This window comes from Georgenia satyanarayanai (assembly GCF_009193135.1).
GTDB lineage: Bacteria > Actinomycetota > Actinomycetes > Actinomycetales > Actinomycetaceae > Oceanitalea > Oceanitalea satyanarayanai.
The window spans coordinates 392,049-449,719 of record NZ_VUKC01000002.1; the positions used below are offsets into that span (position 1 = coordinate 392,049).

Annotated in this window: 45 protein-coding genes and 1 riboswitch (1 of these 46 only partly in view); of the genes, 29 read left to right on the forward strand and 16 right to left on the reverse strand. The window is 72.5% G+C overall.

Annotated elements, in window-relative coordinates:
• Nucleotides 1-129 precede the first annotated feature (129 nt).
• Complete coding sequence (hrpA, locus tag GD632_RS04410; RefSeq protein ID WP_152189108.1) at nucleotides 130-4,377, reverse strand: ATP-dependent RNA helicase HrpA; 4,248 nt, start codon at nucleotides 4,375-4,377, stop codon at nucleotides 130-132.
• Between the two features lie 114 nt (nucleotides 4,378-4,491).
• Between hrpA and GD632_RS04415 the strand changes: the two genes are divergently transcribed.
• On the forward strand, nucleotides 4,492-5,487 hold the full coding sequence (locus GD632_RS04415) for an endonuclease/exonuclease/phosphatase family protein (protein ID WP_152189110.1): 996 nt from the start codon (nucleotides 4,492-4,494) through the stop codon (nucleotides 5,485-5,487).
• Nucleotides 5,488-5,576: 89 nt separating this feature from the next.
• Here GD632_RS04415 and GD632_RS04420 read toward each other — a convergent pair whose 3' ends face one another.
• The gene (locus GD632_RS04420; protein WP_152189112.1) at nucleotides 5,577-5,834 is read right to left on the reverse strand and encodes a hypothetical protein; all 258 of its coding nucleotides are present in this window, start codon (nucleotides 5,832-5,834) and stop codon (nucleotides 5,577-5,579) included.
• A gap of 126 nt (nucleotides 5,835-5,960) precedes the next feature.
• Nucleotides 5,961-6,515, reverse strand: a complete 555-nt coding sequence (locus GD632_RS04425) for a hypothetical protein (protein WP_152189114.1) — start codon at nucleotides 6,513-6,515, stop codon at nucleotides 5,961-5,963.
• Between the two features lie 130 nt (nucleotides 6,516-6,645).
• A riboswitch (SAM riboswitch) is annotated at nucleotides 6,646-6,740 on the forward strand.
• A 31-nt stretch (nucleotides 6,741-6,771) separates the two neighbouring features.
• Here GD632_RS04425 and GD632_RS04430 point away from each other — a divergent pair.
• Nucleotides 6,772-7,665: a methylenetetrahydrofolate reductase gene (locus GD632_RS04430; RefSeq protein WP_226924557.1), complete on the forward strand. Its 894-nt coding sequence runs from the start codon at nucleotides 6,772-6,774 to the stop codon at nucleotides 7,663-7,665.
• Complete coding sequence (metE, locus tag GD632_RS04435; protein WP_152189119.1) at nucleotides 7,662-10,058, forward strand: 5-methyltetrahydropteroyltriglutamate--homocysteine S-methyltransferase; 2,397 nt, start codon at nucleotides 7,662-7,664, stop codon at nucleotides 10,056-10,058. Before GD632_RS04430 ends, metE begins: the two co-directional genes overlap by 4 nt.
• A gap of 41 nt (nucleotides 10,059-10,099) precedes the next feature.
• On the opposite strand, the gene GD632_RS04440 is transcribed toward metE, so the two are convergent.
• Together GD632_RS04440 and trpS are read right to left on the reverse strand one after the other, a co-directional pair.
• On the reverse strand, nucleotides 10,100-11,335 hold the full coding sequence (locus GD632_RS04440) for a saccharopine dehydrogenase family protein (protein WP_152189122.1): 1,236 nt from the start codon (nucleotides 11,333-11,335) through the stop codon (nucleotides 10,100-10,102).
• 52 nt (nucleotides 11,336-11,387) lie between these two features.
• Nucleotides 11,388-12,518: a tryptophan--tRNA ligase gene (trpS, locus tag GD632_RS04445; protein ID WP_226924559.1), complete on the reverse strand. Its 1,131-nt coding sequence runs from the start codon at nucleotides 12,516-12,518 to the stop codon at nucleotides 11,388-11,390.
• 90 nt (nucleotides 12,519-12,608) lie between these two features.
• Here trpS and GD632_RS04450 point away from each other — a divergent pair, with 90 nt between their 5' ends.
• The 8 genes from GD632_RS04450 (at nucleotide 12,609) to GD632_RS04485 (ending at nucleotide 23,350) form a co-directional block, all read left to right on the forward strand.
• Complete coding sequence (locus GD632_RS04450) at nucleotides 12,609-12,941, forward strand: YtxH domain-containing protein (protein ID WP_152189124.1); 333 nt, start codon at nucleotides 12,609-12,611, stop codon at nucleotides 12,939-12,941.
• Entirely contained in the window at nucleotides 12,938-13,939 is a 1,002-nt protein-coding gene (locus tag GD632_RS04455; RefSeq protein WP_152189126.1) for a Gfo/Idh/MocA family protein, read from the forward strand. The genes GD632_RS04450 and GD632_RS04455 overlap by 4 nt, the downstream gene beginning before the upstream one ends.
• A 75-nt stretch (nucleotides 13,940-14,014) precedes the next feature.
• Nucleotides 14,015-15,088, forward strand: a complete 1,074-nt coding sequence (locus tag GD632_RS04460; protein ID WP_152189128.1) for a VIT1/CCC1 transporter family protein — start codon at nucleotides 14,015-14,017, stop codon at nucleotides 15,086-15,088.
• A 39-nt stretch (nucleotides 15,089-15,127) separates the two neighbouring features.
• On the forward strand, nucleotides 15,128-16,018 hold the full coding sequence (locus tag GD632_RS04465; protein ID WP_193311335.1) for an HNH endonuclease: 891 nt from the start codon (nucleotides 15,128-15,130) through the stop codon (nucleotides 16,016-16,018).
• Nucleotides 16,019-16,205: 187 nt separating this feature from the next.
• On the forward strand, nucleotides 16,206-20,345 hold the full coding sequence (locus GD632_RS04470) for a PQQ-dependent sugar dehydrogenase (protein ID WP_152189133.1): 4,140 nt from the start codon (nucleotides 16,206-16,208) through the stop codon (nucleotides 20,343-20,345).
• Between the two features lie 178 nt (nucleotides 20,346-20,523).
• Nucleotides 20,524-21,147, forward strand: coding sequence for a bifunctional 4-hydroxy-2-oxoglutarate aldolase/2-dehydro-3-deoxy-phosphogluconate aldolase (eda, locus tag GD632_RS04475; protein ID WP_152189135.1), 624 nt, complete (start codon nucleotides 20,524-20,526; stop codon nucleotides 21,145-21,147).
• Nucleotides 21,148-21,177: 30 nt separating this feature from the next.
• Nucleotides 21,178-22,278, forward strand: coding sequence for a sugar kinase (locus tag GD632_RS04480; RefSeq protein WP_152189137.1), 1,101 nt, complete (start codon nucleotides 21,178-21,180; stop codon nucleotides 22,276-22,278).
• A gap of 19 nt (nucleotides 22,279-22,297) precedes the next feature.
• A complete protein-coding gene (locus GD632_RS04485) occupies nucleotides 22,298-23,350 on the forward strand; it encodes a LacI family DNA-binding transcriptional regulator (RefSeq protein ID WP_152189139.1) in 1,053 nt (350 codons plus the stop codon).
• 54 nt (nucleotides 23,351-23,404) lie between these two features.
• On the opposite strand, the gene GD632_RS04490 is transcribed toward GD632_RS04485, so the two are convergent.
• Complete coding sequence (locus tag GD632_RS04490; RefSeq protein WP_152189141.1) at nucleotides 23,405-23,950, reverse strand: NADPH-dependent FMN reductase; 546 nt, start codon at nucleotides 23,948-23,950, stop codon at nucleotides 23,405-23,407.
• Between the two features lie 151 nt (nucleotides 23,951-24,101).
• On the opposite strand from GD632_RS04490, the gene GD632_RS04495 reads away from it, so the two are divergent.
• Nucleotides 24,102-25,265 (forward strand): Gfo/Idh/MocA family protein, encoded by a 1,164-nt coding sequence (locus GD632_RS04495; protein ID WP_152189143.1) that lies wholly within the window; start codon nucleotides 24,102-24,104, stop codon nucleotides 25,263-25,265.
• Nucleotides 25,262-26,137, forward strand: coding sequence for a sugar phosphate isomerase/epimerase family protein (locus tag GD632_RS04500; RefSeq protein ID WP_152189146.1), 876 nt, complete (start codon nucleotides 25,262-25,264; stop codon nucleotides 26,135-26,137). The genes GD632_RS04495 and GD632_RS04500 overlap by 4 nt, the downstream gene beginning before the upstream one ends.
• Nucleotides 26,138-26,190: 53 nt before the next feature.
• Here GD632_RS04500 and GD632_RS04505 read toward each other — a convergent pair whose 3' ends face one another.
• From GD632_RS04505 to GD632_RS04515, 3 genes are all read right to left on the reverse strand, one after another.
• On the reverse strand, nucleotides 26,191-27,150 hold the full coding sequence (locus tag GD632_RS04505) for a type IV toxin-antitoxin system AbiEi family antitoxin domain-containing protein (protein WP_152189148.1): 960 nt from the start codon (nucleotides 27,148-27,150) through the stop codon (nucleotides 26,191-26,193).
• Nucleotides 27,151-27,332: 182 nt separating this feature from the next.
• A complete protein-coding gene (locus tag GD632_RS04510; RefSeq protein ID WP_152189150.1) occupies nucleotides 27,333-29,399 on the reverse strand; it encodes an FAD-dependent oxidoreductase in 2,067 nt (688 codons plus the stop codon).
• Nucleotides 29,400-29,412: 13 nt separating this feature from the next.
• A complete protein-coding gene (locus GD632_RS04515; protein WP_152189152.1) occupies nucleotides 29,413-30,186 on the reverse strand; it encodes a 3-ketoacyl-ACP reductase in 774 nt (257 codons plus the stop codon).
• Nucleotides 30,187-30,605: 419 nt separating this feature from the next.
• Between GD632_RS04515 and GD632_RS04520 the strand changes: the two genes are divergently transcribed.
• Genes GD632_RS04520 through GD632_RS04540 form a run of 5 tightly spaced genes read left to right on the forward strand, consistent with a single transcriptional unit; the run spans nucleotide 30,606 to nucleotide 35,289 of the window.
• Nucleotides 30,606-31,835, forward strand: a complete 1,230-nt coding sequence (locus GD632_RS04520; RefSeq protein ID WP_152189154.1) for an amino acid ABC transporter substrate-binding protein — start codon at nucleotides 30,606-30,608, stop codon at nucleotides 31,833-31,835.
• A 7-nt stretch (nucleotides 31,836-31,842) separates the two neighbouring features.
• Complete coding sequence (locus tag GD632_RS04525; protein ID WP_152189156.1) at nucleotides 31,843-32,727, forward strand: branched-chain amino acid ABC transporter permease; 885 nt, start codon at nucleotides 31,843-31,845, stop codon at nucleotides 32,725-32,727.
• Entirely contained in the window at nucleotides 32,711-33,826 is a 1,116-nt protein-coding gene (locus tag GD632_RS04530; protein WP_226924561.1) for a branched-chain amino acid ABC transporter permease, read from the forward strand. Before GD632_RS04525 ends, GD632_RS04530 begins: the two co-directional genes overlap by 17 nt.
• Complete coding sequence (locus GD632_RS04535) at nucleotides 33,813-34,562, forward strand: ABC transporter ATP-binding protein (protein WP_152189158.1); 750 nt, start codon at nucleotides 33,813-33,815, stop codon at nucleotides 34,560-34,562. The genes GD632_RS04530 and GD632_RS04535 overlap by 14 nt, the downstream gene beginning before the upstream one ends.
• On the forward strand, nucleotides 34,552-35,289 hold the full coding sequence (locus GD632_RS04540; RefSeq protein WP_152189161.1) for an ABC transporter ATP-binding protein: 738 nt from the start codon (nucleotides 34,552-34,554) through the stop codon (nucleotides 35,287-35,289). The genes GD632_RS04535 and GD632_RS04540 overlap by 11 nt, the downstream gene beginning before the upstream one ends.
• Nucleotides 35,290-35,366: 77 nt before the next feature.
• Here GD632_RS04540 and GD632_RS04545 read toward each other — a convergent pair whose 3' ends face one another.
• Together GD632_RS04545 and GD632_RS04550 are read right to left on the reverse strand one after the other, a co-directional pair.
• Nucleotides 35,367-36,431 carry an App1 family protein gene (locus GD632_RS04545; RefSeq protein ID WP_152189163.1) on the reverse strand — a complete coding sequence of 355 codons (1,065 nt, stop codon included), beginning with the start codon at nucleotides 36,429-36,431 and terminating at the stop codon, nucleotides 35,367-35,369.
• Nucleotides 36,432-36,496: 65 nt separating this feature from the next.
• Nucleotides 36,497-36,730 (reverse strand): DUF6458 family protein, encoded by a 234-nt coding sequence (locus GD632_RS04550; RefSeq protein WP_152189165.1) that lies wholly within the window; start codon nucleotides 36,728-36,730, stop codon nucleotides 36,497-36,499.
• Nucleotides 36,731-36,879: 149 nt separating this feature from the next.
• Between GD632_RS04550 and GD632_RS04555 the strand changes: the two genes are divergently transcribed.
• A complete protein-coding gene (locus GD632_RS04555) occupies nucleotides 36,880-41,352 on the forward strand; it encodes a lamin tail domain-containing protein (RefSeq protein ID WP_152189168.1) in 4,473 nt (1,490 codons plus the stop codon).
• Nucleotides 41,353-41,435: 83 nt separating this feature from the next.
• Here GD632_RS04555 and pgm read toward each other — a convergent pair whose 3' ends face one another.
• The gene (gene pgm / locus GD632_RS04560; protein WP_152189170.1) at nucleotides 41,436-43,115 is read right to left on the reverse strand and encodes a phosphoglucomutase (alpha-D-glucose-1,6-bisphosphate-dependent); all 1,680 of its coding nucleotides are present in this window, start codon (nucleotides 43,113-43,115) and stop codon (nucleotides 41,436-41,438) included.
• 139 nt (nucleotides 43,116-43,254) lie between these two features.
• Here pgm and GD632_RS04565 point away from each other — a divergent pair, with 139 nt between their 5' ends.
• Nucleotides 43,255-43,605 carry a rhodanese-like domain-containing protein gene (locus GD632_RS04565; protein WP_152189173.1) on the forward strand — a complete coding sequence of 117 codons (351 nt, stop codon included), beginning with the start codon at nucleotides 43,255-43,257 and terminating at the stop codon, nucleotides 43,603-43,605.
• On the opposite strand, the gene GD632_RS04570 is transcribed toward GD632_RS04565, so the two are convergent.
• Nucleotides 43,602-44,414 carry an alpha/beta fold hydrolase gene (locus tag GD632_RS04570; RefSeq protein ID WP_193311336.1) on the reverse strand — a complete coding sequence of 271 codons (813 nt, stop codon included), beginning with the start codon at nucleotides 44,412-44,414 and terminating at the stop codon, nucleotides 43,602-43,604. The genes GD632_RS04565 and GD632_RS04570 overlap by 4 nt on opposite strands.
• A 67-nt stretch (nucleotides 44,415-44,481) precedes the next feature.
• Here GD632_RS04570 and GD632_RS04575 point away from each other — a divergent pair, with 67 nt between their 5' ends.
• Nucleotides 44,482-45,348, forward strand: coding sequence for a DUF5926 family protein (locus tag GD632_RS04575; RefSeq protein ID WP_152189177.1), 867 nt, complete (start codon nucleotides 44,482-44,484; stop codon nucleotides 45,346-45,348).
• Between the two features lie 54 nt (nucleotides 45,349-45,402).
• Nucleotides 45,403-46,197: a glycosyltransferase family 2 protein gene (locus tag GD632_RS04580; RefSeq protein WP_152189179.1), complete on the forward strand. Its 795-nt coding sequence runs from the start codon at nucleotides 45,403-45,405 to the stop codon at nucleotides 46,195-46,197.
• Here GD632_RS04580 and GD632_RS04585 read toward each other — a convergent pair.
• Nucleotides 46,173-48,542, reverse strand: coding sequence for a hypothetical protein (locus GD632_RS04585; RefSeq protein ID WP_152189182.1), 2,370 nt, complete (start codon nucleotides 48,540-48,542; stop codon nucleotides 46,173-46,175). The genes GD632_RS04580 and GD632_RS04585 overlap by 25 nt on opposite strands.
• A gap of 88 nt (nucleotides 48,543-48,630) precedes the next feature.
• Between GD632_RS04585 and pheA the strand changes: the two genes are divergently transcribed.
• Both pheA and GD632_RS04595 read left to right on the forward strand, forming a co-directional pair.
• Nucleotides 48,631-49,581 carry a prephenate dehydratase gene (gene pheA / locus GD632_RS04590; RefSeq protein WP_152189184.1) on the forward strand — a complete coding sequence of 317 codons (951 nt, stop codon included), beginning with the start codon at nucleotides 48,631-48,633 and terminating at the stop codon, nucleotides 49,579-49,581.
• Between the two features lie 47 nt (nucleotides 49,582-49,628).
• The gene (locus GD632_RS04595; protein ID WP_152189186.1) at nucleotides 49,629-50,834 is read left to right on the forward strand and encodes a diacylglycerol/lipid kinase family protein; all 1,206 of its coding nucleotides are present in this window, start codon (nucleotides 49,629-49,631) and stop codon (nucleotides 50,832-50,834) included.
• A gap of 74 nt (nucleotides 50,835-50,908) precedes the next feature.
• On the opposite strand, the gene GD632_RS04600 is transcribed toward GD632_RS04595, so the two are convergent.
• Nucleotides 50,909-51,481, reverse strand: a complete 573-nt coding sequence (locus tag GD632_RS04600; RefSeq protein WP_152189188.1) for a 1-acyl-sn-glycerol-3-phosphate acyltransferase — start codon at nucleotides 51,479-51,481, stop codon at nucleotides 50,909-50,911.
• A gap of 71 nt (nucleotides 51,482-51,552) precedes the next feature.
• Between GD632_RS04600 and serS the strand changes: the two genes are divergently transcribed.
• The 5 genes from serS to GD632_RS04625 all read left to right on the forward strand — a co-directional run bounded on the left by serS (nucleotide 51,553) and on the right by GD632_RS04625 (nucleotide 57,171).
• Nucleotides 51,553-52,818: a serine--tRNA ligase gene (gene serS, locus GD632_RS04605; RefSeq protein ID WP_152189191.1), complete on the forward strand. Its 1,266-nt coding sequence runs from the start codon at nucleotides 51,553-51,555 to the stop codon at nucleotides 52,816-52,818.
• A complete protein-coding gene (locus GD632_RS04610; RefSeq protein ID WP_152189193.1) occupies nucleotides 52,815-53,669 on the forward strand; it encodes an HAD family hydrolase in 855 nt (284 codons plus the stop codon). Before serS ends, GD632_RS04610 begins: the two co-directional genes overlap by 4 nt.
• Nucleotides 53,670-53,781: 112 nt before the next feature.
• Nucleotides 53,782-55,167 (forward strand): ABC transporter substrate-binding protein, encoded by a 1,386-nt coding sequence (locus tag GD632_RS04615; RefSeq protein ID WP_152189195.1) that lies wholly within the window; start codon nucleotides 53,782-53,784, stop codon nucleotides 55,165-55,167.
• A gap of 103 nt (nucleotides 55,168-55,270) precedes the next feature.
• The gene (locus GD632_RS04620; RefSeq protein ID WP_152189360.1) at nucleotides 55,271-56,224 is read left to right on the forward strand and encodes a carbohydrate ABC transporter permease; all 954 of its coding nucleotides are present in this window, start codon (nucleotides 55,271-55,273) and stop codon (nucleotides 56,222-56,224) included.
• Nucleotides 56,221-57,171: a carbohydrate ABC transporter permease gene (locus GD632_RS04625; protein WP_152189197.1), complete on the forward strand. Its 951-nt coding sequence runs from the start codon at nucleotides 56,221-56,223 to the stop codon at nucleotides 57,169-57,171. Before GD632_RS04620 ends, GD632_RS04625 begins: the two co-directional genes overlap by 4 nt.
• A 62-nt stretch (nucleotides 57,172-57,233) precedes the next feature.
• On the opposite strand, the gene GD632_RS04630 is transcribed toward GD632_RS04625, so the two are convergent.
• Nucleotides 57,234-57,671, reverse strand: partial view of an NAD(P)H-quinone oxidoreductase gene (locus tag GD632_RS04630; protein WP_152189200.1) — the final stretch only. Its footprint extends 534 nt past the window's final position; 438 of the gene's 972 nt are visible here — the last part of the coding sequence; its start codon lies beyond the right edge, outside the window — the gene reads right to left on this strand; its stop codon occupies nucleotides 57,234-57,236.

A 57,671-nucleotide genomic window follows, 5' to 3' on the forward strand; every position in this document is an offset into this window, starting at 1 on the left:
AGAATGGCATTCGGGGGCAGGGCAGGTGCCCCGCCGGGCCACCCTGGGACGCACATCCCGTCCGGTCCAGGGCGCTGGCAAGCGCTTGCTGCCTGACGGGATGTGCGTCCCGGACGAGAGGCCGGTGGGTCAGGCGCTGGCGAGCAGCTTGCGGATGCGCTTCTCGCTCACCTTGACCGGGGTGCCGAGCTGCTGGGCGAAGAGGCTGACGCGCAGCTCCTCGATGAGCCAGCGCACCTCCTCCAGCGTCGCGGCGCGCGAGGGGTCGGCCGTCGCGTGGCGGGCGGCGGAGGCCGCGGCCTCGTACTCCTCCTCCAGCTCGCCCACGCGCCAGGCGAGGTTGGCGTCCTGGTGGACGTTGTCCTTCGCGCGCTCGACCCGCCGCCGGGCGGCCCGCAGGTAGCGCGGGAGGTGGGCGAGGCGGTCGGGCGGGGTGCGGGAGACGAAGCCGGGGTAGACGATCCGCGCGGCCTGGTCGCGCACGTCGGTGAGGGTGTTGAGGAGGAACATCGAGGTCGCGTCCCTGACCGAGGCCTCGAGCTCGCGCTGCGCCTCGAGCGCCGCCACCACCTGGCCCACCACCCGGTAGACCCGCTCCTCGAGGCCCGCGCGGACGGCGTCGCGCAGCTGCCCGTAGCGAGGGGCGTCCATCGGCTCGCGGCCGCCGTGCGCCGCGACCCACTCGTCGGCCAGCGCCGTCACGGCGGCCAGCTGGACGTCCGCCACGAGGGACTCGGTGTCGCGGTAGGGGCTGGCGGCAAGGGTGAGCGCCTCGCGGCCGGTCCAGCGGGACGTCACGCGCGCGCTCGCCAGCGCCGTCTCCTGCAGCAGCAGGCGCCGCACGCCGCGCCGGTGCGCGCGCCCCTGCTCACGGGAGTCGGCGAGGACGAGGAGGTCCACCCGTGGCGGCTTCCCCCGCTCGGCGGCCACCTCGGCGAGCGCCGGGTACCCGCGCACGAGCAGACCCTGCGGTCCGGTCGACTCCACCTGGGCCGGGATCGTGCCGACCGCGGGCCACCCGGCGAGCCCGTGCTCCTCCGCGAGAGCCGGCACCGACGGGCGCACGCCCGCGGCGGGGGCGGTTCCCGACGGCGCTGCCTGCGCCGTCGTCGTCCTCGTCCCGCCCGACTGCCCGCGGGCCTCCTCCATCGCCAGCTGGACGGCGCCCTTGACGGCACTGCGCACGGCGGCCTGGGTCTGCGCGGCGAGGCGCCGCTGGAGCGTGGGCAGGGAGGTGCTCTCCCCGAGGACCTTGCCCGTGTCGTCGACGACGCGGAAGGTGAGGCGCAGGTGGGAGGGCAGCTTCTCCTCGTCCCAGGCGTCGGCGGGGAGCTCGACGTCGCGCGCCATGGCGACGGCGGCGGTGAACGCCTCCCGGAAGGACGGCGCGCCGAAGGGCGCGGGCGCCACCTCCGGCCACGGCGGCAGCAGCGCGAGCACCTCGCGGGCGACGTCGGGGGCCGGCACGAGCTGGACGCGCACCTTCTTGGGCAGCGAGCGGATCGTCGCGACGGCGAGGTCGGGCAGCAGCCCGGGCACGAGCCAGTCGAAGCCGTCGGGACGCAGCCGCCCGAGCACGCTGATCGGCACGTGGACGGTGACGCCGTCGGCGGCGGTGCCGGGCTCGAACTGGTAGGTGAGGGGCAGGGTGAGGTCGCCCTGCTTCCACGTGTCGGGGAAGTCGCCCGAGGTGACGTCCGGCTCGCCGCCGAAGAGGAGCTCGCGGGTGAAGTCGAGGAGCTCCGGCTCCTCGTGGCGGTGCTTCTTCCACCACGAGTCGAAGTGCCGGGTGCTGACGACCGACTCGGGCAGGCGCTCGTCGTAGAAGTCGTAGATGCCGTTCTCGTCGATGACGAGGTCCCGGCGGCGGGTGCGGTTCTCCAGCTCCTCGGCCTCGGCGAGCAGCTCGCGGTTGTGGGCCCAGAACTTGTGGTGGGTGCGCCACTCGCCCTGGACGAGCGCGTGCCGGATGAACAGCTCGCGGGCCAGCGCGCGGGCGGAGGTGGTGCCGACGCTCGCGAGCGGCACGGTCCGGTCCGCGACCAGCGTCATCCCGTAGAGGAGGACCTTCTCGTGGACCATGGCCGCGCCCTGCCGGGCGGACCAGTACGGCTCGGAGTGGACCTTCTTCGTCAGGTGCGCGGCGGCCGGCTCCACCCACGAGGGCTGGATGCGCGCGGCGGTCCGCGCGAACAGCCGCGACGTCTCGACCAGCTCGGCGGCCATCACCCAGTCGTAGGTCTTCTTCGCCAGCCCCGAGCCGGGCCACACGACGAAGCGCGTGCCGCGCGCTCCGGCGTACTCGCGGCGGCGCTCGTCGTAGCTGCCGAGGTTGGACAGCAGGCCCACGAGCAGCGACTGGTGGATCGCGTCGGCGCTCGCGGCGTCGGAGGACTGCCCGACGGCGACGGCGGCCGCCGCGGGGTCCTCACCGACCTCGTCGGCGTGGGGCAGCGCGAGCGGCCGCATGGTGAGGCCGAGGGGCTTGGCGAGCTGGCGCAGCTGGCTGACGACGTCCTGCCACTCGCGCACCCGCAGGTAGTTGAGGTACTCCGCCCGGCACAGCCGCCGGAACGCCGAGCCGGACAGGTCGCGCTGCTGGGTGCGCAGGTAGCGCCAGAGGTTGAGGTAGGCGAGGAAGTCGGAGGTCGGGTCGGTGAAGCGGCGGTGCTTGGCGTCGGCGGCCTGCTGGTGCTCGGTGGGCCGCTCGCGCACGTCCTGCACCGACAGCGCCGCGACGATGACCATGACCTCGGCCGCGCAGCCGTTCTGCTGCGCCTCCAGGAGCATGCGCCCGAGCCGCGGGTCGATCGGCAGGCGGGCGAGCTGGCGCCCGACGGCGGTGAGCCGGTGCCGTCCCGCCCCGCCCGGACGGGCGTCCTCGTCGGCGGCCTCGAGCGCCCCGATCTCGACGAGCAGCTGGACGCCGTCACGCACCGCGCGGGTGTCGGGCTGGTCGACGAAGGGGAAGTCCTCGACGTCGCCGAGCCCGAGCGCCGCCATCTGGAGGATGACCGAGGCCAGGGAGGTGCGGAGGATCTCCGGCTCGGTGAACTCCGGCCGCGACTCGTAGTCGGTGCGCGAGTAGAGGCGGATGGCGACGCCGTCGGCCACGCGGCCGCAGCGGCCCGAGCGCTGGTTCGCGCTCGCCTGGGAGATCGCCTCGATCGGCAGCCGCTGCACCTTGGTGCGGTTGGAGTAGCGGGAGATGCGCGCCGTTCCCGGGTCGACGACGTAACGGATCCCCGGCACCGTCAGGGAGGTCTCGGCGACGTTCGTCGCGAGCACGACGCGCCGGTGGCGGTGCGGCTCGAAGACCCGGTGCTGCTCCGCGGCGGACAGGCGCGCGTACAGGGGGACGACCTCGACGACGCCGGGCTGGCCGGCGCTCGCCCGGCCCGCGTACCGGGGCCCGAGGTGCTCGGCGAGCGCGACGTCGGTGTCCCGGATCTCCCGCTCGCCGGAGAGGAAGACGAGGATGTCGCCGGGCCCTTCGGCGAGGAGCTCGTCGACGGCGCGGCTGATCGCCGTCGGCTGGTCGAGCTCCTCCTCGCGGGTGGCGGGTGCGTCGTCCTCGCCGTCGTCGTCGGTGTCGGGGACGAGGGGCCGGTAGCGGACCTCGACGGGGTAGGTGCGTCCGGAGACCTCGACGACGGGCGCCGGGACCCGCTCGCCGTCCTCGCCGTCGCGGCCGAAGTGGGCGGCGAACCGGGCGGAGTCGATGGTCGCGGAGGTGATGACGACCTTGAGGTCGGGGCGGCGCGGCAGCAGGCGGGCGAGGTAGCCGAGGATGAAGTCGATGTTGAGGGACCGCTCGTGGGCCTCGTCGACGATGATCGTGTCGTAGCGGCGCAGCATCGGGTCGCGCTGGATCTCGGCGAGGAGGATGCCGTCGGTCATGAGCTTGACGAGCGTCGTGGGCCCGACCTCGTCGGTGAAGCGGACCTGGTAGCCGACCGCGCCGCCGAGCGACACCTCGAGCTCCTCGGCGATGCGCTCGGCGACGGTCCGGGCGGCGATGCGGCGCGGCTGGGTGTGCCCGATGGTGCCGGTGACGCCCCGGCCCAGCTCGAGGCAGATCTTCGGCAGCTGGGTCGTCTTCCCCGAGCCGGTCTCCCCGGAGACGATGACGACCTGGTTGTCCCGGATCGCCGCGGCGATCTCCTCGCGGCGCGCGGAGACGGGCAGCTGCTCGGGGTAGGTGATCGTCGGGACGGCGGCGCGGCGCGCCTCCAGCTGCTCGGGGGAGTGCCCGCGGTGCTCGGCCGGGCGGCGGCCACCGGAGCGGCGACGGCGCCCGCCGCGCCCGCCGTCGTCGGCTCGCCTGGGCGGCCTTCCGCCGTCGGCGTGCTGCGCGGCGCCCCGCTCCGTGGTCACGGTCGACCATTCTCTCCGATCCCGGACGCCGGGGGCACCCCGTTTCCTCCGGGTGAACGGCGGGGGCGGCGAGGTCCCCACCGAGGCTGCCGGCCGGCGGTGGACAATGGCGCGGTGTTCAAGCTTTTCGGCTGGGTCCTCACCCTCGCCCTGGCCGTCGCGGCCGTGCTCACCCTCGACCCCGCGCGGCTGGGGATGTCGACGCACATCCCCGTCACGCAGGCGATCGCCATGCGTCCCTACCTCGTGGCCGGGTTCGTCGTGCTCGGCGGGGTGCTGCTGCTCGGAGTCCTCCTCGCGGCGCTGCTCGGGCGCCGGTGGCCGCGGCGCACCGTGCTGGCCGTGGTGCTGCTCGGCGTGGGCCTGGGGCACGCCGGGGTGCTGTGGTCGCGCGGCCTCGGTGACGAGCCGCTGCCCGCGGCGCGCGACGGCGCCGTCACGGTCCTCACCCTCAACACCCTGGGCGGTGGCTCCACCCCCGCGCAGGTGGCCGACGCCGCCGCCGACGTGGGTGCGGACGTCCTCGTCCTCCCGGAGACCTCCGCGGACAGCGCCCGGGCCATCGCCGACGGACTCACCGAGCGCACCGGCGCCGCCTTCCAGCTCTTCGCCGAGCGCACCGGGGAGTGGGACGCGAGCTCGACGGCGCTCCTCGTGAGCGAGGAGCTCGGCGAGTACGCCCCCGCCCCGCCCCCGACGACGGCGCACGGCGCGGTCCGCGCGGAGCCGGTGGACGGCACGGGGCCCGTCCTCGTGGGAGTGCACCCGATGAGCCCGCACGCGCCCGGGCCGGCGATGGAGCGCTGGCGCACCGACCTCGAGGCCGCCACCGAGCCGTGCCGCAGCGAGCCGGGCGTCGTCGTCGCGGGTGACTTCAACGCGACCCTCGACCACGCCCCGATGCGGGACATCGGTTCGTGCGTCGACGCGTCCTCCGAGGGCGGCGTCGGCGGTGTGGCGACGTGGCCGGCCCACATGCCGCGGCTCGTGGGCGCCCACATCGACCACGTCCTCGTGGACGGGGATGTCTACACCGTGGACGCGGCCGCCGTCCTCGAGGTCGGGGAGAGCGACCACCGCGCCGTCGTCGCCCAGATCTCCCCAAAGTAGTCCCGCCGAACCCCGTCCCCGCCGAGAGCGCAGGTAGCGCCGAGGGCTGAGTTGTCCCTCGAGGTGCCGGCGTACGGCCGGCGGCCGGCCTACTCGCCGAGGAACACGGCGCTCCACGCGCCCTGGTTCTCGGCTCCGGAGACACCGATCCGCACGGAGTCGGCACCCGTGGTGTCGACCTCCTCGGTGTGCGCGCCGTCGACGCAGGTGACGTCGACCTCGGTGCCGTCCAGGCTGTAGGTGGGGCCACTTTCGCGCATGACCTCGACGTAGAAGGTCAGCGTGTCGTTCTGGAAGCAGGACAGCTCGACCCCGGTCACCGTGCCGCCGCTCGTGTCATACCCCATGGCCTCCCCATGGACACACGCTAGGGGGCGGTGCCGCGCGGCGTGGTGAGTTCCTCGGTTGCCCTCACCCGGACGTGCGCAGATGAGGGTGCTCGGAGGACGACCGGGGAGGTCGAGGGCCGGGGACTACGCGCCGCCGTCGGTCGCGCGATCGGCGAGCCGGCCGAGCGCCGCCCGCCAGAAGTCCTTCCACTCGGCCACGGCGTCCACGTCCGGGAGCCGGCCGTGCTGGACCGCCACCCGGACCTTCCCGGCGCCGGCGGCGAGCTCGACGACCACGCGCGCACCGTCGTCGTCGGTGATCCGGGCCCGCCGCGGCGCACTGGCGCTCACCACCTGCCAGCCCGGCACCCACGCCGTGCGCAGCGCGTCGTCGACGACGTGCGCGAACGTCTCCTCGGCGGGCGCCCCCACGGTCTTCGACACGTTGGCGTCGAAGGTGCCGTCCTGCCGCTGCCCCGGCAGCCGCATCCCGCGCGCCTGCTCGTAGCCGACGGTGAGGCTCTGCGCCCACCAGCCGTCGACGTCGTGCTCGGTGACGAGCCACTCCGCGATCCGCTGGTGCGCCCAGTCCTCCGCGCCGGCGGCGTCGAGCAGGCCGAACCAGTCCTTGCGGGCGCGGCCGGTGGCGCGGGCGACCGTGTCCGCGCCGATGACCTCGTCGTGCCGTCTGGTGGTCATGGGCCCACGGTACGCGGGGCCAGAGCGCGCTCCGCGGCGTCGGTGTCTCATCGGCGTCGCTCCGACGGGCGCGCTGTCTCGCATCCCGGATGGCCTTTGGTCACGCGGTCACCGCGCCGCGACGATCGCACCACCATCCAGAGCGGCCGAGAGTCCTGGCTCGACGACGCCGCAGCAACCCCCCGTCTCCACGGGTGCGGGTGCTTCCGCCAGGCCCGATGGGAGAGTGTTCGTGAGCACCGCTAGCCTCGTGACTGTGCCGCGTGGACGACCGACGGTCTCATTCGAGCTGTATCCACCACGCACGCCCGCCAGCGAGGCGTCGGCGTGGGAGACGGTCGAGCGTCTGGCCGCCGCGGCCCCGGACTTCTTCTCGGTCACCTACGGCGCCTCCGGCTCCACCCGCGACGCCTCGCGCACCCTCGTGCGCCGCATCCTCGCCGAGACGACCGTCGCCCCGATCGCCCACCTCACCTGCGTCGGTTCCACCCGCGCGGAGCTTGCGCGGTTCGTCGGCGAGCTCGTCGACGACGGCGTGCGCGACTTCCTCGCCCTGCGCGGAGACCCTCCGGCCGGCGAGCGGGAGTGGGTCCCCCGGCCCGACGGCGTCAACTCCACCGCCGAGCTCGTCGCGCTCATCAGGTCGGTGGAGCACGCACGCTTTGGTGCGACCGGGGCGCTGAGCGTCGCCGTCGCCGCCTATCCCGCCGGCTCCCACCACACCCGCACGCAGGACGTCGCCGCCCTGCGTGACAAGCAGGCGGCGGGCGCGGACTTCGCCATCACCCAGGTGTTCTACGACCCCGCGGCCTACGTCGGCCTGGTCGAGGAGGCCCGCGCGGCCGGGGTGGTGCTCCCGATGGTCGCCGGCATCATCCCGATGACCGACCCGCGGCGGCTCACCCGGCTGGCTCAGCTCACCGGCGTCCCGGTCCCCGAGCCGCTGCTCGAGCGCCTCGCCGCGGCCGTCGACGACGACGACCGGCACCGCATCGGCATCGACGCGACCACCGCCCTGGTGGACGACGTCGTCGCCGCCGGCGCGCCCGGACTGCACCTGTTCACGTTCAACCAGCACCGGCCGGCACTCGACGTCGTCGAGCGCCTGCGTCGCCCGCTGTCCACCACGAGCCCGAGGACGACCTCATGACCGACCGCACCGTGCCCCAGCTGCCCGCCGCCACCATCCTCGGCTACCCGCGGATCGGGCCACGGCGCGAGCTCAAGCGGGCCGTCGAGTCCTTCTGGGCCGGCCGCAGCGAGCTCGACGACCTGCTCATCGCCGCCGCGGAGCTGCGCCGCCGTCAGCGTGCGCGGCTCATCGACCTCGGCCTCGCCGCCGACGACGCCTCGATCCCCTCCGACTTCTCCTTCTACGACCAGGTGCTCGACACGGCCGTCACCCTCGGGGCCGTCCCGCCCCGTTTCGCCGACCTCCTCGACGACGACGGCGCCCTCGACCTGCCCGGGTACTTCACCCTGGCCCGGGGAGCCGGGGACCGTCCGCCGCTGGAGATGACGAAGTGGTTCGACACGAACTACCACTACCTCGTCCCCGAGATCAGCCCGGAGACCCGCTTCCGGCTCGCCGACGACCGCGTCCAGCGCTGCTTCCTCGAAGCGGCCGCGGAGGGCGTGACGACGCGGCCGGTCATCGTCGGGCCCGTCTCGTTCCTCCTCCTGAGCAAGGCCGTCGGCGAGGAGCAGCCGGACGCCGACGGTGCGGCACCGGTCGCCGCCCCGCCGGAGGACTTCACGCCGCTCGACCGCCTGGACGACCTCCTGCCCGCGTACGTGGAGCTCCTCCGCGAGCTGGGGCAGGCGGGCGCGCCGTGGCTCCAGGTCGAGGAGCCCGCCCTTGCCGTCGACTGGGGGGTCCCGCGCGAGCAGGTGCTCGCCGCCGTCGAGCGCGCCTACACCGCTCTCGCCACCGAGCTGACCCGGCCCGAGCGTCCGGCGCTCTTCGTCCCCGTCGCCTACGGGCCCGCCGACGACGCCCTGCCGGTGCTCGCGGGAGCCGGAGTCGAGGCGGTCGGCATCGACCTCGTCCGCGGCGACGTCCCGTCCGGTGAGGTCCTGTCGGGACTCGGGGACGCCGTCGTCGTCGCGGGTGTGGTCAACGGCCGCAACGTGTGGCGCACGGACCTCGACGCCGCGTTCGAGCGGCTCGAGGAGCTCGAGGCAGGGCTGCCGGAGGGCGCCGCCCGCGCGGGACGCCTCTGCGTGGGGACGTCGACCTCGCTGCAGCACGTGCCTTACGACGTCGGCGCGGAGACGGGACTGGACCCGCAGCTGAGCAGCTGGCTCGCCTTCGCCGACCAGAAGGTCGAGGAGGTGCTGGCGCTCGCGACGGCGCTCACCCGGGGGCGCGACGCCGCCGGGGAGGCGTTCACCGCCGCAGCCGACCGCCGTCGCAGCCGGCTCGAGCACCCCGGGGTCCGCCGGGCCGACGTCCGCGACCGCGTGGCGGCCCTGAGCGACGCGGACCGGCAGCGCGCCCCCTTCGCGGAGCGGGCCGCCACCCAGGCCGAGGTCCTCGACCTGCCCCCGCTGCCGACGACGACGATCGGCTCCTTCCCGCAGACCGTCGAGATCCGCCGGGCGCGGGCGGCGTACGGGCGCGGCGAGCTCAGCGCGGAGGAGTACACCGCTGCGATGCGCGAGGAGATCGCGCGGGTGGTCCAGCTGCAGGAGGAGCTGGGCCTGGACGTCCTCGTCCACGGCGAGCCCGAGCGCAACGACATGGTCCAGTACTTCGCCGAGAACCTCGAGGGCTTCTCGGTGACCCAGAACGGCTGGGTCCAGTCTTACGGCACGCGCTGCACCCGCCCCTCGATCCTGTGGGGCGACGTCGCCCGGCCCGCGCCGATCACCGTCGAGTGGTCCCGCTACGCCGCCTCGCTCACCGACAAGCCGGTCAAGGGCATGCTCACCGGCCCGGTGACGATCCTCGCGTGGTCCTTCGTCCGCGACGACCAGCCGCTCGCGGACACGGCGGCGCAGGTGGCGCTCGCGCTGCGCGACGAGGTCGCCGACCTCGAGGCGGCGGGCATCGGTGTCATCCAGGTCGACGAGCCCGCGCTGCGCGAGCTCCTCCCGCTGCGCGCGGAGCACCACGCGGCGTACCTGGAGTGGTCGGTCGGCGCGTTCCGGCTGGCGACGGCGGTCGCGGACCCGGCCACCCAGGTGCACACGCACCTGTGCTACTCCGAGTTCGGGGAGGTCATCGGCGCGATCGACGACCTGGACGCGGACGTGACGAGCATCGAGGCCGCGCGCTCCCGGATGGAGGTGCTGCCCGAGCTGCAGGCGGCGGGCTTCGCCCGTGGCGTGGGACCGGGTGTCTACGACATCCACTCCCCGCGGGTGCCGAGCGAGGAGGAGGTCGCCGAGCTCGTGGCGCTCGCGGCCGAGTCGGTGCCCCCGCAGCTGCTGTGGGTCAACCCCGACTGCGGCCTCAAGACCCGCGGCTACGACGAGGTCGAGCCCAGCCTGCGCCACCTCGTGGCGGCCGCGCGGAAGGTGCGGGCGAGCCTGTCCTGAGCGCGCGGGCCGGGACCCGCGCACACCTCTCCCTCCGGGGCCTACCCGAGGCGCTCGGTGGTGATCTCGAAGCCCGCCGCGACCAGACGGTCGGCGAGGACGCTTCCCAGCGCCGTCGCCGGGGTGAGGACGCCGCCCCCGTTCGGCAGGCGGGACCCGTCGTGCGCGAGGGCGAGCGCGGACTCCCCGATCATCACCGAGGTGGCCGCGTAGCCCGGGTCCCCCTGGGCCGCGACGACGGTGCGGTACGAGGCGCCCGACGTCGTCCGGGCGAGCACCTCCATGCGGAAGTGGCCGCCCCGGCGGGTCTCCTCGTCGGGGCCGTCGCCCGGGGAGGGCAGTACCCGGTCGGCGACCCAGCGGGTGGGCGGGAACGCCATGACGCCGACGGCGGCACCGGTGGCGAGGGCCAGTGCCCGGGCCCGCCGTCGTCCACGCGAGCCGGGACCGACGTCCATGACCTCCCGGTAGCGGAAGTCGCGGCCGTAGCGCCAGCCGCTGAGCGCGTTGCTGCGGTGGACGATGCGGCTGTTGAAGGCCGCCATGGGGAAGGTCGTCACCCACGTGCCGGTCTGCGCGTCGCGGAAGGGCTGTGACGGTGTGTGCTGGTCGACGTCGGGCGCGTCGGCACGGTCGGGGACGAGCGCGTACGGGTCGGCGAGGATGCGCCGGTTGCTCGGGTCGCGGGCGGCGTCCACCTGGGTGCGCATCGAGTCGATCGTGCCGCCGCTGATCCCGCCGGAGACCTCGCGGACGGCGAGCGTGGTCGCGAGCAGCTCGCCCGCGCCGTCGGCCCGCGCGCGCTCGGCGGTGAGGTAGGCGCCGAGGTCGGAGGGGACGGAGTCGAAGCCGCACGAGTGGACGATGCGGGCACCGGTGCGCTGCGCCGTGGCGTGCAGGCGCTGGGAGGTCTCGTGGATGAACAGGACCTCACCGGCGAGGTCGGCGTAGTGCGTGCCCGCCTCCGCGCAGGCGCGGGCGAGGGGCATGCCGTGCCGGCTGTAGGGCCCGACCGTCGTGACGACGACGCGGGTGGAGCGGGCGAGCTCGGCCAGGGCGGCGTCGTCCTCGGCGTCGGCGACGACCACCGGCCATCCGGTCGCGGGCGGACCGAGGTCGTCGCGGACCCGCTCCAACCTGTCCCGGGAGCGGCCGGCGAGCCCGACCCGGGTGCTCGGAGCGTGCTGCGCGAGGTACTCGGCCACGAGCCGTCCGACGAAACCGCTGGCGCCGTAGACGACGACGTCCAGCGCCCGGTCCGAGGAAGGCGCACTCATACGTCGAGGCTAGGTCCCACCCCGGACTTCGCAATTGGGGGTGCGCCGATCCTCAGGTGTAGATCATGCCCATCGCCCGGCGGACCTCGTCCAGCGTCGCCTCGGCGACGGCGTTGGCGCGCTCGTTGCCCGCGTCGAGCACCTGGCGCAGGTAGCCCGGGTCGGCGACGAGCTCGGCGCGACGCGCGCGGACGGGGGCGAAGTGCTCGTTGACGGCTTCGGTGACCACGCGCTTGAGGGTGCCGCCCCCGCCGTCGCCGATCTCCGCGGCCACGTCCTGCGGGTCGCGGCCGCTGGCCAGTGCCGCGAGCAGGACGAGGTTGGAGACCTCCGGACGCCCGGCCGGGTCGTAGGTGATGTGCCGGTCGGCGTCGGTGACGGCTTTCTTCAGCCGCTTCGCGGTGGTGTCGGCGTCCATCCCGAGCTCGATAGTGTTGCCCTTGGACTTGCTCATCTTCTGCCCGTCGGTGCCGAGCAGGTTCGTCGCGGCGGACAGCAGCGCTTCCGGCTGCGGGAACACCGGGCGGTCCGCCTCGGCGCGCCCGTAGCGCTCGTCGAAGCGGCGGGCGATGATCCGCGTCTGCTCGAGGTGGGGCAGCTGGTCCTTGCCCACCGGGACGAGGTTGGCCTTGCAGAAGAGGATGTCGGCGGCCTGGTGCACCGGGTAGGTGAGCAGGAGCCCGGACATCGGGCGCCCGCCGGTGGCCTCGAACTCCGACTTCACCGTGGGGTTGCGCCGCAGCTCGGAGTCGGTGACGAGGGAGAGGAAGGGGAGCATGAGCTGGTTGAGCGCCGGCACCGAGGAGTGCGTGAAGATCGTCGTGCGCGCCGGGTCCAGGCCGATCGCCAGGTAGTCCGCGACGAGGGACAGCACCCGGTCCTGGATCTCCCCGACCGCGTCACGGTCGGTGATGACCTGGTAGTCCGCCACGAGCACCCACGTCTGCACGCCCCGGTTCTGCAGCGCCACCCGGTTGGCCAGGGTGCCGAAGTAGTGGCCCAGGTGGAGGTTGCCGGTGGGCCGGTCACCGGTGAGGACGCGGAACTTGGTGGGGTTGGCGTCGATCTCGGCCTCGATCGCGCGGGAGCGGGCCCGCGTACGGTCGAGGGAGGCGTCGGAGGTGGACTCCGCCAGCGCGTCCGAGACGGCGGCGTCGGTAGCGGCGATCTGCTCGGTACTCACCCGGCGATCCTAGTCGTCCCCGGAACGCGCGCGGCGGCAGGTCCGACCATAGGGTGGTGCCCCACACATCACTCACGGAGGTGGACGTTCATGGGCAAGCTCTCGTTCTTCGTCGGGGCCGGGGTCGGTTACGTGCTCGGTGCTCGGGCAGGCCGCCAGCAGTTCGAGAAGATCAAGTCCGCGAGCCAGCACGTGTGGGAGAACCCGCGCGTGCAGTCCAGCGTGAACAAGGTCGAGGAGAAGGTCAGCGAGGTGGCCAAGGACAAGGCCTCCGCCGTCACCGACAAGGTCACGGACACCGTCAGGAGCCGCATGGGTGGCCACTCCGGCTCCTCCGGCTCCGGCTCCGCGGGCAGTGGTGACGCCTCGCAGACCGGGGTCGGTGGCTCCATGCGCCCGACGCCGCCGCAGCCCGAGCTCTGAGCCCCCTCTCCACCGCCCTCGTCGGCTTCGGCCACGCGGGGCGGGTGTTCCACGGGCCGCTCATCGCCGACGACGACCGGTACAGCCTCGATCTCGTCGTCACCTCGGACCCGGCACGAGTCGCCGACGCCGCGCGCCTGCACCCGCAGGCGCGCGTCGTCGCCGACCTCGACGAGGCGCTCGCGGCGCGGCCCGACCTCGTCGTCGTCGCCAGCCCTCCCGCCACGCACGTCCCGGTCGCGCGAGCCGCGCTGGACGCCGGCTGCGCCGTCGTCGTCGACAAGCCGCTGGGTCCCGACCCCGCGGAGGCGCGCGCACTGATCGCGCACGCCGAGGATCTCGGGCGGCCGCTCACCGTCTTCCACAACCGCCGGTGGGACAGCGAGTCCCTCACCCTCCGGCGCCTGCTGGCCGCGGGGGCCCTCGGGCGGGTGCGGCGCCTGGAGTCCCGCCTGGAGCGGTGGAAGTCGGCCGAGACCAAGCCGTGGAAGGCCGCGGCCACGTGGCGGGACGGCGGCGGGGTCCTCTTCGACCTCGGCTCCCACCTCCTCGACCAGGCGCTCCTTCTCCTCGGCCCGGTCAGCGACGTCCACGCTGAGGTCGCCAGCGTGCGCGGTGGCGCGGACGACGACGTCTTTCTCTCCCTCACCCACGCGGACGGCGCCCGCTCCCACATCTGGGTGAGCACGACGACGGCGGACCCCGGCCCGCGACTGCGCGTCGTCGGCACGGACGCGACCTTCGTGGCGTCGGGTGACGTGCAGGAGGCCCAGCTGGCGGGCGGGATGCGCCCGTCGGAGCCCGGCTACGGGCGTGGGGAGGACGGTCTGCTCGTCACGCCGGACGGGTCGCGGCCGGTGCCGAGCGAGCCCGGGCGCTACCAGGACTTCTACGGTCTGCTGGCCGACGCGCTGCTCCACGGCGGCCCGCCGCCGGTCGACCCGCGCGACGCGCTCGCCGTCGTCGAGCTCGTCGAGGGCGTCCACCGGGCGGTGTGAGGGAGCCCGAAAAGCCGCGGTCAGGGAAGGCGTGCCTCGTTTCCCCACGGGGAGGAACACGGTGAGGCTGGATCCGTGAGTCCGACGAACCGCCCCGAACCGACCCGAGCGCAGGTGCGCCGGTGGCGGCGCTACCTCGCCGACGAGCGCGCGGAGGCCGCCGTCTACCGCGACCTCGCCCGCCGGCGGGAGGGTGAGGAGCGGGAGATCCTCCTCGAGCTCGCCGAGGCCGAGCGCCGCCACGAGGAGCACTGGCGCGAGCTGCTCGGCCACCACGTCGGTCACCCCCAGCGCGGGGCCGTGCGTACCCGGGTGCTCGGCTGGCTCGCCCGCCGGTTCGGGGGAGTCTTCGTCCTGGCCCTCGCCCAGCGTGCCGAGGCCCGCTCGTCCTACGCGGGCGACGACGACGCGACGTCGGCCATGGCGGCCGACGAGCAGATCCACGGGGAGGTCGTGCGCTCTCTCGCCACCCGGGGCCGCAGCCGCATGTCGGGCATGTTCCGCGCCGGCGTCTTCGGCGCCAACGACGGTCTCGTGTCCAACCTCGCGCTGGTGCTCGGCATCGGGGCGACCGGGGTGGCACCGGAGACCGTGCTCTTCACCGGCCTCGCCGGCCTGCTCGCCGGGGCGCTGTCGATGGCGGCGGGGGAGTACGTCTCGGTGCGCTCGCAGCGGGAGCTGCTCGAGGCGTCCCGTCCCGACCCGCGCGCCCACGAGGCCATCCCGCACCTCGATGTCGACGCCAACGAGCTCGCGCTCGTCTACCGCGCGAGGGGCATGGGTCCGGCCGCCGCCGAGGAGCGGGCGAGGGAGGTGCTCTCAGCCACCGAGCCGCGGCACGGGGAGCACGCCGAGCCGGACTACGAGGAGATCGGCAACGGGGTGAGTGCGGCCCTCTCGAGCTTCGGCTTCTTCGCCTCCGGTGCCCTCCTCCCCGTCCTGCCGTGGATATTCGGGCTCAGCGGCCTCACCGCTGTCGTGGTCGCCGCCGTCGTCGTGGGCCTCGCGCTGCTGCTCACCGGCGCGGTGGTCGGCGTGCTCTCCGGCGCCCCGCCGCTCAAGCGGGCGCTGCGCCAGCTCGCCATCGGCTACGGCGCGGCCGCCGTCACCTACGTCCTCGGCCTGGCCTTCGGCACCACGGTGAGCTGATCGGCCCCACCGCTGTTGGGGAGGTGCTTAGCTGAGCTCGTGGACTCAGCGGCCGAGAATGGGATCCGACTGCGGATCATGGACTGGGTGCGCCAGCGCGCCGAGGCCAACGGTGGGTTCCTGCGTCGCGAGGAGCTGCTCTCCTTCCAGATCGACGGCGAGAAGCTGCCACTGATCGACTACTCCCGAGGCATTCGTAACCCGCGGTCCTTCACGGCCACGCTCTCCATCGTCGCGTCCACAAACGGCCCGTACGACGACGTCGAGTCCGAGGACGGCCTTTTGCACTACGCGTACCGCAAGGGTGACGAGTGGAGCGGGGACAACCGCAAGCTGCGCTCCGCCTACGAGTCGGGGCAGCCGCTCATCCTCTTCCGCAAGGAGCAGCCGAACATCTACACACCGGTCATGCCGGTGTACGTCGTCGACGACCGCCCCGATCAGCGGTCCTTCACCATCGCGTTGGACGAGTCGTTCACCTTCGTCTCGGACGTGCGGCACCTCAGTGACGCCCAGCGCCGGTACGCGCGCCGGCTCGCCAGGCAGCGGCTCCACCAGCCGGCGTTCCGGACCCGCGTGCTCGTCGCGTACAACACGAGCTGCGCCGTCTGTCGCCTCCGCCATGGGGCGCTGCTGGACGCCGCCCACATAGTCCCTGACGGCCACGACCGCGGAGTGCCGACGACTGACAACGGCTTGGCGATGTGCAAGATCCACCACGCCGCCTACGACGCGAACATGCTCGCTGTGACGCCGGACTACGAGGTGCGCATCGCCCTGAAGCTCCTCGACGAGATCGACGGGCCGATGCTCCGGCACGGGCTCCAGGAGATGCACGGTGCACGGCTCCAGGTCCCAGAGCGGGCGAAGGACCGACCGTCGCGCGAGGGCCTCGCGTGGCGCTTCGAGCAGTTCGCTGCTGTCACGTAGCCGGGTCTCTACCCTCTCGCTTCAGTGTGGAGTTTTCGACGCCAGAGGTCGAAGAGTCCACACCTAAGCGGCAGCCCCGGTCGGCGGCGCCCAAATCGTCGTTCTTTCGGAGGATGCTGCGCCTTCGACGACAGGGCTAGCGTGGTTGGTTGCCAGAGAAAGCGCTTACCAACGAAGGAGCGTGACGATGACGTCAACACGGCAACCCACGAGACGGCGGGCGGTGACGGCTGCGGCGACGGGGATGGCGATGTGCGCGACGCTGCTCGCGGCACCCGCCGGCGCCCAGACCGAGGAGCCCGGCTTCACCGAGATCCTCAGCTTCGAGGGCTACACCACCGGGGCCCTCGACGGCCAGGACGGCTGGGCGGCCTCGGCGGCCGCCACCGTGATCCCCGACCCCGTGAACCAGAACGACCGAGTTCTCGAGATGACGGGGAACGGTCACCGCGCCCACCGCGCCGTGGCACCGATCGAGGAGGGGGACACCGGCACGGTGTTCTTCCGCATCCGGCGTGACGCGAACGCCGACACCTCCTTCGGCATCACCGACAACGACAACCCCTCCGACTACTCCCACAGCCGCGCGTACGTGAACAACCAGAACAACGACACCCTGCTCGTGCGCGACGGCGGCCAGTTCCGGACCGCCGGCACGTGGTCCGAGGACGTGTGGCAGTGCGTGTGGATCGTCGCCGACAACGCGACCGACCGCGTCACCGTCTACAGCCAGGGTGGTCCGTACGAGGAGCAGACCCGGCTCCCCGAGGGTGCCGAGCAGACGTTCGGCTTCCGCGCCCCCGTCGACGGTCCCCTCGACCGCTTCTTCTGGATCAACGGCGCCAACAGCGCGGGGCGTCTCATGCTCGACGACGTCGCCGTCGACACGTCCGGCGCCAACCTCGACATCCCCACCGGCAACGCCGCCGACTGCGAGGTCGCCGACACCGCTCCCGAGCCGCTGCTCAACCCGCTCCCCGACCCGGAGATGTCCACGCTCGGCATCGAGGTGGAGGAGCTGTCCCAGCTGCCCGAGTCCCAGACCACCCCGGCCACGCAGGACCAGCGCCTCATCCGGCACAACCGCATCACCCACCTCGACGAGGTGCCCGACGGCTCCGGCCGTCTCGCGGTCCCGGACATGAACGACATCCTCTACATGGTCGACAAGGACTCGGGCGAGTACACCGCCTACCTCAACGTCCGCGACGCGTTCGTCGACAACTTCCACAACCACGCCGGCCTGGGCACCGGCTTCGGCTTCGTCGAGTTCCACCCGGAGTTCGCCGAGAACGGCATCTTCTACACGGTCCACACCGAGGCCGGCTCCGCCCTGACCGAGGACGTCCCCGACTTCCCGGCGTTCGGCAACACCGGCTTCCACAGTGTCATCACCGAGTGGACCGCGACCGACCCGAGCGCCGAGACCTTCGAGGGCACGAGCCGCGAGATGATGCGCGTCCCCTTCGGTGGGCGCGTCCACACCGTCCAGCAGATCGCCTTCAACTGGACCGCCGAGCCGGGGGACGCCGACTACGGCAACCTCTACATCCTCGTCGGCGACGGCGGGAACGGCGTGGGCAACAACAACCCGCAGGACCTGTCAACCCCGCAGGGCAAGATCTTCCGGATCGACCCGATGGGGGACGACAGCGCCAACGGCGAGTACGGCATCCCCGAGGACAACCCGTTCCTGGACGAGGACGGCGCGCTGCCGGAGATCTACGCCGTCGGCATGCGCGACCCGCACCGCATCAGCTGGGACACCGAGACCGGGAAGATGTACCTGGGCCACATCGGTGAGTGGCAGGTCGAGTCCATCTACGAGGTCGAGCCGGGCGACAACTTCGGCTGGTCCGTCCGTGAGGGACCATTCCTCGCCGAGAACCGCCAGATCTACCCGCTCCCGGAGAACGACGCCGAGTACGGCTTCACTTATCCCGTCGCCGCCTACGACCACAACCGCGACCCCGGCCAGACCGGTGACGCCGGCGTGGCCGTCAACGGCGGGTACGTCTACCGCGGCGAGATCGAGGCGCTCCGGGGCAAGTACCTGTTCACGGACATCGTCCGCGGCTGGGTGCTGTCGACCGAGGCCGACGAGATGGTCCGCAACGACGGCGACATCGAGGACCTCGCCACCATCGAGCAGCTCCGTGTCTTCCACGACGGCGAGGAGACCACCTTCCAGGAGCTCGTCGGGCACCAGCGGGTGGACCTGCGCTTCGGCGCCGACGCCGACGGCGAGCTCTACCTCGTCTCCAAGGCCGACGGACGCGTCTGGGAGGTCACCGGCGCGGTCGAGCTGCCGCCGAACAACCTCGTCGCGCGCTACACCTTCGACAACCCGGTCGAGGGCAACCCGTCCTGGGAGGACGACCAGGGCTACTCCGGCACCGACATCGAGCTCATCAACGGGGGCGCGCTCCAGCGCGTGGCCGACGCCGCCTACCCCGGCGCCGGACGGGCGCTGCAGACTCAGCAGCTGAGCCCCACGGTCCGCGGTAACAACGACTGGAAGGCGGGCGTCTACGACCCCGCCGGTGTCGACAGCCTCGAACCGCTGGCCGGGGCCGACGCGATCACCGTCATGGGCTGGTTCAAGCGCACCGGTGAGCTGCCCGCCCTCAACAGCGAGACGTCCAACCCGGACGACCGCTTCAACGCCATCGGCCTCGCCGGCGTCCTGTCGGGCAACTCCGACGGCCACGGCGTGCGCGCCCTCCTCGAGGTCATCCAGGTGAACGGCGAGCTCAAGCTCGTCGCGCTCGGCCGACGCCTCGACGACGGCAGCTCGTGGACCTTCGCGGCCGACAAGCCGTGGGACGAGATCCTCGCCCAGAACACCTGGGTCCACCTCGCCGCGAGCTTCGACTACGTCGGCGGCGAGATGAAGCTCTACATGAACGGTGAGGAGCTCGAGGGCGAGTACACCGCGGCGAACCCGTGGGGCTCGGGCCCGACGTCGGACACGGTGCCCACCGGCATCAAGATCGGCGGCAGCTTCCCGCAGAACACCGCGGAGCGGAACCCCTTCAACGGGCGCATGGACGACCTCATGTTCCTCGACATGGCGCCCACCGCCGAGCAGATGCAGCACCTCTACGCGACGTACGGCGTGGAGCCGGTCGAGCCGCCGCCGTCGCCGTCGTGCACCTTCGAGGAGTCCGAGACCGACCTCATGGCCGGAGAGAACTGGGCCCCGCGGACACCCTCCAAGTGGGAGTTCCCCGGTGACCAGATCGTCCTCACCGAGGTCGGGGACAACCCGAACGACGGCATCCGCCGGCCCTTCGAGTACGCCGTCCTCGACGGCCGCGAGTACGGGTCGGTGCAGATCGACGCCGAGGTCCGCCTCGACGCGCCGTCGTCGGTCAACAACCGGGACATCATCATCGTCTTCGGGTGGCAGTCCGACACCGAGTACTACTACGCGCACATCTCGCAGGACAACGCGATCTACGCGCACAACGGCATCTTCAAGGTGGACAACAAGGACCGCGAGCGCATCGACGACCAGTGGGACGGCTCGATCGGCGCACCCCCGGCCATCACCGACGAGGAGTGGCACGACGTCCGCGTCGTCCACTGCGCCGGCACCGGTGAGATCGCCGTGTGGGTCGACGGGGACGACACCCCGCTCATGACCGCGACCGACACGACCTTCGACTCCGGGCAGATCGGCTTCGGCTCCTTCGACAACACCGGCCGGATGCGCGACCTCGTCGTGTCCGTCCCGGCCACGCCGCAGGAGGACGTCGCCACGACGACGGCGCTGAGCCTCTCCCGCCAGCTCGCGACCTACGGCACGGAGACGACGGCGCGGGTCGCCGTCGCCGCCGACTCCGGCACGCCGTCCGGTGCGGTGGAGATCCACGTCGGCGACGACGTCGTCGCCACCGGTGAGCTGGGGCCCGACGGCCGCGCCTCGGTGCCGCTCCCGCGGGACCTGCCAGCGGGTGTGCACCGGCTCACGGCGGTGTTCCCCGGCGGAGACGGGTTCACGGAGTCGGCCAGCAGGGCGGTCACCTACGTCGTCCTCCCCGCGCTGCCGCGCGTGGACATCGACGCGGACTCGACCGTGCCGCGGGGCAGCACCCCGGAGATCACCGTCGACGTGTCCGGCAGGGACGGGGCGCCGACGCCCACCGGCACCGTCACGGTGACGGCCGGCTTCCGCGTGGTCGGCACCGTGCCGGTCGGTGAGGACGGCAGCGTCGAGGTCCAGCTGCCACCGGTGCGGGGCCTGACCCTCGTCTCCGCGACGTACAGCGGTGACCACGGGTACCTGCCCGGCCTGGACATCGACACCATCTGGGGTCGCTGACCTGCTGCACCCGAGGCCCTGCACCGGTACGGTGCAGGGCCTCGGTCCTGCCTCCCGGCACCTTCCTGCGGGAAGCGCTTTCTGCTACGGTTCGAGAGGAAAAGGCAGCTCCGGTGACGGGCTGCGACTCACTGACGAGACGACCGCGCACGGGCGCGGCAGACGAAGGAGACCGGCGATGTCCGAGACGCTCGACCAGCTTGCCGCCGCCCGACTCGTCCCCGTCGTCGTGCTCGACGACGCCGCGCACGCCCGCCCGCTGGCCGGTGCCCTCGCCGAGGGCGGGCTGCCCGTCGCCGAGGTGACCTTCCGGACCGCGGCCGCCGCCGCGGCGATCGCGCAGATGGCGCAGGACGGTCGGGTGCTCGTCGGTGCCGGCACGGTGCTCACCCCCGCGCAGGTGGACGAGGCCGTCGACGCCGGGGCGCGCTACGTCGTGTCGCCCGGCTTCTCCCGCGCCGTCGTCGCGCGCTGTGCCGAGCGCGGGGTGCTCGCGCTGCCCGGTGCCGTCACGGCCACCGAGGTCCAGGCGGCGCTCGAGGCCGGCCTCTCCACCGTGAAGTTCTTCCCCGCCGAGACGTCCGGTGGTGCCGCCGCGATCAAGGCGCTGTCGGCGCCCTTCGGGGGCGTGCGCTTCGTGCCCACCGGCGGTATCGGCCCGGCGAACCTCGCCGAGTACCTGGCCCTGCCGGCCGTCGCGGCGGTCGGGGGCAGCTGGATGGTGCCCCGCGACGCGATCGCCGCCGGCCGCTTCGACGACGTCGCGGCCATGGTGGCCGAGGCCGTCGCCCTCACCCGCTGACCGCCGTCGGCCCCACCGAAGGAGAACCCGTTGAGCCTGCAGATCCGTGACGCCGCCGAGTGCCGCTACGACGTGCTGTCCCTCGGTGAGGTGATGCTCCGGCTGGACCCGGGCGAGGGACGCATCCGCACCGCGCGGAGCTTCCGCGTGTGGGAGGGCGGGGGCGAGTACAACGTCGCCCGCGGCCTGCGCCGTGCCTTCGGGCTGCGCGCCGGCGTGCTCACCGCCCTCGTGGACAACGAGGTGGGCCGGCTGGTGGAGGACTTCATCCTCACCGGCGGGGTCGACCCCTCGCTCATCCACTGGGTGCCCTCCGACGGGATCGGGCGCAGCGTGCGCAACGGCCTGAACTTCACCGAGCGGGGCTTCGGGGTGCGCGGGGCGGTGGGCGTGTCCGACCGCGGCCACACCGCGGCCTCACAGCTCCGGCCCGGGGACATCGACTTCGAGCACGTCTTCGGCGAGCTCGGGGTGCGCTGGCTGCACACCGGCGGCATCTACGCCGCCCTGTCCGACACCTCCGCGGAGGTGGTGCTCGCCGCGGTCCAGGCCGCGAAGAAGCACGGCACGGTCGTGTCCTACGACCTCAACTACCGGCCCTCGCTGTGGAAGGACATCGGCGGCCAGGCGCGCGCCCAGGAGGTCAACCGGGAGATCGCCCACCACATCGACGTCATGATCGGCAACGAGGAGGACTTCACCGCCTCCCTCGGCTTCGAGGTGGAGGGCGTGGACGAGAACCTCACCGACCTCGACGTCGCGAGCTTCCGCGCGATGATCGAGAACGTGCAGGCCGCCTACCCGAACTTCGAGGCCATCGGCACCACCATGCGCAGCGTGCACACGGCGACGGTCAACGACTGGGGCGCGATCGCCTGGTCCAAGGACGAAGGCTTCGCCCAGGCCACCCACCGGGAGCGCCTGGAGATCCTCGACCGCGTGGGCGGCGGGGACTCCTTCGCCTCCGGCCTCATCTACGGCCTCATCACCGGAGAACCGCTGGCGACCGCAGTAGACTACGGGGCGGCGCACGGAGCGCTGGCGATGACGACCCCCGGCGACACCTCGATGGTGACGAAGGCGGAGATCCTCAAGCTCGCTGCCGGCGGCAGCGCCCGAGTGCAGCGCTGACGGCACCGAAGGAGCCTCGATGACCCCCAGCCGCACCACCGTCGCGGGCAACGGACGGGCGGCGACGCTGAGCGACGTCGCCCGTGAGGCCGGCGTCTCCCTCGCCACGGCCTCCCGCGCCATCAACGGCAGCACGAACCGCTCGGTGCGCGCCGACCTGCGTGAACGGGTCCTCGACGCCGCCGAACGGCTCAACTACTCACCGAACGCCAACGCCCAGGCGATGGCGCGCGGCCGGACGGCGACGCTCGGGCTCATCGTCCACGACATCGCCGACCCGTTCTTCTCCACCATCGCCGCCGGCGTCACCGAGGCGGCCGACGCCGCCGGGCTCGCCGTCACCCTGGCCAACACCCAGCACGACGCCGAGCGTGAGGTCGGGTTCATCCAGACCCTGCAGAACCTGCGGGCACGGTCGATCATCGTCGTCGGTGGTCGCCAGGACGACGAAGAGGGCAACCGGCGCCTGCGCCAGGCGCTCGCCGCCTACCAGGAGCGCGGGGGAGCGGCGGCGATGGTCGGCCAGCCGATCCTCGGCGTCAAGGCGGTCCACGTGGACAACCACGGGGCGTCCGCCGCCCTGGCCCGCGCGCTGCACGGGCTGGGCTACCGGCGCTTCGCCGTCCTCGGCGGTCCCGAACGCCACCTCACCGCTGCGGAGCGGCGCGGAGGCTTCTGCGAGGCGCTGGCCGAGCTCGGCGCGCCGGTGGCCGAGGAGGCGATCATCCCCTCGCCCTTCGTCCGGGACGGTGGGCACGAGGCGATGGTCGAGCTCATGCGCCGGGACCTCGACGTCGAGGTCGTCTTCGCCGTCAACGACGTCATGGCCCTCGGGGCGATGACGGCCGCGCGCGAGGCCGGCCTGGTGCTGCCCCGGGACATGTCGTTCGCCGGCTTCGACGACATCTTCGCGCTCCGCGACGTCACCCCCACGCTCACCACCGTGCGGATCGACATGGTCGACATCGGCCGCAAGGCCACGTCCCTGGCCCTGGGGGACAGCGACGCCCCCGACCTCGTCACCGTCTCCGGGGAGGTCGTCCTGCGCGAGTCCACGCCCGGCCCCCGGTAGCACGGAGGCGGTGGCCCGGAGCGGGCCACCGCCTCGCGTGGCGGGAGACGCTGCTCAGACGGTGACCTTCTCGCGGACCGCGGTGAGGACCTGGCTGTAGAGGCTGCGCACGTCCTCGACGGGAGCTGCCTCGAGGACCTCGCCCTCGGGGGAGAGGTCCTTGCCGAAGCTCAGGCCCGGGCCGGGCAGGTGGACGGCCTGGACGCGGTCGAGCACCTCACCGAGCTGGCGTGCGGCACCGGCGGCGGCGCCCCAGCCGTAGCCGACGACGCCGATCGGCAGACCCTTCCACTCGGCGTGCAGGGAGTCGATCGCGTTCTTCAGCACCGCGGGGTAGCCGGCGTTGTACTCCGGGACCGTGATGACGAGGCCGTCGAAGGTGCGGACGCGCTCGGACCAGGCGACGGTGCTGGCCAGGGTGTAGTTGCCGGTGGCGGGCTGCTCGGGCTCGGCGAGGAAGGGCAGGTCGATCTCGGCGAGGTCGATGACCTCGGCCTCGATGCCCTCGGGGGCGAGCGAGGCGACCCACTGCGCGACCTGGGGCCCGATCCGGGTGGGGCGGGAGGAGCTGACGATGACGCCGATCTTCTGAGTACTCATGCCGAGTCAATGGATGAACCTTCAACATTGTTCCCTCAGTCGTCAACATGTGGCGAGGCTCACGCTCTTGACAGGGGTGATGGCTGCTGGCTAAGTTGGAAAGCGCATTCCCCAGTCTTCCGCCACACCGGCACGTCTCATTGGAGAGCACATGACCACGCGTACGCTGCGGATCGCGATGAACGGCATCACGGGCCGGATGGGGTACCGCCAGCACCTCGTCCGCTCGATCCTCCCGATCCGCGACGCGGGCGGGTTCGAGCTCGAGGACGGCACCCGGGTGCAGGTGGAGCCGATCCTCGTCGGGCGCCGGGAGAACGCCGTCCGGGAGATCGCCGAGCGCCACGGCGTCGAGCAGTGGACCACCGACGTCGACGCGGTGATGAACGACCCGAGCGTCGACGTCTACTTCGACGCCCAGCTCACCTCGCTGCGCAAGGCCACGCTCACCGCCGCGATGAAGGCCGGCAAGCACGTCTACACCGAGAAGCCCACGGCCGAGTCGCTCGAGGAGGCCGTCGAGCTGGCGCGGCTGGGGCAGGAGACCGGCGTGACCGCCGGCGTCGTCCACGACAAGCTCTACCTGCCCGGGCTGGTCAAGCTCCGCCGTCTGGTGGACCAGGGCTTCTTCGGCCGCATCCTGTCCCTGCGCGGCGAGTTCGGCTACTGGGTCTTCGAGGGCGATGTCCAGCCCGCGCAGCGCCCGAGCTGGAACTACCGCAAGGAGGACGGCGGCGGCATGGTCGTGGACATGTTCTGCCACTGGAACTACGTGCTCGAGGGCATTCTCGGCCGCGTCGACGCCGTCACCGCCAGGGCCGTCACCCACATCCCCACCCGCTGGGACGAGCAGGGCAAGGAGTACACCGCCACCGCCGACGACGCCGCGTACGGGATCTTCGAGGTCACCACCCCGGGTGGGGACCCCGTCGTCGCCCAGATCAACTCCTCCTGGGCGGTGCGCGTCTTCCGTGACGAGCTCGTCGAGTTCCAGGTTGACGGCACCCGAGGTTCGGCCGTCGCCGGTCTGCGCAACTGCGTGGCCCAGGAGCGCGCGCACACCCCCAAGCCGGTGTGGAACCCCGACCTGCCCGTCACCGAGCCCTTCCGTGACCAGTGGCTCGAGGTGCCCAACAACGCCGACCTCGACAACGGCTTCAAGCTGCAGTGGGAGGAGTTCCTCCGCGACGTCGTCGCCGAGCGCCCGCACCGCTACGGCCTGCTCTCCGCCGCGCGGGGCGTCCAGCTCGCCGAGCTCGGCCTGCAGTCCTCCGCCGAGGGGCGGCGCCTGGAGATCCCGGAGCTCACCCTGTGAGCGCGGACCTCTCCCGGCTCTCCCTCAACACCGCGACGACCAAGACCCTCACCCTGGAGGAGGCCGTCGACGTCGCGGCGCGGGCCGGCCTCGGCGCCGTAGGCCTGTGGCGCGACCGGGTGGCCGAGGCGGGCCTGGAGCGTGCTGCCGCCGTGGTGCGCGACGCCGGTCTGCGGGTGTCCTCGCTGTGCCGGGGCGGCTTCCTCACCGCCGTCGACGCCGAGGGGCAGCGGGCGGCGCTGGAGGACAACCGCGCCGCGATCGTCGAGGCCGCGACGCTGGGGACGCGTGAGCTCGTCATGGTCGTCGGCGGGCTGCCGGCGTGCCCGGAGCCCGGGAGGGCGGCGCTGCCGGACGGGGACCGGGACCTCGTCGCCACGCGGCAGCGGGTGGCCGACCGGATCGGCGAGCTCGTGCCCGTCGCGGAGGAGCACGACGTCCGGCTCGTCCTCGAGCCGATGAACCCGATCTTCGCCGCCGACCGCGGGGTCCTGTCCACCCTCGAGCAGTCCCTCGACCTCGCCGCGGACTTCCCGGCCGAGGCCGTGGGCGTGGTCGTCGACACCTACCACGTGTGGTGGGACCCGAAGCTGGAGGCGCAGATCGCCCGGGCGGGCGCCGAGGGGCGCCTGGCGGGCTACCAGGTGTGCGACTGGGTGCTCCCGCTCGCCGACGACTCCCTCCTCTCCCGCGGCTACATGGGCGACGGCTACGTCGACTTCGCCGCGATCACCCGCTGGGTGGCCGACGCCGGGTACACCGGCGACGTCGAGGTGGAGATCTTCAACCAGGCCGTCTGGGACACCCCGGGCGGCGACGTCGTCGCCACCATGGCCGACCGCTACCAGCGCCTGGTCGCCCCGTACCTCTAGCCCGGCTCGCTCAGGTGTGGAGTTGTGGACGCCTGAGGTCCACAACTCCACACCTAGGCGCGTCCGACCGCGCAGGCGGGCCCGCACGGCCGGGGTGATCCACCCCAGCCGCCCTGGTGCAGCGCCCGGGCCACCTGTGCCGCGGTGGCGCACGGTGTGCCGGCGATGTGGCTCCAGCGGTACCGGAGAGTGATCTCGCCGGCCTCGAGCAGCGCCGCGTTGTCGCGCCACGTGTCCTTGTCGGTCCGTCCACCGGGATGCGCGAGCTTCCCGTCGAGCTCCACCCGCACGCCGAGTCCTCGGTAGCGGCAGTCGGCCCGGATCCACCCGCCGGCGAGCTTCTCGCGCGTCTGGAGCTCCGCACGTGGGAGCCCGTGCGCACGTTCGACGTGCTGCCGGTACCGGAGCTCGAGTGGCGACTCCACGCCGTCGGCCACCTCGCCGAGCAGGTCGACGACGAGATCGCGGCCGCGGACCCGGCCACGGCGTTCCAAGGCCTTGAGCATGGCGTTCGGATGCACCACCTTCCGAGTGGCGCGGACGAGGATGCCGATGACGTCGTCGGTCGTCTCCGCTCGGGCGACGAGGTCGAGGGCGGTCTCGGAGGGGTGCACGGCATCGACCCGTCCAGCGAGGATCTTCGGCATCGTCCGACGACGATGGATCCGCAGCCCGTCCATCGGGGTGACGGTGCGGTGCGCCGGGACGCTGATCTCGACCGGCGCGTCCATGCGTTGCGCCCGGGTGGCGGCGGTCTCGAACCACCAGTCCGACGCCGTCGAGTGCGAGATCGCGGCTCCGGTGCCCGCGTAGGCAAGGGCGGCGGCCACCCGGGTGAGCCACTCGAGGTTGCCGGAGTGAGTCACGTAGACACCGGGATAGGCACGCTGCCAGGAGCCGGTGTCCACGAGGTGCCGCACCCACCTGTCCGTGGCGCCCTCGTCGCGCAGCTGCGCGCGCGTGAGGACGTGCTCGTGGTGTTCGGCGAGCTGCTCGATCCGGCGCCTGTCCATGCCTCAGCGTGGACCGGCGCGGTGATCGACCACCCGCCGGGCGCCAGACCTGTGGACAGGCCTGTGGAACAGCCCCGGCCCGGATCGTTGTGTGTGGACTTCTCGACCTCAGAGGTCGAAAAGTCCACACACGAGCGAGGCGGAGGGCGGAGACGAGGTGGGCCCGGCGGCCGCCGAGCGGCTCACAGGATGTTCTGGTGCTCGCGGTACTCGCGCCAGACGTTCTCGAAGAAGTCGTCCGTCTCCGGGATCGGGCGGCGCGGGCGCCAGGTGACGGCCACCTCGCCCGCCTCGCTGGGCGACGCCGGGTCCGCGGCGCGGTGCGGGGTCCACGAGACCTCCTGGACCTCGTCGTCGAGCGCGCCGCCGTCGAGGGTGAAGCGGAACAGCTCGGGCAGGTCCAGCTCACGCGCGGCGTCGCGCCCGTACCCCACGAGCGGCAGCGAGCCGGACGGGTCGGTGTAGAGCACCGAGCCGCGCGAGCGCCCGCCGTGGTCGACGTAGTCGGCCATCGCGGTGAGGTACACCTGCGCCGTCGTGAGGATGTCGCGCACGAGGAAGGCGCGGTTGACGGCGCGGCGCGAGCCGGCGTCGGCGACGACGAGCTCCCGGTAGGTGCCGAGCCACTCCTCCACCTGCTCCAGCGCCTCGGCGATGGACTGACGCGAGCGGACCGGGCCGGCCTTGGCGCTCATGAGCTCGCCGACCTCACGCAGGAGGTCACCGGAGTTGTCCTCCCGGCCCGCGGCGGCCCGCTCGGTCGCACCCTCGACGAGCTCGGCGGCGTCGCGCAGCGGGCCCTCCGCCGCCGCGGCGAACTCCGCCTCCCCGAGCGGCGGGTCCGAGCGCCGGGTCGCGATGAACTGCGCGGCCCGCGTGGCCCCGACCTGCCCGCTGTTGAGCGCCGCCCCGCCGGGCCGGTAGACCCCGTGCGCCCCGCCGGCCTCACCCACCGGGAAGAAGCCCGGCAGGTTCGACTGCCACCACGCGTCCACGAGCAGGCCGCCGTTGTTGTGCTGGGCGCACACGTCGACCTCGAGCATCTCCTGCTCGAGGTCCACGTACGGGTTCTTGTTCAGGTAGAACTCGTAGGCGGGCAGGTTCATGTGCTTGAGCCGCTCGATCGGCGTGCCGAACAGGACGCCGGCCTTGTCGAGGTACTCGTAGGCCTCCGCGTCCAGCGCGGACGGGTCGAAGTCCTCCCGCACCGGGTTGCGCCGGAAGTCGAGGAACACCCGCCGGCCGCGCAGCACCGTCTCGCGGTAGACGAGGAGGTCGATGAGGGAGGAGCCGTCACGGGCCTTGCGGACGTCGAAGGGCCACTGGTAGCCCTTGAGGAAGACGAGGGACATGAGGCGGCCGTAGTCGGGGATCGCCTCGGTGAGGAACTCCCGCTCGTCCCCGCCGTCCTCGTCGGTCGAGACGAAGCGCGGCACCACCTGCATGTACGTGCCCGAGACGTTCCACCGGGGCTTCGTCGAGGCGAGCCCGAACTGCCACTCGGTGACGTTCTTCCCGCCGATGCCGGCGCGGTAGGCGGCGCCCGAGGCGCCCCACTGCCCGTTGGGGAACACCCGCGTCGCGTAGAGCCCGGCGGGGCCGCCCGTCGCGTACACGACGTTGGTGCACCGCACGAGCAGGTAGGGGCTGCGCTCGCCGTCGTGCGGGATGTCGGTGCGCAGGAGGAGCAGGCCGGCGACGGCGCCCTCGTGGGTGAGGACGTCGACGACGCGGCACTCGGGGAAGATCCGCGTGCCGTTCGCGTTGACCTGCTTCTCCAGCTGCTCGACCATCGTCCGCGAGGTGTAGGGCCCCACGGAGGTGGCCCGCTGGCGGGGGTCGTGGTCGGTCTTGTAGCCGATGAACTCGCCGTAGCGGTTCTGCGGGAACGGCACGCCCAGGTCGGCGAGGTGGAGGAAGGCACGCGCGGACAGTGCGGCCTCGGCCAGGGCGTTGTCCCCGTCCATCGCACCACCGGCGAAGAGGGTCTGGGCCATCTCCCGCACGGAGTCGCCGCTGTCGCCGGAGAGCGTGAGCTTGTAGTAGGTCTGCTTGTCCGAGCCGGCGTTGCGGCTCGCGCCGGCACCGATCTTGTCGGTGACCATGACGACGTCGTCCTGGCCGAGCTGGACGAGACGCTCGGCGGCGCAGTACCCGGCCGAGCCGGTGCCGACGACGACGGTGTTGGCGGTGACGACGGGCACCGCGCGGCCGGCGATGGTCAGGGTCTGGGGCTCGTGGCTGGTCACGGGTCGCTCCTCGTCACAGGGTGGGGATGTGCATGCCGCCGTCGACGTTGACGACGTCGCCGGTGGAGTAGGGCATCTGGCCGGCGACGAGCTGGGCGACGGCACCGCCGACGTCGGAGGGCCGGCCCCAGCGCGGGATCGGTGCGCCGCCGCCGGCGAAGAAGGCGTCGTACTTCTCGGTGACGCCGGCCGTCATGTCGGTGGCGATGATCCCGGGGCGGACCTCGTAGACGAGGATCCCCTCGGGGGCCAGGCGCGCGGCCCACAGCTGGGTGGACATCGCCATGCCGGCCTTGGAGAGGCAGTACTCGCCGCGGTTCGTCGAGACGGTGACGGCGGAGGTCGAGGAGACGTTGACGATCGTGCCGACGGGTGCCTCGGGCAGCGCGGTCATCTCTCCCCGACGCTCGACCATCGTCCGGGCGACGAGCTGGGTGAGGAAGTAGGGGCCGCGCAGGTTGATGTCCATGACGCGGTCGTAGCTCTTCGGGGTCGCGACGAGGATGTCGTCGCGGACCGTGGGAGCCACGCCGGCGTTGTTGACGAGGACGTCGATGCGCCCCCACCGCTCGAGGGTGGCGGCGACGTAGCGCCCGTGGTCGGCGAGCTTGGCGACCGAGCCGCGGACGTAGATCGCCTCCCCTCGCTCGCGGAGCTCGGCCATGAGCTCGGCCGGCTCCTCGCGGGTGGCGAGGATCGCGACGGCGTACCCCTCGTCGAGCAGCCGGGTGGTGATGCCCAGCCCGATGCCGCGGTTGCCCCCGGTCACCATCGCTACCTTCGGCACGTCTCATCCTCTCCGTCGAGTGTGGGGCGGCCAGCGCCGCCCGGCCATCATGGCCCACCCGCGACCCCGATGGCAAGCGCTTTCCCGCGAGGCGGCTCGCGCGGGTTCGCGGCGGCCCTCTCGCACGGTCGGGAGGTGGCGCTACCGATGGGCTGACCGGCGTGCGGTGGGTGATCGGTCGTTGCGAACAGAACCCGCCCGCCGGGAGCGGCCGCGCTGGCGGCGGTGACGACTCGGCTCCCGGCGGTCGTGGTGGGGAGAGGGGATGCGTTTTCCCTCAGTTGCGGCGCGGAATAGTGCGGGTTCGGAGCCGCCGGAGTGATCACGATCACGCAACACCCTTGCGCGGTGGGCGCCGGAGCCCGTACTGTCCGGAAAGCGCTTTCGAGAGCGCGTCCGGAACCAATGAAGGAGGACGGATGTCAACGAAGCGGTTGACCCGGGGGATCGCAGCAGGTGCGGTGGCCATGCTCGCGCTGGCGGCCTGCGGGGACGGCGGAGGCAGCGACACCGGCGACGGTGGCGGCTCCGAGGACCCCATCGTCATCGGTGTCTCGCTCCCGCTGACCGGTGACTTCGCCGAGCCCGGCAAGGGCGTCGAGCGGGGCTACGAGACCTGGGCGCAGGTGACCAACGACAACGGCGGGCTGCTCGGCCGGCAGGTCGAGCTCAAGATCCTCGACGACGCCTCGGACGCCGCCCGTGTCGTCTCCGACTACGAGTCCCTCATCGCCCAGGAGGGGGTCGACCTCCTCTTCGGCCCGTTCTCCACCCGCCTCGTCGTGCCCGCCTCCCGCGTGGCCTCCGAGTACGGGATGCTCTTCGTCGAGCCGGCCGCGGCCGCCGCCGAGGTCTTCGAGAACGGCTTCGAGAACATCTTCTACGCGGCACCGGCCATCGCACCGGACCACTACAACAACCTCGTCGAGCACATCCTCGCGATGCCCGAGGGGGAGCGGCCGCAGACCATGGCCGTCGCCGCCATGGACGACCCCTTCGCGCAGGGCACCGCCTACGGCCTGCGGGACAAGCTCGTCGAGGCGGGCGTGGAGCTCGTCGTCGACGAGGTCTACCCGCCCAACCAGACGGACTTCAACGCCATCGCCGCGAAGATCGCCGACGCGGACCCCGACCTCGTCGTCGGCGGCACGCAGTACCAGGACGCGGTCAACCTCATCCTCGCGCTGCAGCAGCTCAACTACCAGCCGCGCATGGCCGCCTTCTCCACGGCACCCACCAACCCCGAGTTCCCCGAGGCGATCGGCGGGGCCGTCGAGGGCATCCTGTCCCCGACCGGTTACTCCAACCAGGCCGACTGGCCCTCCAACGAGGAGTTCGTCGCGGCCCACGTCGAGCTGCACGGCGAGGAGCCGCAGGAGGACGAGGCAAACGCCTACACGACCGGCCAGGTCGTCGCGGCCGCCGTCGAGGAGGTCGGCTGCGCCGAGCAGGGCGAGTGCCAGCAGCAGCTCATCGACTACCTGCGGGGCGCGACCGTCGACACCGTCGTCGGGCCCCTCGCCTGGGACGAGGCCGGCCGCCCCAACGGGGCGCACATGATCCTGCAGTACGTCGACGGCGAGATCGCCATCGTCCTGCCGGGAGACACGGCCACGGCCGAGCTCGTCTACCCGAAGCCGGAGTGGTGACCCGACCGTGTCACTCATCTTCCAGAGCCTGATCCTGGGCGTGCTGCAAGGAGGGCTCTACGCCCTCCTTGCAGCAGGGCTCACGCTCTACTTCGGAGTCATGCGGGTGGTGATGCTCGCCCACGCGGCGTTCATCATCCTCGCCGGGTACATCGCGTGGCGTTTCTCCAGCTCCACCGGGCTGGACCCGATGCTCTCGCTCATCGGCACCGTCCCGCTGTTCTTCGTCCTCGGCTTCGTCATCCAGCGCTGGCTCATCAGCCGGCTCAAGCCGGCGACCATGACGATGATGTCGGTGCTCATCACCTTCGCGATCGCCCTCATCATCGAGGGCCTGCTCGGGATGATCTTCACCGGCACGCAGCGCCGCATCCAGCTGCCCTACGGGTCCTCGAGCGTCGATCTCCTCGGTGCCTCGATCCCCGTCGTGCAGATCATCTCCTTCGCGCTCGCGGGCTTCAGCCTCCTCGCGCTGTTCCTCGTGCTCAAGAGGACCCGCTTCGGCCGGGCGCTGCGCGCGACGATCCAGCACCGCGAGGCGGCCCAGCTCGTCGGCATCGACACCGACCGGACGGCCGGGCTCGGCTTCGGCCTGGGCCTGGCGACGGCGGCGGTCGGCGGGACGGCGCTCGCGCTCAACCAGACGATCTTCCCCTCGCTGCACTGGCACTGGATCGGCCCGCTCATGGCGATCATCGTCGTCGGCGGCCTGGGCTCGATCCCGGGCGCGGCCATCGCGGCCCTGCTCCTCGGGGTGCTGCGGGTCATGGCGGAGCTGCTCCCGGGCGTCACGCCGACCCTGGCGCAGACCATCTTCTACCTGGCCCTCTTCCTCACCCTCATGGTGCGGCCGCAGGGATTCTTCGGAGGTCGCCTTGCTCAGCGTTTCTGACCGGACCAAGTCCCTGCCCGCGCGCAGCCTCGCGGCCGGCGGCGGCAGCACGAGCCGGCTGCGGCCGGTCGTCCTCGTCGCGGTCGTCATCGTCGTGCTCGCGCTGTGGCCCTCGATCGCTCCCAACCCGTACATGGTGAGCGCCGGCGTCATTGTCCTCAACTACGCGGTCTTCGCGACCGGGTGGAACATCATGGGCGGCTTCACCGGCTACATCTCCCTGGGCCACGCCGCGTTCTTCGGGCTCGGCTCCTACGGGACGGCGCTCCTCGTCATCCACACCGGGATGAACTGGCTGCTCGCCGCGCTCGTCGCCGCCCTGGCGACGGCGGTGCTCACCATCCCGGTCGGCTTCGCCGCGCTGCGGGTGCGGGGCTCGTCCTTCGTCATCGTGACCATCGCCCTCGTGCTCGTCCTCCAGCTGCTCTTCCAGAGCTGGAGCACGGTGACGGGTGGGTCGGCGGGTCTCGTCGTCCCGCGGCCGTTCCCGGACATGCTCCGGCCCGAGCACCACGAGACCTTCTTCTACATCTTCCTCGCGCTGCTCGCCGTCACGCTCCTCACCTGGACCCTCATCGACCGTTCGCGCTTCGGTGCGGCGCTCAAGACCGTGCGTGAGGACGAGGACAAGGCCGAGTCCCTCGGGGCCCCGACGAGCAGGCTCAAGCTCGTCGCCTTCGTCGTCTCCGCCTTCTTCGTGGCGGTGGCCGGCGGGTTCTACGCCCTGTGGTTCGGCGACCTCGACCCGATCTTCCAGTTCGACATCGTCCTGGGCTCCACGGTCGTCCTCATGGCGCTCCTCGGCGGGGTGCGGTTCCTCTTCGGGCCGCTGCTCGGCGCGATCGTCGTCGGGGCGGCCCTGGAGTACTTCGTCCTCAACTACGGGCAGTCCCAGTTCCACCTCGTCGCCACCGGTCTGCTCCTCGGGCTCGTCGTCCTCTTCCTTCCCGACGGCGTCCTCACCGGTGCGTCGCAGCTGCTGCGCCGCCTCGGTCCCCAGAGCTCCTCGATCCGCGAGGTCTCCGCCGAGGAGCTGCGCCAGCAGCAGGACGCCACGAAGTCCACGACCAAGGAGGCAGACAGCGATGACCGCGGCTGACACGACCGCCGTCCTGCGCACGGACGGGCTCACCAAGTCCTTCGGTGGCGTCCACGCCGTCGACGACGCGACGACGGAGTTCCACGAGGGCAAGATCAACGGGCTCATCGGCCCCAACGGCTCGGGCAAGACGACGTTCTTCAACTGCGTCACCGGCATGATCCGCCCCGACTCCGGGACCGTGACCATGCACGGCAAGGACGTCACCCGCTGGGCCCCGCACAAGATCGCGCGGTCGGGTCTCGGCCGCAGCTTCCAGCTGTGCCGGGTGTTCCCGCGGATGACCGTGCTGGAGAACATGCTCGTCGCGGTGCAGCCGCGCACGCTCGGGGAGTACCTCGGCAACACGCGCAGCCCCGAGACCGTCGAGAAGGCGCGGGCCATGCTCGCCCGGGTGGGGATCGACCACCTCGAGGCCTCCGAGGCCCGCGACATCTCCTACGGGCAGCAGAAGCTCCTCGAGCTCGGCTCCACGCTCATGACCGACCCGCCCTTCGTCATGCTCGACGAGCCGGCCGGTGGCGTGAACCCCTCCCTCATCGAGCGGATCGCCCTGCTCGTGCGGGAGCTCAACGACGAGGGCACGACCTTCCTCATCGTCGAGCACAACATGGAGCTCATCATGAGCCTGTGCGACCACATCGTGGTCTTCGACCGCGGCCGGCCGATCGCGACGGGCACCCCCGACGTCGTGAAGTCCGACCCGAAGGTGCTGGAGGCATACCTTGGCGTCTGACATCGTCCTCGAGCTCGACGACATCCAGGCCGGCTACGGCAAGGCGGCGCTCGTCCTGCGTGGCCTGTCGGTGCAGGTCCGGCGCGGCGAGGTGGTCTGCCTCGTCGGACCCAACGGCGCGGGCAAGTCCACCGTCCTCAAGGTGGCCAGCGGCATGCTCAAGCCCCGCCAGGGCACCATCACCCTCAACGGCAAGGACGTCACCGGTCAGGGCCCGCAGCAGCTGCTGCGCGGCGGCCTGTCCCACGTCCTCCAGGGGCACTCCGTGTTCAAGGAGATGACCGTCGAGGAGAACATCATGCTCGGCGGCTACTCCCTCAAGGACCAGTCGGTCCTGCCGGAGCGCTGCGACTACGTCAAGGAGATCTTCCCGCTCGTCGGGGAGCGCTGGACCGACACCGCGGGCCTGCTCTCGGGCGGCCAGCAGAAGCAGGTGGAGTTCGCCCGCGCGCTCGTCATCCGGCCCGACGTCGTCCTCCTCGACGAGCCGTCGATGGGGCTGGACCCCAAGCGGGTGACGACGATCTTCGAGCAGGTCGACATCATGCGGAAGGCTGGGGTCGCCGTGCTGCTCGTCGAGCAGAACGCCCGCCGGGCCCTGGAGATGGCCGACATCGGCTGCGTGCTCGACCTCGGGCGGGTCTTCGCCACCGGGCCGGCGCGCGAGCTGCTCGCCGACCCCAAGCTCAGCGACCTCTACCTGGGCGGCCGCCCCGCGACCACCTGACCCGATCCCGTCCCCGCGGTTCGCGCCGGCAGCTGTTCCTGGAACGGCTCAGCTCTCGGCGCGAGCCGGAGGCGGGGCTAGGGGAGGTGGGGGCGCAGCCGGTCCCAGAGGGCCTCGCCGTCGCCGGCGTGGACGACCGGAGCCTGCGGGCCCTCGGTCAGCCGCCCGTCCTCGTCCCGGTTGCCCTCCAGCGCCTGGGGCGTGCCGTGCGAGAGCACGTGCTCACCCGGTGTCAGCTGGCGAATTGCGACGGCGGCGACGCGGTCGGGGTGCTCGCGGGCGAGCTCGGAGTAGATCTCGGGGTCGTGCTGGCCGTCGTCGCCCACGAGCAGCCACCGGATCTCCGGGAAGTCGATGAGGAGGCGCCGCAGCGTCGTGCGCTTGTGCTCCTGGCCGCTGCGGAACCAGCCGGTGTTGGTCGGCCCCCAGTCCGTCATGAGCATGGGCCCGGCCGGGAGACCGCTCCGGCGGAAGAAGCGCTCGAGCGCGGGAACGACGTTCCACGCCCCGGTCGACAGGTAGAGCACCGGCGCCCCCGGGTGGGCTGCCTGCACCTGCCGGAAGAGCTCAGCCATCCCCGGTACGGCCTGCCGGGTGCTCGTGTGCCGGACGAAGGTGTTCCACGCCGCGATCAGCGGGCGGGGAACACGGGTGACCATGACGGTGTCGTCGATGTCGCTGATGACACCGAAGCGGGTGTCCGCACCGATGACGAGCACCCGCGCCGTCACCGGCCGAGCGCCGCGCGCCCGGACCGTGACGTCGTGCCACCCCGGCGGGAGGCCGTGGTCGGGGACGAGCAGGTCGAGGTAGCCGCCGCGGTTCACCCGGCCCCGGTGCGTGCGGTCGCCGATCTGGACGACGACGGGCAGGTAGGCGACGGGCGTGGTGAGGAAGGAGCGCCAGCCGCGTTCGGCCTCCTGCGCCTCCTCGAGCTCGGGCTCGGTGGCGCCCACGTCGGCGGCGGCCGTGTCGCCGTCGTCCTCCTTGAGGAGCACGCGGGCGAGGACCCGCAGCCGGTCCGGGGTGCCGAAACCGGTGTAGGTGATCGTCGTGGGGCGCCAGCCGCGGCGGCGGAGCAGAGGGGTCAGACGGCGGTAGAGACCGTCCTCGAGCGAGGATCCGAGGGAGGGGCGAGCCATGGGGTCGACCGTAGAGGAGCGCGCAGCGGCCCGCGCCCCGGGGAGGGACGCGGGCCGCGTGGAGGTCAGCGCACCGGCGGCGGGGGGTCGCCGATGTCGCGTCGCTCCACGTACGCGGTGTGGCTGGTGTTGCGGCGCTGACGCTGCATGGCGAAGGCGAGCACGAGGGCGAGCGCGCCGACCGCCATGAGGATGTAGCCGATGATCTGGATGTTGAAGACCTCCCAGGTGTCCGGGCTCAGTCCGAAGGCGAGGATCGCGCCGACCACGATGAGGAAGATTCCTCCGCCGATTCCCATGACTCATCCTTTCGTTGAGGTGCCCCGAGTCTGGCGGTGAGCCCCTGCTCGCGCACGTCGAACCGTGCGGTCGCCTCCCGTTCACCGGAAGGTCACCGGTCTCCCCTACGGTCTGGCTGCCCCTGCCAGACCCTAGGAAGTCGAGGCTCATGACAGCCCACCACACCCGCCGCGCGGCGGTCGCGACGACGGCGCTCGCCGCACTGACGCTCGGGACACTCGTCGCCCCCGTCGCTGCGGCCCCCGCCGACAGCTGGCCGCTCGTGGTCACGGAGATCGTGCCGAACCCGGACAGCTACGACCACTTCGAGTACTTCGAGGTCACCAACCCCACGGACGCCGACGTCACTGTCGGGGAGGGCGGCTACACCTTCTCCTACGCCTTCGAGGACAACGCCGACGGCGGCAACAGCGTTCCGCTCGAGGCACCGGCCGGCACGGTGGTGCCCGCCGGTGGGACGGTCGTCCTCTGGCTCTCCTACGAGAGCGGGGACGGGAACGTCAACTCCTTCGCCTACGACGAGGACGACTTCCGGGCGTTCTGGGCCGAGCGTGGCGGGTCCGCCGAGACCTACGACGTCGTGCGGGTGACCGGCCAGCCCGGCATGGCCAACGGCGGCAACCGCAGCATCCGCATCACGGATCGCGACGGTGTGGTCGTCGGGTGGTCCTTCTACCCCTCCGGCTCCACCGGCATCGACCAGGCGGCGCAGTTCCGCGTGCCGGCCGACGCCGCGACGCGGTCGATGGAGCTTCTGGCCGGCCCGGCCGCCGTGTCGCCCGGCGTCGTGGACGCGGCCCAGCTCGAGGACCGCGGCGGTGAGGAGCCGGAGCAGCCCGAGGAGCCCGAGCAGCCCGAGGAGCCCATCAGGTCGATCCCCGCGCTGCCGGCCGACTCCCGCGTCGGCAACCTCATGCTCACCGAGCTCGTCGTCGACTCCCAGAACGTCGGTCCGAGTGACGGGTACGAGTACATCGAGGTCTACAACACGACGACGGAGCCGATCGACTTCTCCGACTACCAGCTCCGCTACCAGTACCCCGACAGCGGCAGCTCCGCGCTGTGGCCGGCGGAGCCCGCCGACACGGTCGTCGCGCCCGGTGAGGCCGTCGTCATCTGGGTGAAGAACGGCGCCAACGACGATCTCACCCGCGCCGACTTCAACGCCTTCTGGGGCACCGCGGTCCCCGAGGGCCGGATCCTCGAGACCCACGTCGGAGGCATGGCCAACGGCAGCGCCCGCGGCATGGAGATCATGACCGCGACCGGCGTCACGGTCAGTGAGGGCTTCTACAACATGGGCGGCGTGCGCGACGTCCAGACCGATCAGGGCCTGACCTACGCCGCCGACCCCGCAGACTTCTCCCAGCAGAGGCTCCTCGGCTCCCGCCCCGCGAGCCCGGGCGCCGTGGACGCCGACCAGGTCCCCGCCGAGCTCACCGCGATGACGCCGGACACGGTCGCGCCGCGGGTCGCCGACACCACGCCGGGCACCATCGACCCGGCGCAGGACTTCACGGCCGCGGCGACGATCACCGACGACACCCTCGTGCGGAGCGTCACCCTGCAGCTGCGCTCGGACATCGACGAGGAGTTCAGCGACCACAGCCTCCTCGTCGGGGAGGGCGACTCCTACGCGCACACCGTCCGCGCCGTCGACCTCACCGGCAAGAAGTACTACGAGTACCGCTTCGTCGCCTCGGACGGCACGAACGAGACGGTCGGGGACGTCGTCCGCGTGGACGTCGAGGGCACCTCGACCGACCCGGTGCGGCTGAGCGTCACGGACGGGGACGTGGTGTCCGGCACCACGACCGTCTCCGCGGCGGGCGACAGCTATCCCGCGGACATCGCGCTCTCGATCGACGACGAGGTCCGCACCCCGACCACCGCCCAGCTCGAGAGCTCACCGGTCTTCGCCGTCGAGGTCACGGCGACGGACGACCGCTTCCGCAACGCCGTCGTCATGCCGGGCGAGGGCGAGACCCCTGACCAGCAGTGCAAGTCCGGGCGGGTGCTGACGATCTTCGAGCGCGGCACCTACTCCGAGATCGAGACCGTCACAGCGGAGATCCCGCTCACGGACGTCGTCCAGGGCGAGGAGCTCACCGTCATCGTGTCCGCCGGCACCAAGGCCTGGCCGTGCGAGGACGACAACGAGAACAACGACGACTACACCATCAGCGCGCCGCGGCTCATCCTGCCCGACGGCCGCACCCTCCAGCCGGCCGGCTACGAGGGCGGCAACATCCCCATGGGCGACACCAACGACAGCAAGTACGACAACTACCCCGCGGTGTTCACCATCCCCGACGACGCGTACGTCGCCCAGGGCTACGCCTGGGACACCACCGACGTCGAGGACGGCACCCACACGGTCAGCGCGACCGACGGTGAGCTCACCGCCGCAGCAGACGTCGTCGTCGACAACACCGCCCCGGAGGTGACGCCCGCGTTCACGGCCGCATCACGGACCGAGGACCGGCTCCAGGGCCGGATCGTCCTGGACGCGGTGATCACCGACGCCACCACCGAGGTGGTGGACGTCGTCGCCACGCTCGACGGCGAGGTCGTCGAGCTGCCGCAGGAGACCTCCTCGACCGAGCTCCCCGCCGGTGAGCACACGCTCGTCGTCACGGCGACGGACACGGCCGGCAACGTCGGCGAGATGACCGAGACCTTCACGACGCCGGAGGAGGACCCGACGGTCGAGCTCCTCACGCCCCTGGACGGGGCAGAGGTCACGGCCCCCGCGGTGGAGCTCGCCGCGCAGGTCACCGACGAGGCGGGCGACGAGCTCGACGTCGTCTTCCGCGAGGCCTACACCTACGACGCCACCGACGCCGCGATCACCGTCTCCTCCGGGGAGACCCGCGACGCGCTCGCGACGGAGCGCGACGGCGTCGAGCTCGACGCGGAGCAGCGTGCGGCCCTGCGCGCCGTCGACGGTGAGTCCGTGGGCCTGAGCAGCGCCGACGCCCTGCCGTACCAGACCTTCGACGTCGCGGTGCCGGAGGGCTCCGGCGACGACGCCTCGGTGCGAGTCACCTGGGACGGCTCGGCCAACGCGTCGGCCAAGGTCCTGCTCCACGTGTGGAACACCGCCGAGGAGGCCTGGGAGGAGGTCGACCGTCACGTGACGACCGACGCCGAGGACTTCAGCCTCACGGCGGACGTCCCGACCGCCGACCACCTCGTCGAGGGCACGGCGCGCTTCCTCGTCCAGCACTCCGAGGGCTGGGCGGGGGAGAACCTCAGCGACCGCGAGACGGTCGTCGAGCCCGCGCACCCGGAGGACACCCCGCGTGACGAGTACGACTTCTCCCTCGCGTGGGAGTCGGACACGCAGTACTACAACGAGGAGTTCTACGAGCACCAGCTCTCGATCCACGAGTACCTGCTCGACCAGCGTGAGGACGTCAACCTCCAGTACCTCTTCCACACCGGCGACATCGTCGACAACTTCGACCAGCCCTACCAGTGGGCGAACGCCAACCCCGCCTACGCGATGCTCGACGACGCGGGCCTTCCGTACGGCGTGCTCGCGGGCAACCACGACGTCGGGAACTTCGACAGCGACTGGACCGCCTACTCCGAGCACTTCGGGGAGTGGCGCTTCGCGGACAACCCCTGGTACGGCGGCTCCTACCAGGACAACCGCGGTCACTACGACCTGTTCACGGCCGGCGGCATCGACTTCGTCGTCGTGTCCATGGGCTGGGACCCGGGTGACGAGGAGATCGCGTGGATGAACGAGGTGCTCGCGCAGTACCCCGAGCGCGTGGGCATCATCAACCTGCACGAGTACCTGCTCACCACCGGTGGGCTGGGGCCGATCCCGCAGCAGATCCAGGACGAGGTCGTCGCGACCAACGCGAACGTCTCCATGGTCATGTCCGGGCACTACCACGACGCCTACACCCGGTACGACTCGTTCGACGACGACGGTGACGGCGTCGAGGACCGCACGGTCACCCAGATGCTCTTCGACTACCAGGGCCTGCCCGAGGGCGGCCAGGGCTTCCTGCGGCTCCTCCAGTTCGACAACGAGGACGAGGAGATCCGGGTGCGGACCTACTCCCCGTCGCTCGAGGTCTACAACTCGGACCACGAGTCCCTCGAGCTGGAGAACCAGGACTTCGTCATCAGCTACGAGACGGCGGGCATCGTCAGCCGCGTCAAGGAGCTGAGCACCGACGCGTTCGCCGCCGAGGTCCTCACCGACACGGAGATCCCCGCCGGCTCGGAGCAGGCGATCGCCAGGCTGACCGACGTCCCGAGCGGTGCCGTCGTCACGGCGTCGTGGGTGCCGACGGACGGCACGCACTCCTGGTACGTCACGGCAACCGACGCGCACGGCGGCGAGGTGGACTCCGAGGTCCGTTCCCTCACCTTCACCCAGGTGCCGCACGACTCGGACGACGACACCCCCGGCGGCCCCGGGGACGGCCCCGGTGGCGACGGACCCGGCGACGACGGGTCGGGCGGCGACGGGTCGGGCGGCGGCTCGAGCGGGGGCAGGCTGCCCTCGACCGGCGCGTCCGTGGCCCTCGCGGGCCTGGCCGTCCTGCTCCTCCTGGGCGCCGGTGCGGCGACCAGGCGCCTGAGCACGCGCGCCTGAGACTGCGAAGGCCCGGACCCCGGTGGATGCGGGGTCCGGGCCTTCGTGCACCCGGCGCGGTGCTCAGCTCGTGACGGCGGTCCTCACGCCAGGGCGGTGTCGACGACCGCCTTCGCCTCGGCCTGGACCTGGGCGAGGTGCTCCTCGCCGCGGAAGGACTCGGCGTAGATCTTGTAGACGTCCTCGGTGCCGGAGGGGCGCGCGGCGAACCACGCGCTCTCGGTCGTCACCTTGAGCCCGCCGATCGCGGCGTCGTTGCCCGGTGCCCGCACCAGCCGGCCGGTGATCTCCTCCCCGGCGAGCGTCGTCGCCGTCACCTGCTCCGGGCTGAGCGCCGCCAGCCGCGCCTTCTGCTCGCGGGTGGCTGGGGCGTCGATGCGCGCGTAGGCGGAGGCGCCGAAGCGCTCGACCTGCTCCTCGTGGAGCTGGCTCGGGCTGCGGCCGGTGACCGCGAGGATCTCCGAGGCGAGCAGGCCCAGGATGATGCCGTCCTTGTCCGTGGTCCACACCGAGCCGTCGCGGCGCAGGAAGGACGCGCCGGCCGACTCCTCCCCGCCGAACCCGACGGACGAGTCGAGCAGCCCCGGCACGAAGTACTTGAAGCCCACCGGCACCTCGAGCAGCCGCCGTCCCAGCCCGGCTGCGACGCGGTCGATGAGGGCGGAGGAGACGAGGGTCTTACCCACGGCGGCGGACTCGGGCCAGCCGGGCCGGTGGGCGAAGAGGTACTCGATCGCGACGGCGAGGAAGTGGTTGGGGTTCATCAGCCCGCCGTCGGGTGTGACGATCCCGTGCCGGTCGGAGTCGGCGTCGTTGCCGGTGGCGATGTCGTAGGGGGCCGGGCTTCCGTCCTCAGGGCGCATGACCCGGAGCAGCGAGGCCATCGCCGACGGCGAGGAGCAGTCCATCCGGATCTTGCCGTCCCAGTCGAGGGTCATGAACGACCACCGCGGGTCGACCTGCGGGTTGACCACGGTGAGGTCGAGGCCGTAGCGCTCGCCGATCGCGCCCCAGTACTCGACGGCGGCGCCGCCGAGCGGGTCCGCCCCGATGCGCACCCCGGCCCGGGCGATGGCCTCGAGGTCGACGACGTTGGTCAGGTCGTCGACGTACGCCGCGAGGAAGTCGTGGCCGCGGGTGGTCTCCGCGGCCAGCGCCCGCTCGAGCGGCATCCGCGGGACGGCGGCGACGCCGGAGCGGAGGATCTCGTTGGCGCGCGCGGCGATCCACGAGGTGGCGTCGGAGCCCGCGGGCCCACCGTGCGGCGGGTTGTACTTGAAGCCGCCGTCGCGGGGCGGGTTGTGGGAGGGGGTGACGACGATGCCGTCGGCACGGCCCGGGCCCTGGACGCGCACGCCGGCGGCCGTGCCGGCCCCGTTGGCGAGGAGGATCGCGTGGGAGACGGCGGGGGTGGGGGTGTAGGAGTCGCGGGCGTCGATGCGCAGCTCGACCCCGGCGGCGGCGAGGACCTCGACGGCGGTGCGCCACGCGGGCTCGGACAGCGCGTGGGTGTCACGGCCGATGAAGAGAGGGCCGTCGGTGCCCTGCGCCCGGCGGTACTCGACGATCGCCGCCGTCGTCGCGACGATGTGCGCCTCGGTGAAGGCGGAGTCCAGGCTCGAGCCGCGGTGGCCGGAGGTCCCGAAGACCACGTGCTGGGCAGGATCGTCCATGTCCGGCGTGCGGTCGTAGTACGCGGAGACGACCGCGTCGACGTCGATGAGGTCCTCGGGCAGGGCGGGGGTACCGGCGCGCTCGTGCATACCCCCGATCCTGCCACCCCGGCCGCGCGCCGTCCCGCCGATCGCGCCCGTCACGGTGGACCCGCGGGGCGCACGGTCGTGGGGGTGGGTGGCGGGTGCACCCGGGAGGGGAAGGGGTGACCGCGTTACCGTGGAACGCATGGACGACCTCGACCAGCCCAGTGACCTCACCGTCGCCGACCTCGACCGCTCGGCGCCCGTCCCGGCAGGCCACGCGGTCCTCGACGTGCGCGAGCAGGACGAGTGGGACGCCGGTCACGCCCCCGGCGCCGTCCACATCCCGCTCGGGGAGCTGCCCGCCCGCATCGACGAGCTGCCCGAGGAGGACCTCCTCGTCGTGTGCCGCTCCGGTGGCCGCTCGATGCGCGCGACCGCGTGGCTCAACCACTCCGGGTTCACCGCCCGCAACCTCGACGGCGGGATGCGGTCCTGGGCGGCCGCCGGCCTGCCGATGACCACCGACGACGGGCGCGAGCCCGCGATCGTCTAGTCGCTCGCGAGCCTGCTCAGCTCCTCGGCGAGCACCCGTGGGTCCTCGAGGTAGACCTCGTGGTGACCGGCGCGGTCGACGACGACCTTCGGGGTGCCGATGTCGGCCGCGAGCCGGTCCGCGATCTGCCCGAGCAGCGCGTCCGGCTCCCGGCCGACGGCGACGGTCGCCCGCGCGCCCCGCAGCGATCCCGGCTCGAAGGTGTGCCGGGTGATGACCCGGGTGTCGTCGCGCACGGCTGCCTCCGCGTTGCGCAGCTGGCGGGCGACGTCCGGGTCCTCCGGGTCGACGTCCTCGCCGAAGAGGATCGACAGGAGGACGAGGTGAGCACCGCGCCAGTCGCCCGGGTGCGCGGCGAGGTGCTCCTCGACGGGTGCGGTCAGCGCCCCGTGCAGGTCGGCGCCGTCGGGCAGCTCGAGGAGCGCCGCCGGCTCCCACGCGACCGCGCGCGTGACCAGCTCGGGGTGCCGGACGGCGAGCTCCAGGGCGATGATCCCGCCCGAGCTGAGCCCGAGGACGGTCGCCGGTGCCATCCGCCGCTCGGTGAGGAGCGTGGCCGCGTCGGCGACGTGCCGGGCGACTCCGCCCTCCGGCCAGCCCTCGCGGGTGCTGCCCCCGGTGCCACGCCGGTCGTACCACAGGACCCGGAAGCCCTCGCGGGCGAAGGCGGCGGCCTGGTCGTCGAGCATCTCGGCGTCCTCACCGGCGCCGTGGAGGAGCAGCAGCGGGCGCCCCTCACCCGTCTCCCTGCAGGCGATCCCCGTCGTCATGAGTGCCGCTCCCTCGCAGTCGGCCGGGAGCCGACGCACGGGCACATCATCCGCCGGGGGCGCGGCGGGCGCAACGGTTTCCCGGGGCCAGCTAGGCTGGTCGACCATGGGTAAGAAGAGCCGCAAGCGCCAGTCCGAGAGCCCTCGCCCGAAGCGGGTGGAGGTGCCCTTCGTCGAGCGTCCCTTCGAGGGGCTGCCGGGGGAGACGGACTGGGTCGCGATGCGCGAGGTCGTCCCCTCGGCGACCGCCACCGTGCGCACGACGGCGGAGTACGGCTCCCGCGAGGTCGTCGTCGCCACCATGCTCCCCGAGCTGTGGCCGGCGCTGCACCGCGAGGACGGCACCGTCCTCGTCGGCCTCCAGACGGCCGCGAAGTCCGGGGACGCCAGCCGCGACGTCGCCGCCGCCCTCCTCCTCGCCCTCGACGCCGAGCCCGGCGCGCCGGTCCTCAACCTCGGCATCCTCGAGCCGGGCCCGCGCCTCCAGGACGTCCTCGACCTCACCGTGCCCTTCGAGCCCGTCGTCCACGACGACTTCGCGTTCTGGCTCGCCGCCGACCAGGAGCGCGACGCGGAGGTCACCGCCGCGATCGAGCAGTCCAGCGAGGGCATCGTCCCGACCGTCAAGGTCGCGGGCGTCGAGTCCGCCTACTGGTGCCGGATGGGCCGCGAGTTCCTGCGCTGGGCACGCCCCGAGCCGCAGGAGGCCGTCCTCGACGCCTTCGCCCGCCTCCACGCCCGCCGCGAGTCCGAGCTGGAGGAGGGTGCACGCTTCGTCGGGGCGTTCCGCACCAGCGGCATCCTCGTGCCCGTGTGGGAGCTCGTGCCCGGCACCGAGGCCGACGAGCTCGCCGGTCCGTGCGCCGAGTTCGAGAAGCGTCTCGAGGCGGCGCTCGCGGAGACGGGCCCGCTCGACGCGGACGCCCGGCGCGCACGCGCGGGGATCGTCTCCCGCCAGGTCACGCTGCGCTGACGGCCCTGTGCCGTGAACCTGCACGAAGGCCGTGACCGCGACTACGCTCGAGGGGTGAACCGGCGCCCGAGCACCCAGCGGGTCGCCGTTGTGATCCCGGCGAAGGACGAGAGCGCGCGGATCGCGGCGACCGTCAGGGCCGCGCGTGCCATCCCGCACGTCGACCTCGTCGTCGTCGTCGACGACGGCTCCGGGGACGAGACCCAGCACATCGCCCGGGCCGCGGGCGCTGTCGTCGTGCGCCACTCGGTCAACCGGGGCAAGGCCTCGGCGATGGAGACCGGCGCGTCCGTCGTCGCGATGCGCGACGCCCCGGACGGCCCGCGGCGGCTCCTCCTGTTCATCGACGCGGACCTGGGGGAGACGGCCGTCGGCGTGGCCCCGCTCGTGGACGCCGTGCTCGCCGGCACCGCGGACTGCGCCATCGCCGCCCTGCCGCCCCAGCCCGGTGCGGGCGGCCGCGGGATCGTCGTCGGCAAGGCGCGGCGCGCCATCGCCAGCGCGACGGGGTGGCTGCCCACCCAGCCGCTGTCCGGCCAGCGCTGCCTCACCCGCGAGGCCTTCGAGGCGGCCGTGCCGCTGGCCGGTGGGTGGGGCGTGGAGACCGGCATGACGATCGACCTGCTCGTCCAGGGCTTCACGCTCGTCGAGGTCCCCTGCGACCTGCGCCACCGTGCGAGCAGCAACGACCTCGGCGGCCAGCTGCACCGTGCCGCCCAGTACCGCGACGTCATGCTCGCCGCCGCGGTGCGCCGTGCCCGGGGGGTGCGGGTGGGGGCGCGCCAGCTCGGCGACCGTCCCACGCAGCAGGAGCCCGGCCGGCCCTACCGCGCCGTCGCGACCGGCTGAGCGGGTCTGGCCGACCGCAGGCGCAGCAGCCAGCTCGCGACCACCCCGATGAGGAGCGGCACCGCGACCGAGATGCCGATCGCGGGGATGACGATGCCGGAGTCGTTGACCGCGAAGCCGATCCCGAGCGCGATCGCGACGGCGACGAGCGCCGGGCGCAGCATCCGAGCGTCCGCCTCGAGCCGGCGCAGCGAGGAGCCCTCCGCGAGCCACCCGTAGGCGGCGTGGTCGCCCCGGCGGGCGGCCCGGCGCAGCGGCTGGGTGAGGACGAGGACGACGAGCGCGATCCCGCCCACCGCGAGGAACGTGAGGGTGGAGCCGACGAGGTTGGCGAGGTTCTGCCCGAGCTTGCGCAGCACGACGTCGACGAGCCCGCCGTCGAGCACGGTCTCGATGAAGCGGCCGAGGTGGCTGCGCTCGGCGGGCGGGCGCAGCCAGTCGACGAGCGAGAAGGAGATGGCGACGACGGCCGCGACGCCGAGGACGAGGAGGACCCTCCGCCACGTCAGCCGCACCCCCAGGGCGAGCAGCGCGAGGATGATGAAGGCCGGGAGCAGCGCCGGCGGACCGCCGAAGTCCGCGCCGATGCCCGGGGCGCCGTTGAGGACCGTCGCGACGAGCCCGACGACGCCGACGACGAAAGCTGCGGCCCGCCGCCGTCCGCGGCGCACCAGGGGCTCGGCCAGGCAGCTCGCGGTGAGGATCGTGCTCGTCGCCCACAGGGCGAAGGAGGAGTTGTTGATCCCGTAGAAGCGTCCGCCCACCTGCGGCTGGACGCCCATGAGCGCGGCGAGCTGGAGCCGGGCGCCGGTGAGGACGTCGACGGCGAGGACGACGGCGGTGATCCCGGCGACCACCCCGACCGGGGCGAGCAGCTGCCGGCGCCAGGGCCGGGCCAGGGCGAGCCCGGCGATGAGCGCGGCGATGGCGAGGGTGGCGGTGAAGACGACGAGTCCCGGGGAGCCGGTGCGCCACCACGGCAGGAGGTTGGCGAGGTAGCTGGCGACGGGCACGGCGGCGACGGTGACGGCGGCACCGCGCAGCGTCCGCAGGGCGGCGTCCGGGTCCACGGCACGGGCAGCGCGGGCGATGCCGGCCCAGCCGCTCGAGCGCCGCCGGTCCAGCCAGCGTCCCACGCGGTCGAGGACGCCGCGGTTGAGCCCCACGGTGACGAGCGCGTAGAGCGCGAGGTTGACGAGCACGAGCCCGGAGAAGAACGGCGCGGTCAGTGGACGCACGGCCATCGCATGCCGGTTCTCGTCGATGAGCGTGGCGATGCGCCCGGCACCGGTGCCCCCACCCGTGGCGACCCGGACCGGTGCACCGGCCAGGCCCGCCGGGGCGTCGAGCGCGAGGCGGTCGAGCAGCGTGGGCAGGAGGTCGGTGGACTGCACCATGCCCGGCTGGCGGGTGGAGCGGCTCTCGAGCATCCCGGCGGGCTCGTCCGGCGCGCCGAGCACCATCACCTGCATGACCGGGGTGGTGCCGGAGTCCGCGAGGGAGGACAGCAGGACGGTGGCACCGGCGGGCAGGGCCCCGAGGACCGCCGCGGCGCGTGCTTCGACGACAGCCACCTGCTCGGTCCGGTCGAGCCCAGCCAGCGGCCAGTCGCTCACGGCCTTCTCCGGGGCGTCCTCCTCTGGCCCCGAGAAGCGCCGGTCCTCGGCGGGCAGGAGCGGGTGGTCGCGGTCGCGGACGGCACCGAGGTCGACGACGAGCAGCCCCACCTCGGGCGCGAGCCGATCGACGACCTCGCCGAGCCGGTCCGGGTCCTCCGGGCGGGGCACCTGCTCGCCGACGACGGCGCCGGCCGGGTCGGCGAGCGCGATGGCCGCGCCCGGGCCGACCCCGGCCGCGGCGACGCCGGCGCCGGCGAGGAGGTCCCCCAGCGTGCCGGGTCGGGCGTCGTAGGAGGCGTCCGCGGCGGCGTCGAGGTAGTCCGGCCAGCCGGGCACCTCGCCGCCGGTGGCGTCCTCGAGGCGGCGGCACACGCCGGGGGTGGCGGCGGGCAGGTCGGCGGCGCGCCGGCCGGCGGAGACGGCCAGCCAGCCGTCGGCCGGGCAGGTGCTCGAGCGCACCGAGCGGACCACCGAGTTCGCGACGCCGGCGTCCTCCGCGAGCGCCCACAGGTGCGGGGTGGCGAGGGCGGACAGGTCCTCCCAGCGCAGCCCGCCCGTGCCGAGGAGGACGACGGGTGCGCCGGCCGACGAGTCCGGGGTGGCGGCGTCGTCGTCCGTCATGGCGCCGAAGGCGGTGCCGGCGACGGGCAGGACGAGCGCAGCGATGAGAGCCACCGCGAGCAGGACGAGGCCTACGCGCGTGACGGTGTTCCGACGACGCCTCACCCCGGCAGCCTACGTGGCGACCCCGACCGCGACCGCTGGCTAGGCTGCGCTGGGTGCGCACGGCGCGCACGCACGCGAAGGAGAGCCGATGTCCGAGCAGCAGCTGGCCCGCTACACCTACCTCGGCCCCGAGGGGACCTTCACCGAGGCGGCGCTGCGGGCCTTCGTCGGCACCGAGCACGTGCGCACCGACCCCTCCACCGACGTCGTCTCCGCGCTCGACGCCGTCCGCGCCGACCGCGCGGACTTCGCTGTCGTGCCGATGGAGAACTCCGTCGAGGGTGGGGTCAACGTCACTCTCGACACCCTCGCCTCCTCGCCCGAGCCGCTCGTCATCGTCGGGGAGGTCGTCGTCCCGGTCGCCTTCGTCCTCGCGGTCGTGCCGGGCACGACGCTGGACCGGGTGCGGAGGGTCTCCACCCACCCGCACGCGTGGGCGCAGTGCCGCGGCTGGGTGGGCCGCGAGCTCGACGGCGCGGTCCACGTCCCGGCGACCTCCACCGCGGCGGCCGCCGCGCTCCTCGCCGACCGGGGCCGCGACGCCGGTTTCGACGCCGCGCTGTGCTCGGCGCTGTCGGCCGAGCGCTACGGCCTGGAGGCCCTCGCGGAGGGCGTGGCGGACAACCCGCACGCGGTGACGCGCTTCGTCGTCGTCTCCCGTCCCGGTGCGCTGCCCGAGCCGACGGGCGCGGACAAGACCACGCTCATGGCTCACCTGCCCGACAACGAGGCCGGCTCCCTCCTCGCGATGCTCGAGCAGTTCGCGGTGCGGGGGGTCAACCTCTCCCGCATCGAGTCACGGCCGATCGGCGACTCACTGGGCCGGTACTCCTTCTCGATGGACCTCGAGGGACACGTCGCGGAGGAGCGGGTCGCGGCCGCGCTCATCGGCCTGCACCGGGTGTGCCCGCTCGTCCGCTTCATGGGCTCCTACCCGCGGTGGGACCGCCTCGCCCCGCACGTCGCGCCGGGCACCCACGACGCCGACTTCGTCGCGGCCCGCGCCTGGGTCGAGCGCATCCGCACCGGCCAGGTCTGACCCGGCTCGCTCGCGCGGAGGGCGGGGCGGCGCACTACGGTCAGCACGTGGGCTGGGAGCAGTGGGTCGCCGTCATCGCACTCGTCGTCGCCGTCGCCGGCCTCGCCGTGGGGCTCGCCGTGTGGCGCGCGCTGAAGCGCCGCACCCCCTCCTTCTCGCTCGATGACCCGCCGCCACCCGCGCCCGAGGTGCCGCCCGGGCCACCCGCCGTCGTCTTCAACCCCTCCAAGGGCGCCGACGGCGAGCGGCTGCGTGCCCTCGTCGCGGAGGTTGCCGCCGACTCCGGGCTGCCCGACCCCCTGTGGCTCGAGACCACCGTCGAGGACCCCGGTGGTGGCCAGGTGCGCACGGCCCTGGAGCGCGGCGCGTCCGTCGTCATCGCCGCCGGCGGTGACGGCACCGTCCGCGCCGTCGCCGAGGGTCTGGCCGGCACGGGCACCCCCATGGGGATCCTGCCCATGGGCACCGGCAACCTCCTCGCCCGCAACCTCGACCTCCCGCTCAGCGGCCACCGCGACATGGCGGTCACGGCGCTGACGGGCCGCAACCGGACGATGGACCTCGGCTGGCTCCGCCTGGAGAAGCCGGCTGCGGCCACCGAGCCGGAGGAGGACGTCTTCCGCGGGGAGCCCGGCCGCACGGAGGTCGCCCCCACGCCCTCGGACGACAGCCAGGCGCCGGAGGTCAAGGCGGGGGAGGTGCCCGGCGCGGACCTCGAGAAGGAGCACGTCTTCCTCGTCATCGGCGGCATGGGGTTCGACGCCGAGATGGTGAGCGGCGCCGACGACCAGCTCAAGGCCAGGATCGGCTGGATCGCCTACTTCGTGGGCGGCGTCAAGCACCTGCTCGGTCGCAAGATGCGCGCCACCCTCGAGCTCGGTGAGTCCGAGGAGACCGCCACCTTCCAGGCGCGCACGGTGCTCATCGCCAACTGCGGGCGGCTGCCCGGCGGGGTCGTCCTCTTTCCCGACGCCCAGCTCGACGACGGGTGGCTCGACGTCGCCGCCATCGACACCCGCGGCGGGATCATCGGCTGGGCCGACCTGCTCCGCAAGGTCGTCCTCCACAGCGTGGGGGTGCGGCGCGACCTGCTGCCCTACAGCACCGGCAGCATCGACTTCCGGCGCGCCCACAGCCTGACGATCCGTACCGAGGAGCCGGAGCACGTCCAGGTCGACGGCGACCTCCTCGGTGAGGCCGCGGTCGTCCACGCCCGGGTCGAGCGCGGCGGCCTGGTCGTGCGGACCGCCTGACGGCCCGTCGGTAAGTCGGCTGTCGGCGGGAAGTCGGCTGTCGGCGGTAGGTCGGCTGTCGGCGGGGGAGGGGGCTACTGCTCCTCGGCGTGGAGGCGGGGGATGCGCTCGGGGCCGCCCCGGACGCCCACCTTGCCCCGGTAGAACTCGCGGATCGTGTCCATGTCGGCGCGGACGTCGCCGGTCATCGTCAGCGTGGGGCCCAGGCCGGCGGTCATCGTGCGGCGGTCCACGTAGCCGAGGGTGACCGTCATGCCGGTCGCTCGGGCGATCCGGTAGAAGCCGGACTTCCAGTACGGGGTGGCCGACCGGGAGCCCTCGGGCGTGATGACGAGGTACGTCGGCCCGGTGCCCACCTGCGCGACGAGCTCGTCCACGAGCCCGCTCGGGTCGTCACGATGGACCGGGATGCCGCCCAGCGCCCGCATGAGCGGCCCGAAGGGTCGCTTGAACAGGCTGTTCTTGCCGAGCCACCGGACGTTGACGCCCCAGTGCCAGGACAGGGCGAGCATGAGCACGAAGTCCCAGTTCGACGTATGCGGCGCCCCGAGCAGGATGCCGCGGCCCTCGGCGGGCGGGTGGGTGGGGTCCGGGGACCAGCGGCTCAGGCGCCAGTAGGCGCGGGCCAGGGCGCGGCGGAGTCTCACGAGCCAGACCCTAGTGCCACCGCCGCCCGCCCGCGTGTGAGGCGGGGAGCCACCCCGGATAGGCTCGGCACGTGATCGATCTCAGAGCGATGCGCGAGCAGCCCGACGTCGTCCGTGCCAGCCAGCGGGCCCGCGGTGAGGACCCGGGTCTGGTCGACCGGGTCCTCGAGGCCGACGAGCGCCGCCGCTCCGCGCTGAGCACCTTCGAGCAGCTGCGCTCGGAGCAGAAGGAGGTCAGCCGTTCCGTCGGCAAGGCCGCTCCCGACGAGCGCCCCGCCGTCCTGGCGCGCGCGAAGGAGCTCGCCGAGCGGGTCAAGGTCGCCGAGCGGGACGCCGCGGCCGCCGCCGAGGAGGCCGCGACGGTCACCTACCAGCTGTCCAACGTCGTCGTCGACGGCGTGCCCCCGGGCGGGGAGGACGACTTCGTCGTGCTCCGCACCGAGGGTGAGCGCCGCGAGCTCGAGCAGGTCCGTGACCACCTCGAGCTCGGCGAGGGCCTGGCCGCGATCGACGTCAAGCGCGGCGCGAAGGTCTCCGGCGCCCGTTTCTACTACCTCACCGGTGTCGGCGCCCGCCTCGAGCTCGCGCTCCTCAACGCCGCGATGGACCAGGCGATCGCCGCCGGCTTCACCCCGATGATCACGCCCACGCTCGTCTCCCCGCAGGTGATGAGCGGCACCGGCTTCCTCGGCGAGCACGCCGACGAGATCTACCACCTGCCCGCCGACGACCTCTACCTCACCGGGACCTCCGAGGTGGCGCTCGCGGGCTACCACGCCGACGAGATCCTCGACCTGTCCGACGGCCCGCTGCGCTACGCCGGCTGGTCCACCTGCTACCGCCGCGAGGCCGGCTCCTACGGCAAGGACACCCGCGGCATCATCCGCGTCCACCAGTTCAACAAGGTGGAGATGTTCAGCTACACCACCGCCGCCGACGCCCAGGACGAGCACGCCCGCCTCCTCGCCTGGGAGGAGGAGATGCTCGCCAAGGCCGAGCTGCCCTACCGCGTCATCGACGTCGCCGCCGGTGACCTCGGCTCCTCCGCCGCGCGGAAGTTCGACTGCGAGGCCTGGCTGCCCAGCCAGGAGCGCTACATGGAGGTCACCTCCACCTCGAACTGCACGAGCTTCCAGGCCCGCCGCCTGGGCGTGCGCCACCGCGGGGCGAACGGCACCGAGCCGGTCGCCACCCTCAACGGCACCCTCGCCACCACCCGCTGGCTCGTGGCGATCCTCGAGAACCACCAGCTCCCTGACGGCTCCGTGCGCGTGCCGGCCGGGCTGCAGCCCTACCTCGGCGGCCTGGACGTCCTCTCGCCGGTGGCACCGCGATGACGCTCACCGTCGACGCCGTCCGCGACCACCTGCCCGCCGCGTTCCCCGCGGCCGGGCCGGACCTGCTCGTCGCGCTCGACATCGACGGCACGCTCATCGACCACGAGGAGCGGATGACGACGGCGGTGCGCCAGGCCGTCGGCCGGCTGCGGGACGCCGGTGCCCGGGTGATCCTCTCGACGGGCCGCTCGGTCTCCGCCGTCGTGCCCATCCTCGACGAGCTCGACCTGCGCGAGGGGTGGGCGGTGTGCTCCAACGGCGCCGTCTGCCTGCGCCTGGACCCGGCCCTCGAGGGCGGCTACGAGATCAGCGACGTCGTCACCTTCGACCCCGAGCCCGCCCTGCGGCTGCTGCGCGAGGAGCTGCCCGACGGACTCTTCGCCGTCGAGGACCTCGGCCGCGGCTTCAAGGTGACCGCCCCGTTCCCCATGGGGGAGCTGACCGGGGAGATGACCGTCGTCGACTTCGAGGAGCTGTGCGCGGCACCCGCCAGCCGCGTGACGCTCCGCGCGCCGCACCTGTCGGCGGCCGACTTCCACGCGCTCGTCGAGCGCGTCGGCCTGCACGGTGTCTCCTACGCCGTCGGCTGGACCGCCTGGCTCGACCTCGCGCCCGACGGCGTCACCAAGGCCTCGGCCCTCGACACGCTCCGTGAGCGCACCGGCGTCGCGCCGGGTGCCACGGTGGCGGTGGGCGACGGGCGCAACGACATCGAGATGCTCCGCTGGGCGGGCCTGGGCGTGGCGATGGGCGGGGCGGACGAGGTGACCCGCGCGGCCGCGGACCTCGTCACGGCGCCCGTCGAGGAGGACGGCGCCGTGCCCGTTCTGTCCGCACTTCTGCCCGCGTGACCAGATCGTGACCACGCTCAAGGGGTGAAATCCTTGCAGGACTGCGCCATTAGCGCTTCATTGGAGGAGCGCACGTGCGTGCGCCAGTCCAACGATGGCGTGGAGGAGATCAATGAGGATTCGTAAGCAGCGACGTGCCGGATCGCTCGCGGCGGGTGCCGCAGCGGTGGCACTTGTCCTGGCCGCCTGTGGCGGCGCTGACGACCTCGGCGGCGGGGGCGGCGGCGGGGGCGGTGGTGGGGGCGACGACGCGACCACCGAGGCCGACTGCGCCGACTTCGAGGAGTACGGCACCTTCGAGGGGGAGACGGTCACCCTCTTCAGTTCGATCCGCGAGCAGGAGGCCGACCAGCTCCAGGACACCTTCGAGGCGTTCACCGAGTGCACGGGCATCACCGTGGAGCACAACGGTTCTGGTGAGTTCGAGCAGCAGGTGGTCGTCCAGGCAGAGGGCGGCAACGCCCCGGACCTCGCGATCTTCCCGCAGCCCGGCCTCCTCCAGCGCATGGTCGGTGACGGTCACCTCGTGCCCGCACCGGACACCGTCGAGGCCAACGCCGACGAGGGCTGGAGCGAGGACTGGAAGGCCTACGGCACGGTCGACGGCGAGTTCTACGCCGCGCCGCTCATGGCGAGCGTGAAGTCCTTCGTCTGGTACTCGCCCAGCGCCTTCGAGGAGAACGGCTACGAGGTCCCCGAGACGTGGGACGACCTCATGGCGCTCACCGAGCAGATCGCCACCGACCACGGCTCGGAGACGGTCAAGCCCTGGTGCGCCGGTATCGAGTCCGGTGGGGCGACCGGCTGGCCCGCGACCGACTGGATCGAGGACGTCGTCCTGCGCTCCGCCGGTGCGGACGCCTACGACCAGTGGGTGACGGGCGAGCTCGCGTTCAACTCCCCGGAGATCGTCGACGCCGTCGACATGGCCGGCGCGATCCTCAAGAACGACGACTACGTCAACGGCGGCATCGGCGACTCCCGCTCCATCGCCACGACCTCGTTCAACGACGGCGGCCTGCCGATCCTCGAGGGCAACTGCTTCATGCACCGCCAGGCCTCCTTCTACGAGGCCCAGTGGCCGGAGGGCACCGACGTCAGCCCCGAGGGTGACGTCTTCGCCTTCTACCTCCCGGGCATGACGGCGGAGGAGAGCCCGCTGCTCGTCGCCGGTGAGTTCGTCGGGGCGTTCAACGACAACGAGGCCACCGCGGCCGTCCAGGCGTTCATGTCCTCCGGCGAGTGGGCGAACACCCGCGTCGAGATCGGTGGCGTGACGTCGGCGAACCGGGCCGTCGACCCGGAGCTCGCGTCATCCGACGTGCTGCGCCTGGCCATCGAGCTGCTCCAGGACGAGGGTGCCGTCGCCCGCTTCGACGGCTCGGACCTCATGCCGTCCGAGGTCGGAGCCGGGTCGTTCTGGACCGCGATGGTCGACTGGATCAACGGGTCGGAGACGCAGTCCGTGCTCGACACGGTCGAGTCGTCCTGGCCGTGATCTGACACGAGCTGACGGGGGTGCGGCGGGCTCGCCGCGCCCCCGTCGGCGTCACGACGAAGGAGCCGATGTGGATTTCTTCCTCTACTCCAAGATCGGTCAGATGATCCTGGCCGTCCTTGCGCTGCTCGCCGTGGTCGCCGTGCTGCTCGGCGGCGCCCGGCTCGCCGACCGGTTCGCGGGGCGTTCGCGCACCTTCTGGGTGGCGGTCGCGTTCGCCGGGCCGGCGGCCGTCCTCCTCGGGGTCGGGCTCATCTACCCGGCGATCCGGACGACCATCATGTCCTTCATGGACCGCCGCTCCCAGGAGTGGGTCGGGCTGGCGAACTACGAGTGGGTCTTCACCGACGCCTCCGCCCTCCAGGGCTTCATCAACACCTTCTGGTGGGTGATCCTCGTCCCGCTCGTCTCGACCGCCGTCGGGCTGGTGTACGCGATCCTCGTCGACAACTCGCGGTTCGAGAGGATCGCGAAGTCGCTCCTGTTCATGCCGATGGCGATCTCCTTCGTCGGCGCCGGCATCATCTGGCGGTTCGTCTACGAGTACCGCGGCGCCGCGCAGGAGCAGATCGGCCTGCTCAACGCCATCCTCGTCGGCCTGGGCTTCGAACCGCTCCGGTTCCTCCAGGACTCCCCGTGGAACACCTTCTTCCTCATCGTCGTGATGATCTGGATCCAGGCCGGGTTCGCGATGGTGCTGCTCTCCGCGGCCATCAAGGCGATCCCGGCCGACATCGTCGAGGCCGCGCGACTCGACGGTGTCACCGCCTGGCAGATGTTCCGCCGGATCACCGTGCCGAATGTGCGGCCCACGCTCGTCGTCGTCCTCACGACGATCATCATCGCGACGCTGAAGATCTTCGACATCCCGCGCACGATGACCGGCGCCCGGTTCGACACCCAGGTGCTCGCCAACCTCATGTACGACCAGTCCTTCACCTTCGGGAACAACGGCATCGGTTCGGCGCTGGCCGTGATGATCTTCGTCCTCGTCATCCCCGTCGTGGTGTTCAACGTCAGACAGATGATCCGCAACCGGGAGGTGCGTGGAGCATGAGCGTCGCACCGGCGAACCCCGCCGTCACCGAGCCGGGCTCGTCCCGGTCCCTGCCCGACCCGATGCGGCCGAGGCGTTCCGCCGCGAGCAGCGCCAAGGGCATGCTCACCTCGCGGATCGGCTCCGCCGCCGCGATCATCATCGCGGTCCTGTGGACTGTGCCGACCGTGGGGCTGGCCGTCGCCTCGATCCGTCCCGAGTCCGAGATCCGGACCTCAGGGTGGTGGACGTTCTTCACCGACCCGTCCTTCACGCTGGACAACTACCGGGAGGTGCTCTTCGGGCGGGCCTCCTCCGGGGCGCTGTCGAACTTCTTCATCAACTCGGTGGTCATCACCGTCCCGGGCACGCTCATCCCGCTCGTCTTCGCCACGATGGCGGCGTACGCGTTCTCCGTGCTCCAGTGGCGGGGCCGGGACACGGTCTTCGTCATCGTGTTCGCACTGCAGATCGTCCCGCTGCAGATGTCGCTGATCCCGCTGCTGCGGATCTTCTCCGGCACGGCCGCGGCCGAGGCCTTCCCCTACCTCGCGGTGTGGGTGGCGCATGCGGCCTTCGCGATGCCGCTGGCGACCTTCCTGCTGCACAACTTCATGTCCGAGATCCCCCGCGAGCTCCTCGAGGCCGCCCGGGTCGACGGCGCCGGGCACACGACCGTCTTCCTCAAGGTCATGCTCCCGCTGCTCGTACCGGCGATCGCCGCGTTCGCAATCTTCCAGTTCCTCTGGGTGTGGAACGACCTGCTCGTCGGGCTGACCTTCACCGGCGGGAACAACGCGGTGCAGCCACTGACCGCCCGCCTGTCGGAGATGGCGGGCTCGCGGGGACAGGACTGGCACCTGCTCACCGCGGGCGCCTTCGTCTCGATCATCGTCCCGCTCATCGTCTTCCTGTCCCTGCAGAAGTACTTCGTCCGCGGTCTGCTCGCGGGCTCCGTCAAGGGCTGAGCGAGAGCCAGCTGTCGGCGGGGAGAGAGGATCCCTCCCCGTCGACAGCCGGGTTGCGCCCGTCAGCCGCCCATGACGAGCAGGAGCTTGCCGAAGACCTCGCCCGAGTCGAGGAGCTCGTGCGCGCGCTCGGCCTCCGCGAGGGGCAGGCGGTCGTGGACGACGGCGCGCAGCCGGCCGTCGTCGAGCATCGGCCACACCCGCTCGCGCACCGCCGTGACGATCGCGGCCTTCTCCCCGAGCGGGCGGGCCCGCAGCGTGGTGCCGTGGACGCTGGCGCGCTTGCGCATGAGCGCCATGAGGTCGACCTCACCGCGCGTGCCCCGCTGAGTGCCGATGACGACGAGGCGCCCGCCCGTCGCGAGCATCGCGATGTTGTCGGCGAGCCCGCCCGCACCGAGGACGTCGAGAATGACGTCGGCGCCCGTGCCGCCGGTGGCCTCGTCCACCGCGGCCGGGACGTCAGCGCGGTAGTCGATGGCGACGTCGGCGCCGAGCTC

What these genes read in the sequence shown, in the direction of transcription:
- GD632_RS04440 (WP_152189122.1), bottom strand. Translation starts at nt 11,335, where the DNA reads ATGAGTGCGCCTTCCTCGGACCGGGCGCTGGACGTCGTCGTCTACGGC.
- GD632_RS04625 (WP_152189197.1), top strand. Translation starts at nt 56,221, where the DNA reads ATGAGCGTCGCACCGGCGAACCCCGCCGTCACCGAGCCGGGCTCGTCC.
- GD632_RS04485 (WP_152189139.1), top strand. Translation starts at nt 22,298, where the DNA reads ATGACCCCCAGCCGCACCACCGTCGCGGGCAACGGACGGGCGGCGACG.
- metE (WP_152189119.1), top strand. Translation starts at nt 7,662, where the DNA reads ATGACCGACCGCACCGTGCCCCAGCTGCCCGCCGCCACCATCCTCGGC.
- GD632_RS04450 (WP_152189124.1), top strand. Translation starts at nt 12,609, where the DNA reads ATGGGCAAGCTCTCGTTCTTCGTCGGGGCCGGGGTCGGTTACGTGCTC.
- pheA (WP_152189184.1), top strand. Translation starts at nt 48,631, where the DNA reads ATGTCCGAGCAGCAGCTGGCCCGCTACACCTACCTCGGCCCCGAGGGG.
- GD632_RS04520 (WP_152189154.1), top strand. Translation starts at nt 30,606, where the DNA reads ATGTCAACGAAGCGGTTGACCCGGGGGATCGCAGCAGGTGCGGTGGCC.
- GD632_RS04545 (WP_152189163.1), bottom strand. Translation starts at nt 36,431, where the DNA reads ATGGCTCGCCCCTCCCTCGGATCCTCGCTCGAGGACGGTCTCTACCGC.
- GD632_RS04610 (WP_152189193.1), top strand. Translation starts at nt 52,815, where the DNA reads ATGACGCTCACCGTCGACGCCGTCCGCGACCACCTGCCCGCCGCGTTC.
- GD632_RS04550 (WP_152189165.1), bottom strand. Translation starts at nt 36,730, where the DNA reads ATGGGAATCGGCGGAGGAATCTTCCTCATCGTGGTCGGCGCGATCCTC.
- GD632_RS04505 (WP_152189148.1), bottom strand. Translation starts at nt 27,150, where the DNA reads ATGGACAGGCGCCGGATCGAGCAGCTCGCCGAACACCACGAGCACGTC.
- GD632_RS04495 (WP_152189143.1), top strand. Translation starts at nt 24,102, where the DNA reads ATGACCACGCGTACGCTGCGGATCGCGATGAACGGCATCACGGGCCGG.
- GD632_RS04535 (WP_152189158.1), top strand. Translation starts at nt 33,813, where the DNA reads ATGACCGCGGCTGACACGACCGCCGTCCTGCGCACGGACGGGCTCACC.
- GD632_RS04470 (WP_152189133.1), top strand. Translation starts at nt 16,206, where the DNA reads ATGACGTCAACACGGCAACCCACGAGACGGCGGGCGGTGACGGCTGCG.
- pgm (WP_152189170.1), bottom strand. Translation starts at nt 43,115, where the DNA reads ATGCACGAGCGCGCCGGTACCCCCGCCCTGCCCGAGGACCTCATCGAC.
- GD632_RS04620 (WP_152189360.1), top strand. Translation starts at nt 55,271, where the DNA reads ATGATCCTGGCCGTCCTTGCGCTGCTCGCCGTGGTCGCCGTGCTGCTC.
- GD632_RS04425 (WP_152189114.1), bottom strand. Translation starts at nt 6,515, where the DNA reads ATGACCACCAGACGGCACGACGAGGTCATCGGCGCGGACACGGTCGCC.
- GD632_RS04490 (WP_152189141.1), bottom strand. Translation starts at nt 23,950, where the DNA reads ATGAGTACTCAGAAGATCGGCGTCATCGTCAGCTCCTCCCGCCCCACC.
- GD632_RS04575 (WP_152189177.1), top strand. Translation starts at nt 44,482, where the DNA reads ATGGGTAAGAAGAGCCGCAAGCGCCAGTCCGAGAGCCCTCGCCCGAAG.
- eda (WP_152189135.1), top strand. Translation starts at nt 20,524, where the DNA reads ATGTCCGAGACGCTCGACCAGCTTGCCGCCGCCCGACTCGTCCCCGTC.
- GD632_RS04615 (WP_152189195.1), top strand. Translation starts at nt 53,782, where the DNA reads ATGAGGATTCGTAAGCAGCGACGTGCCGGATCGCTCGCGGCGGGTGCC.
- GD632_RS04555 (WP_152189168.1), top strand. Translation starts at nt 36,880, where the DNA reads ATGACAGCCCACCACACCCGCCGCGCGGCGGTCGCGACGACGGCGCTC.
- GD632_RS04420 (WP_152189112.1), bottom strand. Translation starts at nt 5,834, where the DNA reads ATGGGGTATGACACGAGCGGCGGCACGGTGACCGGGGTCGAGCTGTCC.
- GD632_RS04565 (WP_152189173.1), top strand. Translation starts at nt 43,255, where the DNA reads ATGGACGACCTCGACCAGCCCAGTGACCTCACCGTCGCCGACCTCGAC.